At 74.2% G+C, this 55,486-nt stretch carries 50 protein-coding genes and 1 pseudogene; 31 read left to right on the top strand and 20 right to left on the bottom strand.

The annotated features are described in order from the left end of the window. Positions 1-125 precede the first annotated feature (125 nt). Both ACZ58X_RS11525 and ACZ58X_RS11530 read right to left on the bottom strand, forming a co-directional pair. On the bottom strand, positions 126-515 hold the full coding sequence (locus ACZ58X_RS11525) for an SCO5389 family protein (RefSeq protein WP_470333461.1): 390 nt from the start codon (positions 513-515) through the stop codon (positions 126-128). A 106-nt stretch (positions 516-621) separates the two neighbouring features. Continuing rightward, on the bottom strand, positions 622-2,166 hold the full coding sequence (locus tag ACZ58X_RS11530; RefSeq protein WP_470333462.1) for an MFS transporter: 1,545 nt from the start codon (positions 2,164-2,166) through the stop codon (positions 622-624). Positions 2,167-2,545: 379 nt separating this feature from the next. On the opposite strand from ACZ58X_RS11530, the gene ACZ58X_RS11535 reads away from it, so the two are divergent. The 4 genes from ACZ58X_RS11535 (at position 2,546) to ACZ58X_RS11550 (ending at position 5,486) form a co-directional block, all read left to right on the top strand. After that, positions 2,546-2,995 (top strand): universal stress protein, encoded by a 450-nt coding sequence (locus ACZ58X_RS11535; protein WP_470333463.1) that lies wholly within the window; start codon positions 2,546-2,548, stop codon positions 2,993-2,995. A gap of 59 nt (positions 2,996-3,054) precedes the next feature. Next, entirely contained in the window at positions 3,055-3,729 is a 675-nt protein-coding gene (locus ACZ58X_RS11540) for a CBS domain-containing protein (protein WP_470333464.1), read from the top strand. 233 nt (positions 3,730-3,962) lie between these two features. Beyond that, positions 3,963-4,979 (top strand): alcohol dehydrogenase AdhP, encoded by a 1,017-nt coding sequence (gene adhP / locus ACZ58X_RS11545; protein WP_470333640.1) that lies wholly within the window; start codon positions 3,963-3,965, stop codon positions 4,977-4,979. A gap of 39 nt (positions 4,980-5,018) precedes the next feature. Continuing rightward, positions 5,019-5,486: a universal stress protein gene (locus tag ACZ58X_RS11550; RefSeq protein ID WP_470333465.1), complete on the top strand. Its 468-nt coding sequence runs from the start codon at positions 5,019-5,021 to the stop codon at positions 5,484-5,486. Between the two features lie 129 nt (positions 5,487-5,615). Here the strand turns inward: ACZ58X_RS11550 and pflA are convergent, their stop codons facing one another. The 4 genes from pflA to ACZ58X_RS11570 all read right to left on the bottom strand — a co-directional run bounded on the left by pflA (position 5,616) and on the right by ACZ58X_RS11570 (position 12,383). Beyond that, positions 5,616-6,350 carry a pyruvate formate-lyase-activating protein gene (gene pflA, locus ACZ58X_RS11555; protein WP_470333466.1) on the bottom strand — a complete coding sequence of 245 codons (735 nt, stop codon included), beginning with the start codon at positions 6,348-6,350 and terminating at the stop codon, positions 5,616-5,618. A gap of 76 nt (positions 6,351-6,426) precedes the next feature. Next, positions 6,427-8,691: a formate C-acetyltransferase gene (gene pflB / locus ACZ58X_RS11560; protein WP_470333467.1), complete on the bottom strand. Its 2,265-nt coding sequence runs from the start codon at positions 8,689-8,691 to the stop codon at positions 6,427-6,429. 14 nt (positions 8,692-8,705) lie between these two features. Next, positions 8,706-11,336: a bifunctional acetaldehyde-CoA/alcohol dehydrogenase gene (adhE, locus tag ACZ58X_RS11565; RefSeq protein ID WP_470333468.1), complete on the bottom strand. Its 2,631-nt coding sequence runs from the start codon at positions 11,334-11,336 to the stop codon at positions 8,706-8,708. Positions 11,337-11,522: 186 nt separating this feature from the next. Then, positions 11,523-12,383 carry a universal stress protein gene (locus tag ACZ58X_RS11570; protein WP_470333469.1) on the bottom strand — a complete coding sequence of 287 codons (861 nt, stop codon included), beginning with the start codon at positions 12,381-12,383 and terminating at the stop codon, positions 11,523-11,525. 217 nt (positions 12,384-12,600) lie between these two features. Here ACZ58X_RS11570 and ACZ58X_RS11575 point away from each other — a divergent pair, with 217 nt between their 5' ends. Continuing rightward, a complete protein-coding gene (locus ACZ58X_RS11575) occupies positions 12,601-14,319 on the top strand; it encodes a GAF domain-containing sensor histidine kinase (protein WP_470333470.1) in 1,719 nt (572 codons plus the stop codon). Between the two features lie 71 nt (positions 14,320-14,390). Here the strand turns inward: ACZ58X_RS11575 and ACZ58X_RS11580 are convergent, their stop codons facing one another. Both ACZ58X_RS11580 and ACZ58X_RS11585 read right to left on the bottom strand, forming a co-directional pair. Then, positions 14,391-15,068: a response regulator gene (locus ACZ58X_RS11580; protein ID WP_470333471.1), complete on the bottom strand. Its 678-nt coding sequence runs from the start codon at positions 15,066-15,068 to the stop codon at positions 14,391-14,393. Positions 15,069-15,297: 229 nt separating this feature from the next. Further along, positions 15,298-15,930, bottom strand: a complete 633-nt coding sequence (locus ACZ58X_RS11585) for an Rv1733c family protein (RefSeq protein ID WP_470333472.1) — start codon at positions 15,928-15,930, stop codon at positions 15,298-15,300. 218 nt (positions 15,931-16,148) lie between these two features. Here ACZ58X_RS11585 and ACZ58X_RS11590 point away from each other — a divergent pair, with 218 nt between their 5' ends. After that, positions 16,149-16,964 (top strand): universal stress protein, encoded by an 816-nt coding sequence (locus tag ACZ58X_RS11590; protein ID WP_470333473.1) that lies wholly within the window; start codon positions 16,149-16,151, stop codon positions 16,962-16,964. A 220-nt stretch (positions 16,965-17,184) separates the two neighbouring features. Here the strand turns inward: ACZ58X_RS11590 and ACZ58X_RS11595 are convergent, their stop codons facing one another. The 4 genes from ACZ58X_RS11595 to ACZ58X_RS11610 form a co-directional block, all read right to left on the bottom strand. After that, positions 17,185-18,747, bottom strand: coding sequence for an ATP-binding SpoIIE family protein phosphatase (locus tag ACZ58X_RS11595; RefSeq protein ID WP_470333474.1), 1,563 nt, complete (start codon positions 18,745-18,747; stop codon positions 17,185-17,187). A 440-nt stretch (positions 18,748-19,187) separates the two neighbouring features. Beyond that, positions 19,188-19,466: a dsRBD fold-containing protein gene (locus ACZ58X_RS11600; protein WP_470333475.1), complete on the bottom strand. Its 279-nt coding sequence runs from the start codon at positions 19,464-19,466 to the stop codon at positions 19,188-19,190. 168 nt (positions 19,467-19,634) lie between these two features. Next, complete coding sequence (locus ACZ58X_RS11605; RefSeq protein ID WP_470333476.1) at positions 19,635-20,336, bottom strand: helix-turn-helix domain-containing protein; 702 nt, start codon at positions 20,334-20,336, stop codon at positions 19,635-19,637. A gap of 14 nt (positions 20,337-20,350) precedes the next feature. After that, positions 20,351-21,208, bottom strand: coding sequence for a universal stress protein (locus ACZ58X_RS11610; protein ID WP_470333477.1), 858 nt, complete (start codon positions 21,206-21,208; stop codon positions 20,351-20,353). Positions 21,209-21,579: 371 nt separating this feature from the next. Between ACZ58X_RS11610 and ACZ58X_RS11615 the strand changes: the two genes are divergently transcribed. After that, positions 21,580-22,509 carry an ABC transporter ATP-binding protein gene (locus ACZ58X_RS11615; protein ID WP_470333478.1) on the top strand — a complete coding sequence of 310 codons (930 nt, stop codon included), beginning with the start codon at positions 21,580-21,582 and terminating at the stop codon, positions 22,507-22,509. Beyond that, a complete protein-coding gene (locus ACZ58X_RS11620) occupies positions 22,506-23,327 on the top strand; it encodes an ABC transporter permease subunit (protein ID WP_470333479.1) in 822 nt (273 codons plus the stop codon). The genes ACZ58X_RS11615 and ACZ58X_RS11620 overlap by 4 nt, the downstream gene beginning before the upstream one ends. A gap of 250 nt (positions 23,328-23,577) precedes the next feature. Here the strand turns inward: ACZ58X_RS11620 and ACZ58X_RS11625 are convergent, their stop codons facing one another. Further along, complete coding sequence (locus ACZ58X_RS11625; protein ID WP_470333480.1) at positions 23,578-24,456, bottom strand: universal stress protein; 879 nt, start codon at positions 24,454-24,456, stop codon at positions 23,578-23,580. Positions 24,457-24,730: 274 nt separating this feature from the next. Between ACZ58X_RS11625 and ACZ58X_RS11630 the strand changes: the two genes are divergently transcribed. The 6 genes from ACZ58X_RS11630 (at position 24,731) to ACZ58X_RS11655 (ending at position 31,228) form a co-directional block, all read left to right on the top strand. Further along, the gene (locus tag ACZ58X_RS11630; RefSeq protein WP_470333481.1) at positions 24,731-27,466 is read left to right on the top strand and encodes a bifunctional acetate--CoA ligase family protein/GNAT family N-acetyltransferase; all 2,736 of its coding nucleotides are present in this window, start codon (positions 24,731-24,733) and stop codon (positions 27,464-27,466) included. Positions 27,467-27,471: 5 nt separating this feature from the next. Continuing rightward, positions 27,472-28,161, top strand: coding sequence for a CBS domain-containing protein (locus tag ACZ58X_RS11635; RefSeq protein ID WP_470333482.1), 690 nt, complete (start codon positions 27,472-27,474; stop codon positions 28,159-28,161). Between the two features lie 203 nt (positions 28,162-28,364). Then, positions 28,365-29,060 (top strand): CBS domain-containing protein, encoded by a 696-nt coding sequence (locus ACZ58X_RS11640; protein WP_470333483.1) that lies wholly within the window; start codon positions 28,365-28,367, stop codon positions 29,058-29,060. A gap of 9 nt (positions 29,061-29,069) precedes the next feature. Further along, positions 29,070-29,672 (top strand): CBS domain-containing protein, encoded by a 603-nt coding sequence (locus ACZ58X_RS11645; protein WP_470333484.1) that lies wholly within the window; start codon positions 29,070-29,072, stop codon positions 29,670-29,672. A 12-nt stretch (positions 29,673-29,684) separates the two neighbouring features. After that, positions 29,685-30,479 carry a universal stress protein gene (locus ACZ58X_RS11650; RefSeq protein WP_470333485.1) on the top strand — a complete coding sequence of 265 codons (795 nt, stop codon included), beginning with the start codon at positions 29,685-29,687 and terminating at the stop codon, positions 30,477-30,479. Between the two features lie 71 nt (positions 30,480-30,550). Then, positions 30,551-31,228 carry a response regulator gene (locus ACZ58X_RS11655; RefSeq protein WP_470333486.1) on the top strand — a complete coding sequence of 226 codons (678 nt, stop codon included), beginning with the start codon at positions 30,551-30,553 and terminating at the stop codon, positions 31,226-31,228. Between the two features lie 18 nt (positions 31,229-31,246). On the opposite strand, the gene ACZ58X_RS11660 is transcribed toward ACZ58X_RS11655, so the two are convergent. Next, positions 31,247-32,413 carry a ricin-type beta-trefoil lectin domain protein gene (locus tag ACZ58X_RS11660; protein ID WP_470333487.1) on the bottom strand — a complete coding sequence of 389 codons (1,167 nt, stop codon included), beginning with the start codon at positions 32,411-32,413 and terminating at the stop codon, positions 31,247-31,249. 300 nt (positions 32,414-32,713) lie between these two features. Beyond that, complete coding sequence (locus ACZ58X_RS11665) at positions 32,714-33,364, bottom strand: alpha/beta fold hydrolase (RefSeq protein ID WP_470333488.1); 651 nt, start codon at positions 33,362-33,364, stop codon at positions 32,714-32,716. 193 nt (positions 33,365-33,557) lie between these two features. Here ACZ58X_RS11665 and ACZ58X_RS11670 point away from each other — a divergent pair, with 193 nt between their 5' ends. From ACZ58X_RS11670 to ACZ58X_RS11685, 4 genes are all read left to right on the top strand, one after another. Then, the gene (locus ACZ58X_RS11670) at positions 33,558-34,808 is read left to right on the top strand and encodes an NAD(P)/FAD-dependent oxidoreductase (protein WP_470333489.1); all 1,251 of its coding nucleotides are present in this window, start codon (positions 33,558-33,560) and stop codon (positions 34,806-34,808) included. Further along, positions 34,805-35,125 (top strand): UBP-type zinc finger domain-containing protein, encoded by a 321-nt coding sequence (locus ACZ58X_RS11675; protein WP_470333490.1) that lies wholly within the window; start codon positions 34,805-34,807, stop codon positions 35,123-35,125. Before ACZ58X_RS11670 ends, ACZ58X_RS11675 begins: the two co-directional genes overlap by 4 nt. Before the next feature lie 263 nt (positions 35,126-35,388). Beyond that, positions 35,389-35,901, top strand: coding sequence for an STAS domain-containing protein (locus ACZ58X_RS11680; RefSeq protein WP_470333491.1), 513 nt, complete (start codon positions 35,389-35,391; stop codon positions 35,899-35,901). Between the two features lie 488 nt (positions 35,902-36,389). After that, complete coding sequence (locus ACZ58X_RS11685) at positions 36,390-36,656, top strand: hypothetical protein (RefSeq protein WP_470333492.1); 267 nt, start codon at positions 36,390-36,392, stop codon at positions 36,654-36,656. A gap of 31 nt (positions 36,657-36,687) precedes the next feature. Here the strand turns inward: ACZ58X_RS11685 and ACZ58X_RS11690 are convergent, their stop codons facing one another. Beyond that, on the bottom strand, positions 36,688-37,239 hold the full coding sequence (locus tag ACZ58X_RS11690; RefSeq protein WP_470333641.1) for a YbaK/EbsC family protein: 552 nt from the start codon (positions 37,237-37,239) through the stop codon (positions 36,688-36,690). A gap of 205 nt (positions 37,240-37,444) precedes the next feature. Here ACZ58X_RS11690 and ACZ58X_RS11695 point away from each other — a divergent pair, with 205 nt between their 5' ends. The 12 genes and pseudogenes from ACZ58X_RS11695 to ACZ58X_RS11750 all read left to right on the top strand — a co-directional run bounded on the left by ACZ58X_RS11695 (position 37,445) and on the right by ACZ58X_RS11750 (position 51,946). Next, positions 37,445-37,861 carry an STAS domain-containing protein gene (locus ACZ58X_RS11695; RefSeq protein ID WP_470333493.1) on the top strand — a complete coding sequence of 139 codons (417 nt, stop codon included), beginning with the start codon at positions 37,445-37,447 and terminating at the stop codon, positions 37,859-37,861. A 10-nt stretch (positions 37,862-37,871) separates the two neighbouring features. Then, complete coding sequence (locus tag ACZ58X_RS11700) at positions 37,872-38,354, top strand: ATP-binding protein (protein ID WP_470333494.1); 483 nt, start codon at positions 37,872-37,874, stop codon at positions 38,352-38,354. A 532-nt stretch (positions 38,355-38,886) separates the two neighbouring features. After that, positions 38,887-39,786, top strand: a complete 900-nt coding sequence (locus ACZ58X_RS11705; protein WP_470333495.1) for a SigB/SigF/SigG family RNA polymerase sigma factor — start codon at positions 38,887-38,889, stop codon at positions 39,784-39,786. Between the two features lie 83 nt (positions 39,787-39,869). After that, a complete protein-coding gene (locus ACZ58X_RS11710) occupies positions 39,870-40,298 on the top strand; it encodes an STAS domain-containing protein (RefSeq protein ID WP_470333496.1) in 429 nt (142 codons plus the stop codon). A gap of 211 nt (positions 40,299-40,509) precedes the next feature. Then, positions 40,510-43,389: pseudogene (locus tag ACZ58X_RS11715) on the top strand (HAMP domain-containing protein); the annotation flags it as partial. Next, entirely contained in the window at positions 43,386-45,644 is a 2,259-nt protein-coding gene (locus ACZ58X_RS11720) for a PP2C family protein-serine/threonine phosphatase (RefSeq protein ID WP_470333497.1), read from the top strand. The pseudogene ACZ58X_RS11715 and the gene ACZ58X_RS11720, both read left to right, overlap by 4 nt. Before the next feature lie 173 nt (positions 45,645-45,817). Further along, complete coding sequence (locus ACZ58X_RS11725; protein ID WP_470333498.1) at positions 45,818-46,627, top strand: YhjD/YihY/BrkB family envelope integrity protein; 810 nt, start codon at positions 45,818-45,820, stop codon at positions 46,625-46,627. A gap of 255 nt (positions 46,628-46,882) precedes the next feature. Next, a complete protein-coding gene (locus ACZ58X_RS11730) occupies positions 46,883-48,172 on the top strand; it encodes an NAD(P)/FAD-dependent oxidoreductase (RefSeq protein ID WP_470333642.1) in 1,290 nt (429 codons plus the stop codon). Next, complete coding sequence (locus ACZ58X_RS11735; RefSeq protein ID WP_470333499.1) at positions 48,169-48,918, top strand: DUF1365 domain-containing protein; 750 nt, start codon at positions 48,169-48,171, stop codon at positions 48,916-48,918. The genes ACZ58X_RS11730 and ACZ58X_RS11735 overlap by 4 nt, the downstream gene beginning before the upstream one ends. Continuing rightward, complete coding sequence (locus ACZ58X_RS11740) at positions 48,915-50,258, top strand: class I SAM-dependent methyltransferase (protein WP_470333500.1); 1,344 nt, start codon at positions 48,915-48,917, stop codon at positions 50,256-50,258. The genes ACZ58X_RS11735 and ACZ58X_RS11740 overlap by 4 nt, the downstream gene beginning before the upstream one ends. 56 nt (positions 50,259-50,314) lie before the next feature. Further along, complete coding sequence (locus ACZ58X_RS11745) at positions 50,315-51,058, top strand: DUF1295 domain-containing protein (protein WP_470333643.1); 744 nt, start codon at positions 50,315-50,317, stop codon at positions 51,056-51,058. A 75-nt stretch (positions 51,059-51,133) separates the two neighbouring features. After that, positions 51,134-51,946, top strand: a complete 813-nt coding sequence (locus ACZ58X_RS11750; protein ID WP_470333501.1) for a YwqG family protein — start codon at positions 51,134-51,136, stop codon at positions 51,944-51,946. 61 nt (positions 51,947-52,007) lie between these two features. On the opposite strand, the gene ACZ58X_RS11755 is transcribed toward ACZ58X_RS11750, so the two are convergent. The 3 genes from ACZ58X_RS11755 to sigK all read right to left on the bottom strand — a co-directional run bounded on the left by ACZ58X_RS11755 (position 52,008) and on the right by sigK (position 53,931). Then, positions 52,008-52,370, bottom strand: coding sequence for a DoxX family protein (locus ACZ58X_RS11755; protein WP_470333502.1), 363 nt, complete (start codon positions 52,368-52,370; stop codon positions 52,008-52,010). 230 nt (positions 52,371-52,600) lie between these two features. Continuing rightward, complete coding sequence (locus ACZ58X_RS11760) at positions 52,601-53,350, bottom strand: anti-sigma factor (protein WP_470333503.1); 750 nt, start codon at positions 53,348-53,350, stop codon at positions 52,601-52,603. Then, on the bottom strand, positions 53,347-53,931 hold the full coding sequence (sigK, locus tag ACZ58X_RS11765; protein WP_470333504.1) for an ECF RNA polymerase sigma factor SigK: 585 nt from the start codon (positions 53,929-53,931) through the stop codon (positions 53,347-53,349). Before sigK ends, ACZ58X_RS11760 begins: the two co-directional genes overlap by 4 nt. A gap of 323 nt (positions 53,932-54,254) precedes the next feature. Here sigK and ACZ58X_RS11770 point away from each other — a divergent pair, with 323 nt between their 5' ends. Next, positions 54,255-54,497 carry a hypothetical protein gene (locus tag ACZ58X_RS11770; protein ID WP_470333505.1) on the top strand — a complete coding sequence of 81 codons (243 nt, stop codon included), beginning with the start codon at positions 54,255-54,257 and terminating at the stop codon, positions 54,495-54,497. On the opposite strand, the gene ACZ58X_RS11775 is transcribed toward ACZ58X_RS11770, so the two are convergent. After that, entirely contained in the window at positions 54,472-55,446 is a 975-nt protein-coding gene (locus ACZ58X_RS11775; protein ID WP_470333506.1) for an Lrp/AsnC family transcriptional regulator, read from the bottom strand. The two genes, ACZ58X_RS11770 and ACZ58X_RS11775, sit on opposite strands and share 26 nt — an antisense overlap. Positions 55,447-55,486: the final 40 nt, after the last annotated feature.

Raw genomic sequence — 55,486 nt, forward strand, 5'->3', positions numbered from 1 at the left:
TGTTGTTTACAAAAAGCTGGGGGGGGAACCAGAAAAGTGGTTCGTAGTGAAACAAAACGGGGGGAAAGGGGGAGGAGGGGGGGGGGGGGGGGGGGGGTGTTCTCCCCCCCCCCCCCCCGCGCCGGTCAGCAGCTGCGCAGCTCCGGGCTCTGGTTGCGGATCTGGTTGTGCGGCGAGGTGAACTCGCGGTACGCCGCGCCGTCCTCGGAGCCGGGCCGGAAGGCGCCGACGCGGTGGCAGTTGACGAAGGCGAGCTTCACGCCGAAGTGCTCCTCCAGGCTGCCGCGGATGGCGTTGCTGGCCAGGGCGCGCAGCAGCTGGGCCCGCTGCTCGTCGCTGGGGGTGGTGTTGTCGGTGGTGAACTCGGCCTTGCCGTCGGAGAGTTCGGTGCTGAGCCCGGCGACGACCTGGTAGGCGTACGGGAGCGAGGCGCGGACGGTGTCGAGGAAGTCGGCCTGGTCGACGTGGCCGTCGCGGGCCTGGTCGAGCAGGGCGGGGGAGACGTCGAGCGACATGGGGGTCCTCTTTCGCGGGGGCGCGCCCGGGGCGCGCACGGGGAAATGGTTAACGAAGATGAAAACCATGTGCGCTAAGGACTGTCCTGGACGCCCCGACGCCCTGTCAAGTACCGCCCCCCGAAGGGCTGACGTCCGACGCCCCCGACGCCGGCCGCACCTTGATGACGAACACCGCGATCACCACCGCCAGCGCCGCGAAGACCAGGCCCATCTGGAAGGCGCTGGTGATGCCGTGCACCAGGACGTTCGAGGAATACGGCGCCGGGAGCTTGCCGCTGGCCCTGAACTGGAGGGCCTGCTGCGGGGTGGCCTGCCGCAGGAACGCCCCGACCTGCTGCCGCGCCTCGTTGCGGCTGGCCGTCCCGTACACCGTGACCAGGATCGAGAGGCCGAGCGAACCGCCCACCTGCTGCATCGCGTTGAGGCTGCCGGTCGCCGCCCCGGTCTCGTGCGGGGCCACGTGCGAGACGACGGTGAGCATCACCGGGACGAAGATCGAGCCCATTCCGAAGCCGAACAGCAGCGTCGGTCCGAGGATCCCGCCGACGTAGGTGCTGTGGATGTCGATCCGGGTCGCCCAGAACACCCCGCTGAGGACCAGGACCGACCCGGCGACCAGGAACGGCTTCGGGCCCCACCGGATCTGGGTGCGCGCCGCGAACTGGGCGGCGCCGACGATGGCCACGCTGATCGGCAGGAACGCGAACCCGGCCCGCAGCGGGCTGAACCCCAGGATCTCCTGCACGAACAGGGTGATGAAGAAGAAGATGCTGAACATCGTCGCGGCCACGCACAGCATCAGCCCGTACGCGCCGGAGCGGTTGCGGTCGCGGAGCAGGTGCAGCGGGGTGATCGGCTGGGGGACCCGCCGCTCGTTGGCGACGAACGCCGACAGCAGCACCACCGCGAGGGCGAAGGAGGTGAGCGTGACGGCGTCCGTCCAGCCGTGGTCGGAGGCCCTGATGAAGCCGTACACCAGGGACACCATGCCCGCCGTGGCGGTGAACGCCCCGGGCAGGTCGAAGCGCCCGGGGTGGCGGTCGGACTCGTTGATGTACAGCGGCGCCAGCAGGGCGATCGCGATGCCGATCGGCACGTTGACGAACAGCACCCACCGCCAGGACAGCCAGGAGGTCAGCATGCCGCCGAGCAGCAGGCCCACCGCCCCGCCCGCACCGGCCACGGCGGAGTAGACACCGAAGGCCCGGTTGCGCTCCGGGCCCTCCTTGAAGTTGGTGGCGATCAGCGCCAGCGCCGTCGGCGAGGCGATCGCCCCGCCCACACCCTGCAACGCCCGGGCCGCCAGCAGCCAGGACGAGGACTGGGCGACCCCGCCGAGCAGCGAGGCGAAGCTGAACACCAGCACGCCGACGATGAACACCCGCCGGCGCCCGAGGATGTCGCCCGCGCGCCCGCCGAGCAGCAGCAGCCCGCCGAAGGTCAGCGTGTAGGCGTTGATCACCCAGGACAGGTTGGTGGTGGAGAAGCTCAGCGCCTGCTGGATGTGCGGCAGGGCGATGTTCACGATGGTGATGTCGAGCACGACCATCAGCTGAGTGGCCGCGATGACGGTGAGGGCAATCCCTGGGTGCTGGCCCCGACGTGCGGTCGCGGGCGGAGCCGTGGCCAGGGCACGCGAGGTTGCCATGGCAGGTTCCCCAATGGCTCGGGGGCGAACGCGGGGCAGGGGGACGGATGCGTTCGCCACTACCGACGGTAGCCCGGGGAGATAGGGAACACAACCGTTCATTACCGACAACCATCTGTTTTCGGACGCCGGCGGGCCGAGCCGCGTGGCGCCGGAGACCCCGGGCTCGACCACGAGGGCGGTGAGCCCGGCTACGGACTGGACGTGGCAGCGCTGATCGCCCGGCGGCGTCGCCCCGGGGGCGGTAGTCCCGCACCGGCCGGGCCGAGACATCCGTTCACCGGGCTGAAGGTCCCCTCCGGGCGGTCCCGTTCGGTCCTTCGCAACGACTCCGGCGAAGCGGATGGTTGAGGAAACGGAAACGGCGAGGAGGACACCCATGAGTGAGCAGACCGGATCGCGGCAACGGCGGATCGTCGTCGGCGTCGACGGGTCGGCGGCCTCGGTCGACGCCCTGCGGTGGGCCGTGCGTCAGGCCCGTCTGCAAGGTGGCGTCGTGGAGGCGTTGACCGCCTGGCAGCACCCGGTGACCACCGGATGGTCCGTGCCGATCACGGCCTACCAGGACCTGCCCGGCATCGCGCGCAAGGTCCTCGACGACAGCGTCAGGGAGGCCGGTGCCACCGGCGGCCCCGTGGAGGTCCGGACCCGGGTCCAGGAGGGCGGCGCCGCGCAGTGCCTGCTGGACGCGGCGCGCGGCGCCGAGCTCCTGGTCGTCGGCAGCCGGGGCCACGGCGGCTTCACGGGTGCGCTGCTCGGCTCGGTCGGCCAGCACTGCGTCCAGCACGCTCCCTGCCCGGTCGTCGTCGTCCGCCACCCCAACGACTGACCCGTACACCCGTCCCCGAAGCGCGGCCGCGCCGCCGACCGGAAAGGAACGAGCCGACCATGCGACACCGGATCGTGGGAGAACTGATGACCCCGGCCGTCGTGCACGTGCGACCCGACACCGGATTCAAGGAGATCGCCCGGCTGCTGGCCGAGCACGACATCACGGCCGTCCCCGTGCTCGACGAGGAGGACCGCCCGCTCGGCCTGGTCTCCGAGGCCGACCTGTTGCTCAACGAGGCGGCGCAGGAGGACCCGGCCGGCCTGATGCTCGCCCCGGACCTTCCGCCCCGGGACCGTGCCCGCAGCCGGGCGACCACCGCGGTGGGCCTGATGAACCGCCCGGCCGTGTGCGCCCACCCGGAGTGGACGGTGGTCGAGGCGGCCCGGGTGATGCGGGGTGAGCGCGTCAAGCGGCTGCCCGTGGTCGACGAGGCCGGCCGCCTGGTGGGCATCGTCAGCCGAAGCGACCTGCTCCGGGTGTTCCTGCGCCACGACTCGGCCATCCGCGAGGAGATCCGGGCCGAGGTCCTTCGCCGGGTCCTGGGCATCGATCCGGACACCGTGGACGTCCGGGTGCGGGACGGCCGGGTGACGCTCGCCGGCATGCTCGACCACGGGGGCGGGGCGGCGGTGGTCGAGCGCCTGTGCCGTGGTGTGGACGGCGTCGTCGACGTCACCGGTCACCTCGGTGGCCGTCCCGGTACCGTCCCGGCCCGGCACCCGACCGACTGATCCGCCGGCACGCCCGCGCGGCCCCGGACCGGCCGCCACCGAACCCCGGTGGCGGCCGGTCCCACGTCGTCCCAGCCCGCCGCGCGAGGGGACGCGCGCCGGGCGGATCGGGACCAAGGGCCCGGGCGGGGTGCACCGCCCGGCCCCAGCACAATCCCGGCGGAGGCGGTGGGATGGAGTCGAAGCGCCCCCGCTCGGGGCGCCGCCCCCACTCCGCGAAGGGCAGGAACGCCATGAAGGCCGCCGTCGTCCATGACTTCACCGCTCCGTTGGTCATCGAGGACCGCCCGGTGCCCCGGCCGGCCGCGCACCAGGTGCTGGTCAGGATCGAGGCCTCCGGCCTCTGCCACACCGACATCCACGCCGCGCACGGCGACTGGCCGGTCAAGCCGAACCCGCCGTTCGTGCCCGGCCACGAGGGCGTGGGCACCGTCGAGGCGGTCGGTGAGCAGGTCCGGCACGTCCGGGTCGGCGAGCGGGTCGCCATCCCGTGGCTGGCCGACGCCTGCGGGCGCTGCGACCAGTGCGTGACCGGCTGGGAGACGCTCTGCCTCCGGCAGCACGACAGCGGCTACTCGGTGGACGGCGCATACGCCGAGTACGCGCTCGCGCACGGTGACTACGTCGTCCCCGTACCCGCCGGGATCGACCCGCTGGATGCCGCTCCGCTGTCCTGCGCGGGGGTCACCACCTACAAGGCGCTCAAGGTCTCTGGTGCCCGCCCGGGCACCCGGGTGCTGGTCTCCGGCATCGGCGGGCTCGGCCACCTCGCGCTGCAGTACGCCCGGATCTGCGGCGCCGAGACCATCGCCGTCGACGTCACCGACGACAAGCTCGCCCTCGCCCGTGATCTCGGTGCCGACCACGTCCTGGACGCCCGTACCCAGGACGTCGCCGCCGAGGTCCAGGCCCTCGGTGGTGCCCACGCCGCGATCGCGCTCGCCGTCAGCAACGCCTCCTTCCAGGCCGCCTACGGTGCGCTGCGGCGCGGCGGCACGCTGGTGCTGGTCGCGCTCCCGGCCGGTGGCAAGCTCGAACTCCCGGTCTTCGAGACCGTGTTGAACGGCACCAGGGTGATCGGCTCGATCGTCGGCACCCGCGAGGACCTCGCGGAGGTGTTCCGCCTGCACGCTCTCGGCCGCACCCGGGTCATCCGCGAGACGCGCCACCTGGACGAGGTCAACGCCTGCTTCGACGAGGTCCTGGCAGGGAAGGTCGCGGCCCGTCTGGTCTTCGACCTGCGCGGCTGAACCGCGCGACCACCATCGAGGGAAAGGACTGTGGACGAGATGAACGACAGGACGGCACGACGGCGGATCGTGGTGGGTGTGGACGGCTCGGAGTCCTCCCGGGCCGCCCTCCGATGGGCTCTACGGCAGGCCGCCCTGGTCGGAGCCGCCGTGGAGGCGGTCACCACCTGGGAGTACCCGGCCTACTACGGTCTGGGCATGGCAGTGGTGGACGCGGACCTGGAGGCGTTCGCCGGCAAGGCCCTCGCCGAGGCGGTCGAGCAGGAGTCGGGCCGGGACTGCCCGGTGGAGATCCGCGAGCGCGTCGCCCACGGCAATGCGGCCCAGGTCCTGCTGACGGCGGCCGAGGGGGCGGAACTCCTGGTCCTCGGCAGCCGAGGCCACGGGGGCTTCGCCGGGGCGCTGCTCGGCTCGGTCACCCAGCACTGCGTCCAGCATGCCACCTGCCCGGTCGTCGTCGTCCGGGCGGCCGGGCCGGAGAACGCGGAACACGCCGACGGACGGTGACCTCCGGACCGCGTACGCGTGCGCCGCGCCGACGTGATCGGCGCGGCGCACGCGCGTTGTCGCGGGTGCCGGCGGGACCCGACGCGGTCGGGCCCCGCAGGCGGGTCTCCGTGGTCGCGGCCCGGGCGGTCAGACGGCGTACAGGCCGTGGGCGGTGAAGACCGCGCGGGCTTCGGCAGTCCGTTCCGGAGTGGGTGCCGGTGTGTCGGCGAGGGGGAAGTCCAGGGCCAGGGCACGCCATTTGGGGGCGCCGAGCCGGTGGAAGGGCAGGACGTCGACGCGGGTGACGTTGCCGAGCGAGGCGGCGAAGGCGGCGACGCCCTCGATGTTGTCGATGGGGTCGGTCAGGTGCGGGACCAGGACGAAGCGGACCCAGACCTCGGTGCCGAGGTCGGCCAGGCGGCGGGCGAAGGCCAGGGTGGGGGCGAGCTCCCGGCCGGTCAGGTGCCGGTAGAGGGCGCGGTCCCAGGACTTGACGTCGAGGAGCACGAGGTCGGTGTCGGCGAGCAGCGCGTCGGAGGCCCGGGCACCGAGGTAGCCGGAGGTGTCCAGGGCGGTGTGCAGGCCGAGTTCGTGCTTGAACCGGTGCAGCAACTCGCCGGTGAGGTCGGGCTGGAGGAGCGGCTCACCGCCGCTGATGGTGGCTCCGCCGCCGGCGGCCCGGATGAACCCGGTGCACTTGCCGGCCTCCCGCACGATCTCGTCCGCCGAGCACGGCCGACCGTGGCGCATGGACCAGGTATCGGGGTTGTGGCAGTAGAGGCACCGTAGCGGGCAGCCGGCGAGGAAGGCGACGAAGCGGGTGCCGGGGCCGTCGACGCCGGTGGAGAGGTCCCAGGAGTGGAGCATGCCGGTCGCGGCCATCGGGTGTTCCTCGGGGTGTGACGCGGTGCCGGCGCCTGTGGTCGGGGAGGCGTCGGCACCGCGAGCGGATGGGGGTTCAGAGGGCGTCGTGGAAGGTGCGGCCGATCACGTCGAGCTGCTGTTCGCGGGTGAGGCGGACGAAGTTGACCGCGTAGCCGCTCACCCGGATGGTGAGCTGCGGGTACTTCTCGGGGTGCTCCATCGCGTCGAGGAGGGTGTCGCGATCGAGGACGTTGACGTTCATGTGGAAGCCGCGGCAAGAGGTGAAGCCGTCCAGCACACCGACCAGATTGCGCACGCGCTCCTCGGGGCTGGGTCCGAGCGCGTCGGGGGTGACGGTGTTGGTGAGGGAGATCCCGTCCTCGGCCTGCTCGTAGGGCAGTTTGGCGACGGACAGTGCACTGGCGACGTAGCCGTGGGCGTCGCGCCCGTTCATCGGGTTGGCGCCGGGGGAGAAGGGCGCACCGGCCCGGCGGCCGTCCGGAGTGTTGCCGGTCTTCCTGCCGTAGACGACGTTGGAGGTGATGGTGAGCACCGACTGGGTGTGCTCGGCACCCCGGTAGGTGGGGTGCTTGCGCACCTTGTGCATGAACTCCTCGACGAGCCGTACGGCGATTTCGTCCGCCCGGTCGTCGTTGTTGCCGTACGCGGGGTACTCGCCCTCGACCAGGTAGTCGGTGACCAGCCCGGTCCCGTCGCGCACGGGCCTGACCCGCGCGTACCTGATCGCGGACAGGGAGTCGGCGGCGACCGCCAGGCCGGCGATGCCGCAAGCCATGGTGCGCCGGACGTCGCGGTCGTGCAGGGCCATTTCGAGGCGCTCGTAGGCGTACCTGTCGTGCATGTAGTGGATGACGTTCAGCGCGTGGACGTACGTCCCGGCGAGCCACTCCAGTTGCTCGTCGAAGCGCGCGAGCACCTCCTCGTAGTCGAGCACCTCCCCGTGGACCGGGGCGGTGGCGGGGCCGACCTGCTCGCCGGAGAGTTCGTCCCGGCCTCCGTTGACCGCGTAGAGCAGGGTCTTGGCGAGGTTGACCCGGGCGCCGAAGAACTGCATCTGCCGGCCGACCTCCATCGCGGAGACGCAGCAGGCGATCGCGGCGTCGTCGCCGAAGCGCGGGCGGATCAGCTCGTCCGACTCGTACTGCACCGATGAGGTGTCGATGGACACCCGGGCGCAGAACTCCTTGAATCCCTGCGGGAGCCGCGGCGACCAGAGGACGGTGAGGTTCGGCTCGGGCGCGGGGCCGAGGGTGTAGAGGGTCTGCAGGTAGCGGAAGGACGTCCGGGTGACCAGGGTGCGGCCGTCGCTGCCCATGCCGCCGATCGACTCGGTCACCCAGGTCGGGTCGCCGGAGAACAGCTCGTCGTACTCGGGGGTGCGCAGGAAGCGGACGATCCGGAGCTTGATGACGAAATCGTCGATCAACTCCTGTGCTTGACGCTCCGTCAGCAGGCCTGCCTCCAGGTCGCGCTGGAGGTAGACGTCGAGGAACGTCGAGGTGCGGCCGAGCGACATCGCGGCGCCGTTCTGCTCCTTGACGGCGGCCAGGTACGCGAAGTACAGCCACTGGACCGCCTCCCGGGCGGTGCGGGCCGGCCCGGAGACGTCGTAGCCGTACGCCGCGGCCATTTCCTTGAGCTCGCCCAGGGCCCTGATCTGCTCCGCGAGTTCCTCGCGTGCGCGGACGGTCTCCTCGATCCGCGCGGGGTCGGTGGGCGCCGCGTCCAGGCCGGCCTTCTCGGCGAGCTTGGCCGTCACCAGCCGGTCGACGCCGTAGAGGGCGACGCGGCGGTAGTCGCCGATGATCCGGCCGCGCCCGTAGGCGTCCGGCAGGCCGGTGATGACGCCGGCCTTGCGGGCGGCCCGGATCTCGGGGGTGTAGGCGTCGAAGACGCCGTCGTTGTGGGTCTTCCGGTACCGCGTGAAGACCGTTTCCAGCTCCGGGTCGACCGGGTAGCCGTAGGCGCGCAGCGCGCCGGCGACCATCCGCCAGCCGCCGTTGGGCATGATCGCGCGCTTGAGCGGGGCGTCGGTCTGCAGGCCGACGATCAACTCCCTTTCGCGGTCGATGTATCCGGGTGCGTGTGCGGTGATGCCGGAGGGGATGTCGTACGCGACGTCGTACACGCCCTTGGCCCGCTCCTCGGGGAAGCGGTCGGTGATCTGCCGCCACACCGCGAGGGTGCGGTCGGTGGGGCCCTCCAGGAAGGAGGCGTCGCCCTCGTAGGGGGTGTAGTTGTGCTGGACGAAGTCCCGGACGTCGACGGTGTCCCGCCAGAGCCCGCCCTTGAACCCGTCCCAGGCGCTCGTGGTCTGCTCCTGCTGCGAGGTGGTCATCTCGACGTCCTCTCTCAGGCTCGGTCGCCGTAGTAGGCCTGGCGCATCAGCTGCTGCAGGTCGGCGAGCATGGGCATGCGGGGGTTGGCGGGGGCGCACTGGTCCTCGTAGGCGTTCATGGCCTGTTGCGGCAGGGCCGCGAGGAAGGCCGTCTCGTCGGTGCCGGCGGCTTTGAAGGAGCGGGGGATGCCGACCCGGTCGCGCAGGTCCTCGACGGCGGTGGCGAGGGACTCGACGCCCTGTTCGGGGGTGGCGGCGGGCAGGCCGAGCGTGCGGGCGATGGTCCGGTAGCGCTCGGGGGCCGCGTAACTCCGGTACTTGGGCCAGCCGGTGACCTTGACCGGGGCGGAGCCGTTCCAGCGGATGACGTGCGGGAGCAGGAGGGCGTTGGTGCGGCCGTGGGCGATGTGGAAGGTCGCGCCGAGGGTGTGGGCCATGGCGTGGACGGCGCCGAGGAAGGCCGAGCCGAAGGCCATGCCGGCGATCGTGCCGGCGTTGTGCATCCTCTCCCGGGCCACCGGGTCGTCCGGGCCGTGGGTCACGGCGCGTTCCAGGTTCTCGAAGATCAGCCGGATGCCCTGGAGGGCGAGGCCGTCGGTGAAGTCGTTGGCGTAGACGGAGACGTAGGTCTCGATGCAGTGGGTGAGGGCGTCGAAGCCGGTGTCGGCGGTGACGTGCGGGGGCAGTGCGGTGGTCAGGGCCGGGTCGACGATGGCGACGCTGGGGGTGAGCGCGTAGTCGGCGAGCGGGTACTTCTGGCCGGTGGCGGTGTCGGTGATGACGGCGAAGGGGGTGACCTCGCTGCCGGTGCCCGAGGTGGTCGGGATGCACACCAGTTTCGCCTTCTCCCCGAGGTCGGGGAAGGTGAAGGCGCGCTTGCGGATGTCGAAGAACTTCTCCTTCAGGTCCGCGAACTCCACCTCCGGGTGTTCGTACATCAGCCACATCACCTTGGCGGCGTCCATCGGCGAGCCGCCGCCCAGCGCCACGATGGTGTCCGGTTCGAACTCCCGCATCAGGGCCGCGCCCCTGCGGACCGTGTCGATGCTCGGGTTCGGCTCGACGTCGTCGATCACCCGCACCTCGACGGGATCGCGGCGGCGGCCGAGGACGCCCCGGATCCGCTCCAGGTGGCCGATCTCCACCATGGTCCGGTCCGTGACGACGACGATGCGATGCGCGTTCGGCATGCTCGCCAGGTACTTGACGGAGTTGCGCTCGAAGTAGATCTTCGGCGGGACCTTGAACCACTGCATGTTGGTGTTGCGCCGCCCGATCCGCTTGATGTTCACGAGGTTCAGCGCCGAGACGTTCCCGGACACCGAGTTGTGCCCGTAACTGCCGCACCCCAGGGTCAGCGAAGGCGTGAACGCGTTGTAGATGTCGCCGATCCCGCCGTGCGAGCTGGGCGCGTTCCAGATGATCCGGCAGGCCTTGACCGCGTGCCCGAACTCCTCCACGAACGAGGCGTCCTCGGTGTGCACCGCGGCCGAGTGCCCGAGTCCGTCGAACTCCACCATCGCGGCGGCCAGTTCGACGCCCTCCCGGCGGGAACGCGCGGTGAGTACGGCGAGTACCGGGCAGAGCTTCTCCCGGGTCAGCGGCTCGGCCGGACCGACCCGCTCGCAGTCGACCAGGATCACCGAGGTCTCGGCCGGCACCGTGAATCCCGCCGCCTCGGCGACCTGCGCGGCCGAGCGCCCCACCACCGAGGAGTTCAGCCGGCCGCCCGCACAGGCCGTTCCGTCCCCGGCCCCGAACAGGTGCCGCTCCAGCAGCGCCTTCTCCTCGGCGCTCGCGTGGTGCGCCTTGAGCCTGCGGAACTCGCCGAGCGCGACGTCGCGGATCTCGGCGTCCAGGATCACGGCCTGCTCGGAGGCGCAGATCATGCCGTTGTCGAAGGACTTCGACAGGACGACGTCGTTGACCGCCCGTTCCAGGTCCGCGCTCCGCTCGACGTACGCGGGGACGTTGCCCGCGCCCACGCCCAGCGCGGGCTTGCCGCAGGAGTACGCGGCCCGGACCATCGCGTTGCCGCCGGTGGCCAGGACCGTCGCGACGTCCGGGTGGTTCATCAGGGCGTGGGTGGCCGCCGGCGACGGCTCCTCGATCCACTGGACGCAGTGCTGCGGGGCCCCGGCCGTCACCGCCGCGTCCCGCACGATCCGGGCCGCCTCGGCCGAGCAGCGCTGGGCCGCGGGGTGGAACGAGAAGACGATCGGGTTGCGGGTCTTGAGCGCCAGCAGGCACTTGAAGATCGTCGTCGAGGTGGGGTTGGTCACCGGAGTGATGCCGGCGACCACGCCGACCGGTTCGGCGATCTCCACGATCCCGTCGATCTCGTCGCGGCGCACCACCCCGACGGTCCTGGTGCGGGCCATCACGTGGGTGACGTTCTCGCAGGCGAAGACGTTCTTCACCGCCTTGTCCTCGAAGACACCGCGGCCGGTCTCCTCGACGGCGAGCACCGCGAGGGCGGTGTGCCGTTCCAGCGCGGCCAGCGAGGCCTTCCTGACGATGTGGTCGATCTGTTCCTGGGTGAAGTCGGTGTACTCCTGGAGAGCGGTCAGAGCGGAGGCGACCAGGCGGTCGACGGCGGTCGGATCCTCGGTACGAGGACCTTCGTCCTGCGGGTGGCGTGGCATGCCGGACTACCTTTCCGGGGCAATGTCGTGGAGCGGGGCGTCGGCGGTCTCGGTTGCGCCCTCGCCTCAAGGCTTCCTGCTGGGGCGGTCCCGGGGAGCGGCCCATCGGGACACGTCCTGCGGTTCGAAGGTCCCGGGGCGGGCGCGATCGGTCCCTTCCCCGGAACCGGGGAAGACGGTGGTGGTTCAGGCGTGCGGCACGATCGCGACCGGGCTGTGCGCGTGGTGGAGGACCGCGTGGGCCACCGCTCCGAGGCGGGGCGCGGCGAGCGGGTGCCGGGGGGCGCTTCGTCCGAGCACCACCAACGACGCGCTGCGCGAGGCCTCGACCAGCGTCCTGCCCGCGTTCCAGGCGCACACGTCGACCTGCGTGCGGACCCCGGGGTACTTCTCCCGCCAGCGCGCCAGAGCGTCCCGGAGCCTCACCTCCTCGGCGGCCCAGAGCGCCTCCGTGATCTCCCGGTCGTCCAGCGGTGCGTCCGTCACGTACGGCCCCTGGGACAGGTGCCGGCTCTCCACCGCCCGCAGGACCGCGCCGGTGTCGGCCGCGTGCTGGAAGGCGAAGCCGAGCACGGCGTCGCACGGCCGGTCGCCCCGTACGCCCACCACGACGTCGCGGGGCGATCCGCCGTGCCCGTCGGCGCCGGCGCGGACCAGGACGACGGGGCATTCGGCGCGGGCGGCGACGCGCAGGCCGACGGAGCCGACCAGCAGGCCGGCGAAGCCGCCGAGGCCGCGGGTCCCGAGGACCAACAGGGCGGAACGACGGCCGGCAGCGGTGAGCGCGGGCACCGGATGCCCGGGCAGGACCTCGCAGGTGACCTCCAGGTCGGGCAGCGCGGCCGAGACCCGGTCGCGGATCGCCGCCACGGGCCCCGGTACCCCGCCCACCCCGTCCAGCTCGCGGACCAGGGCGTCGGACTCGGTGCCCGCGACGTGGACCATCCGCAGGCCGAGGCCCTTCCGGAGGGCCTCGGCGGCGGCCCAGTCGGCTGCGGCCGTGCTCGGCATCGAACCGTCGATCCCGACCACCACGTTGTGCGACATCTCGGTGACCTCCCTTTCCGTGGGCCGTCCGCGGCACCGGTGTGTGCGGTCCGTCCGGCGAACAGCCTCCCGCCGGACGCCGGTGCTCCCACAGGGGCCGAGCAGCCCCGCTCCGGCACCGAAGGTCCTGGAGCGCCCGGCCGGGAGTCCCTGCCGAGTCCACCCGGGAGTTCGCCGTCGTCTGCGAGAATCCGGTCCATCGGCCGAGGCGAGGAGGATGTCGGTGGGTGGCGAGGTCGGGCGGTCACGCATGCCCCAACTGCGGTTGGACGAGCTGTTGGAGGAGCTCCAGGCGCGGATCGACGCGGCGCGGGGCACCCGGGACCGGGTGCACAGCCTGCTGGAGGCGGTGCTGTCGGTCGGCCGCGAGCTGGACCTCACCCAGGTGCTGCGGCGGATCGTCGAGGCGGCCGCCGTCCTGGTGGACGCCCGTTACGCGGCGCTCGGGGTGATCGGTCCGGACGGTGAGACGCTGTCGCAGTTCCTCACGGTGGGCCTGACGGAGGAGGACATCGCCGGGATCGGCCCGTACCCGACCGGGCGGGGCCTGCTGGGTGAGCTGATCCGCCACCCGGAGCCGCTGCGGCTGGAGGACCTGTCCGAGCACCCCTCGTCGTTCGGCTGCCCGGCGCACCACCCCGTGATGAGGAGTTTCCTGGGCGTTCCGGTGCGGGTGCGCGAAGAGGTGTTCGGAAACCTCTATCTGACCGACAAACAGGGCGGTGAGCAGTTCGACGCGGACGACGAGGCGGTGATCTCCACGCTCGCGGTGGCCGCGGGGGTGGCGATCGACAATGCCCGGCTGTACGAGGAGGCGCGCCGTCAGCAGCGCTGGTTGAGTGCGAGTGCGGAGATCACCCGGGCCCTGTTGTCGGGCGGATCGCGCTCGGAGGTGCTGGAGCTGATCGCGCAGCGGGCGCGGGAGATCACCGGTGCGGACCTGGCGGACGTGTCCGTACCGGAGTCCGGGACGGACACGCTCCGCGTGGAACTGGCGCTGGGCGGGGACACGGGCGCCCGGTCCGGTCTGGTGGTGCCGCTGGAGGGGGCCCTGTCGGGGGAGGCCTGCGCCTCGGGGGTGCCGGTGACCACCGCGGATCTGGCCGGTGATCCACGGTGGTCGGCCGGGCCGCGTCGGTTCGGCGGACTCGGACCCGCGGTCGCGGTGCCGCTGGGCAGGGCGGCGGGCCGGATCGACGGTGTGCTGATGCTGGCCAGGCAGGCGGGGGCGGCCGAGTTCACCGAGCGTGAGATCGGCCCGTTGCAGGGCTTCGCGGACCAGGCCGCGCTCGCGCTGGAGTTGGCGGAGCGCCGTCGTGACGCCGAGCAGCTGGCGATGCTGGAGGACCGCGACCGGATCGCCCGGGACCTGCACGACCTGGCCATCCAGCGGTTGTTCGCCACGGGGATGACGCTGCAGAGCGCGGCGCGGTTCATCGACCACGCCGGCGCGTCGGACCGGGTCCTACGGGCGGTCGGGGACCTGGACGAGACCATCAAGATCATCAGGTCGACGATCTTCGGCCTCCGGGCCCGCGAGGAGGCCGCCGGCCGCGGGCTGCGAGCCCGGGCCGTCCGTGAGGTGGAACAGGCGCAGGCGGTGCTCGGCTTCGCGCCGTGGCTGAGCATGGAGGGTCTGCTGGACACCGACGTGCCGCCGGAGGTGGCCGAGCACGTCCTCGCCGTGCTGGCCGAGGCGCTGAGCAACGCGGCCCGCCACGCGCGGGCGGGCCGGGTCGAGGTCGCGCTCCGGGCAACGGGCGGTCGGGTGGCGCTGTCCGTGCAGGACGACGGGGTCGGCATCCCCGAACAGGGGCGGCGCAGCGGCCTGCGGAACCTCGCGGAGCGGGCCGAGGCGCTGAGCGGGGCGTTCCAGGTCGAGTGCCCCGCGGAGGGCGGCACCCGGCTGGAGTGGTCGGCACCGCTGGGCCTCTGAACGAGGCCGGCGGTCGACCGGTCCGGGCCGGACCGGTCGGCGCGTGGGCCCGCCGGCGAGGTCCGTCCGGTCTATCGGGTGGTCGGTACGAGGGGCCGGTTGGCGATGAGCGCCGCCTGGACGCGCCGCTCGACACCGAGTTTGGCGAGCAGCCGGGAGATGTGGTTCTTGACGGTCTTCTCCGCGAGGTACAGCCGTTCGCCGATCTGCCGGTTCGTCAGTCCCTCGCCGACCAGGGCGAGGATCTCCCTTTCCCGCTCGGTGAGTTCGGGTAGCCCCGGCTCCTGTGGGGTGCGCTCGGACCGCAACCGGGCCATGACACGGCTGGTGGCGCCGGGGTCGAGCATGGACTGGCCGGAGGCGACGGTCCGGATCGCGGCGACCAGGTCGGTGCCGCTGATCTGCTTCAACGCGTAACCGGCGGCGCCGGCCACGATCGAGTCGAGCAGGGCGTCCTCGTCGTCGAAGGACGTGAGCATGAGGCAGGCCAACTCGGGCATGCTCGAACGCAGTTCGCGGCAGACGGTGACACCGTCCCCGTCGGCCAGCCGCATGTCGAGGACGGCGACGTCGGGGCGCAGCGCGGGCACCCGGGCCAGTGCCTGCTCGGCGGTGGCGGCCTCGCCGACCACCGTCAGGTCCGGTTCGGTCTCGATGAGCTCGCGTACACCCCGGCGGACCACCTCGTGGTCGTCCAGCAGGAACACGCGGATGGGGAGGGCCGCACGGGACGTGGCGGTTTCCGTCATGACTTCTCCGGGTCCTGGGTCCGCCGCGACGGCGGGGTGGATGGGCCGTAGCGAAGCGTGCACCCCGGACGGGCCCTTCCGATAGGGCCGAACGGCCCCGATGTCCCGGCCGGGTCACTCGACGGGCGTGTGCGGTGCCGTCGTCGAGGGAGCTGTCCCGGCAGGACGGGACCCTGTCCGTCGGCTGGTCCGGGTTCCGGTCCTGTGACGCTGTTTCACCGGCGCCGGGTCATCGGGTGCCACGGCGGCTCCAGACCGGTTCGAGACGGGCCCAGGACAGCTGCCAGCGTCGGTCGGCCCAGTGATCGAGCCTGCGGAGCCGGACGCACAGACCCGTGCCGACCAGGACTCCGAGGGCGGCGAGTACGGCCAGCCCGAGGAACACGGCGTCCATGACGACGTCGGCGGTGGTCGGCGGGGCGGCGGCCGGTTCGCCGTCGTCGTCCACCCACACGCGGGTGGCGGCGCCGGAGGGCATCGGCCGGTCGACGTCGACCGGTCCGGTCGTGGTCCGGCCGGACGGTGTGTTCCAGGTGGCGGTGGCCCGGAACCGGATCCGGCCGTCGCCCGACAGCCCGCCCACCTGACCGGTCGGGGAGAGCAGGGTCGCTTCCACCCGGTGCCGGTGGGCCGCCGTCAGGGTGGCGGCACGCTGCCCTGCGGCGATGGCGGCACACGAGACACCGGTGCCCGCGACCACAGCCAGCGCCGCGCACAGGGCGGCGAGGAGCAGCGCGCGGCTGCGCGCCCGGTCGAGCGGGCGGGCCAGCGGGTTGTGTTCGATGCCGACGGCGCGGTGCCAGTGGCGCCGCAGCGGCCTCCCGAGCGTGGTGGACCGTGCGGAGGCGGAGGTGGCGGCCATGTCCCTGTGCTCCTTCGTCGGGGCCGGGGACGGTGGTGTCCCGGATTGGGGCCCGGGACCACTGTCGTCGGCGTACCCGGGGGCGGCCCAGGGACGCACGGGACCCAGGCCGGGCCCACTGGTCCCGGCCCGGCCGGGCCCGCCCGGTCCTGTCGCCGGTGCACGGCCGGCGGGACGATGAGGGCGGCCGGTCGCCCAACCGGAAGGAGATGGCCGCCATGGAACTGCCCGTCACGGTGGGGGTCGACGGATCGTCCGCGAGTCTGCGGGCGGCCGAGCTCGCCGCCGAGGAGGCGCTGTCGAGGGGACGCGGGCTGCGCGTCCTGCACGCGTGGCCGTTGATGCCGCACCTGCTGTCGGGGCGGGACACGCGCCCCCGGTGCGGCGAGCGGAGCGCGCTCGCGGAAGTGCGGCATGTGCTGGCCGTCCGCCACCCGGAGCTGACCGTGCGGGTGGAGGAGGTGTACGACGTCGCGACGGCGGCCCTGGTGGCGGCGGGGGAGGAGGCGGAACTGCTGGTCCTGGCCGCACGTGGCGACGGTGGATTCCCCGGGCTGCGTGTAGGTGCGACCGCCCTCCACGTGGCGTCCCGCGCCGGGTGCCCGGTCATCGTGGTCCCCGTCGCGGAGGACCCGGTGCCCCGGGACCACGTCCTCGTCGGGGTGGACGCCCGCCGCCCGGCCGCGGCCGCCCTCGACTTCGCCTTCGACCTGGCCCGCTGTCATGGCCTGGCACTCCGCGCCCTGCACGTGTGGCCCCAGGGGGATCCGAGCCGCTCGGAGGGCCTGCTTCGGGCGGAACGCGACCTGCTGGCCGTGGCGCTCACGCCTTGGCGGGCCGCTCACCCCGGGGTGCCGGTGACCGAGGACGGAGAACCCGGCGGCCCCGGACAGGTGCTCGTCGAGGCGTCGGCGAAGGCGTGCTTCCTCGTGCTGGGCCGACGCCCGTGCGCACCGGTCGGGCGGATCGGCCCGGTGGCCCATGCCGCACTGCACCACGCGGAGTGCCCGGTCGCCGTCGTGCCGGGTCCCTGAGCCGGGTCGGGCCGCGGGTGGCCCTGGGCAACGGCGCGCCGCTGCCCAGGGCCAGGCCGGTGGTAAGGGCCCAAGGCCGGTCAGGACGTGCGGTGGACGGCCGGTGACGGCAACTGGCCCGGCGCCGGGAGGCGCAGCAGGAAGCGGGCTCCGGCGGGGGGAGCGGTCGGCCCTGCTGCCGGGAGCGGACCCGCCGTGTCGCGGTGGTCGGGGCCGGGCGTCAACGCCGAGTGGCGAGCGACGCCCCCGCGACGGGCAGGCTGAACCAGGTGGTCTTCCCGTCCTCGGTGGCGCGCACCCCCCAACGCTGCGCGATGGCTTCGACGAGGAGGAGGCCTCGGCCGGACTCGTCGTCCGGTTCGGCGGCCCGCGGGCGCGGTAGTCGCGGGCTGCGGTCGGTGATCTCCACGGCCAGTTCGGTGGGCAGGCGGCGCAGGTTGAGCCGCACCGGGCCCGCCCCGTGCCGGACGGCATTGGTGAAGATCTCCGAGACCAGGAGCCGGGCGTCGTCCAGCAGCGCGTCGGCGTTCCAGTCGAGCAGCGTCTTCTGTATGAAGGCGCGGGCCTCGGAGACCGCCTCGGGGAGCGCGGGCACGACGACCTCGGCCGAGGCCAACGGGATCGCCGGTGTCCGGGCGAGGAGCAGGGTGACGTCGTCGTAGCCGCCGGCGTCCGGCAGGAGCGAGGCGAGCAGGTGGTCGGCCAGGGCCTCCAGGTCGACGGTGTCCGGTGCTCCGCCGAGCGCGCCGATGAGGCTGTCGAGCCGTTCCTCGATGTCGCATCCCGGTGTCTCGATCAATCCGTCGGTGTACAGCGCCAGCGTCGTACCGGGCGGGAGCGCGATCGAGGTCTGCTGGTGCGGGACGCCCCCGACGCCGAGCGGTGCGCTGACCGGTGCCGGCAGCGAGCGGACCTGCCCGTCCGCGGCCACGGTGAGCACGGGGAGGTGACCCGCCGAGCAGACCGAGACGTCCTGGGTGTCCGGGGCCATCACCAGGTAGCAGCAGGTCACCAGGTGCTCGGGCACGCCGAGGTCGGCGACGACGGTGTCCAGGGCGGTCATCAGGGCCCGCGGTTCCATTCCGGTGATGGCCAGTGCGTGGGCGGCCGAGCGCAGTTGCCCCATCACCGCAGCCGCTTCCAGCCCGCGTCCCATGACGTCGCCGATGAGGATCCCGACCCGGCCGGCGCCCAGCGGGATGAGGTCGAACCAGTCACCGCCCACACCCGCGCCCTGGGTGGCGGGCAGGTAGCGGTGGGCGGCTTCCACTCCGGGGATGGCGGGTGGCGTGCCCATCAGGCTCCGTTGGAGGGTGAGCGCGATGTGCCGCTGCTGCTCGTAGAGGCGGGTGAGTTCCGCCTCGGCGGCCCGGCGGTCGCTGACGTCGCGGACGGCGGCGGAGAAGAGCAGTCCGTCCGCCGTCTCCAGCGGGCTGAGACTGATCTCGACGGGGAACTCGGTGCCGTCCTTGCGGCGTCCGTGGAGATCGAGCCCGGCGCCCATCGGGCGGGCCTGCCGGTTGGCGGCGTAGTCGTCACGGTGCCGGACATGGTGCGCCCGGAACCGGGCCGGGATCAGCAGTTCGACCGCACGGCCCAGCAGTTCCTCGCGCGGGAAACCGAACAGGGCTTCCGTCTGCGCGTTGACGAGTGTGATCGTGCCGGTCGCGTCGACGATCACCATCGCGTCGGGTGCGGCCTCCAGCAGGGCCCGGAACCGCTCCTCCGCGGCGGGATGCCCCGCTCCGCGTGACACCGTCCGTCTAGCTCTCGACGTACCCATGCGGCCCTCTACGTGACTCGGCGTTCCGTTGACAGGACGTCATCCCATCCCAGCCTGGCGACAGGGCAACGCGGTTGCCGCCAACTGGCCGGTCCCGGTGCAATCGCGGCGTGCTGTGAACGGATGCGATCGCGAAACGACGGGCATCGTCCACCGGAGGGTGTCGGGGGACGGTCAGAGGGCAGACGTCCCCGGACGCGGTCTCCGTCGAGCCGAGGGATCCCCGGCCACCCGCTGTTCTTTTCTCTCACCCTCTCGATCAGGCCCGATCGGGTATCGGACACGTCACTGCGGAGGTCGCCGAGGAGTCACGAGCCGAGGCGTCACGATCCGTGCGCCGATCGGCCCGGTCGGTGAAGCGTCCGTCGACGCCGGCCCGTGCGGGACCCGATGCGGGGCGCGGTGAGCAGACCGGCGGAGGGCAGGGCCGGCGGGTTCGCTCAACCGGCTTCCGAGCGGTCGTTCGCCGAGGCGTCCGCGATCCCGTTGCGGAGCAGTTGGTGTCCGAGGTCGATCAGGGCGCGGGCTGCCGCGTACTCGTCGCCGATCTCGGGGACGAGCGGGTCGTTCGGGTTGCGGTGGGCGGCGGTGCGGGACTCCAGGGTGTTGTCGCCGGTGTCGAGAACGGCGTGGACCTTGGTGGTGTCCCCCTCCTCGAAGAGGTCGAGGCGCAGGGTCCACTGCTTGGTGCGAATCGGCGTCGTGGTGTTCGTGCTCATGTCCGGTCCTCTCGGGGTAGGGCAGGCTCGGGCTCGTCCGGCCGGGTGGGTCAACCGCCCTGCGTGAACTCGATGGCGATCGGACCGATCCGGCGGTGTTCGGGGCCCGGCGAGGTGAACCGGCCGACCCGTCGTGTGGTTGCGAGGTCGGAGCGGGGCCGGGTCCACCTACTCGGCTCCGATGACCGGGGGACCGTCCGGGCGGATGATCCGGCCGCTGATGCCCGTGGGTCGGATGCGCATCCAGGTCTCCCGGGCACCTCCCGCCCAGGGGTGGGGATCGGCATGCCGGTGGAACCAGCGCACGGCCTCCTCGTCGGCGACGATCGAGACGGTGCCGTTCACCAGCACGCTCCAGCCGGTGGCGAAGACGTCGTCGAGCCGGTCGACCTCGAAGGCGATCTCGCTGCCGGCGGCCCGGGCGAGAGTGCCGTCGGCTTCGGTGCGGTACAGGACGGTGGCGTCGAGGACCCGGTAGTTGACGGGTAGGGCCACCGGTCCGCGCGGCGCCGTGAGGATCACCCGGCCGACGCCGGCCGGGCCGAGCTTGGCCCAGCAGGCGGCCGGTTCCAACGCCTCGGTGCGTACGCGGGTGTTGGCGCGAGCCCGGCCGGGCGGCACGTCGCGTCCGCCGCCGAGCAGGTCGGTGACCGTCGTGTCCAGTGCGTCGGCGAGCCGGGTGAGGGTGGTGACACCGACCGGGACGGGGTGCGTCTCCAGGTACGCGACGAACCCGGCGTCCAGGCCGCCGCGCTCGGCCACCGTCTCCCGGGTGAGGCCGAGTTGGCTGCGGCGGTGGGAGACCCGGCGGCCGAGGTCGCCCGGGTCGGCGGGACGGGCGGACGTCCGGCCGTCGTTCGTGGTCTGCATGATGACCTCCTGGGTCAGGCCGGGGTGCTGTTGGGGACGATCACCAGCGGCACCGTGCATCGGTGTACGAGGGCGCGGCCGGTGGAACCGAACAGCAGGCCGCGGAAGCCCCCGAGGCCCCGACTGCCGATCACCAGGCACTGGGCGCGGGTGGCGACGGCGGCGAGCATCGGGGCGGGGGAGCCGGTGAGCGCCTCGTGCCGGATCCGGACGTGCGGGTACTTCTCCCGCCAGCCGGCCAGTGCCTCGGACAGGTCCACGACGGAGTGCCCGGTCAGGTCGGGCCGACCGGCCTCGGTGGGGAGCCGGACCTCGACGGCCAGCACATCGGTGGCCCGGAGCGCGGCTTCCTCGAAGGCGAAGCCGATCGCGGTGCGGGAGGCCTCCGAGCCGTCCGCACCGACCACGACCGGGCCGGGGCCGCAGACGCCGTCGGCGGGCTCGGGGACGAGGGTGAGCGGACAGTCCAGGTGACCGGCCAGGGACGTGCCCTTCGAGCCGATCGGCAGCGCGGAGCGTGCCTCGGTCAGCCGCCGGACGCCGAGTACCAGCTGGGCGGCCTCGTCGGCCGCTTCGCGCAGCACCCGGACCGGTCGGCCCTCGGCCAGTTCGGAGCCGATCTCCAGCCCGGGCTGTCGCTCGGTCGCCAGCATGCGGGCGGTGTCGAGCAGCGTCTCCCCGGCGGCCCGGAAGCCGAAGGAGAGGGGCGGGCCCTCCGCCGGTTGGCCGATCGGCCATTCCTGCGCATGCAGCAGGCGCAACGGCAGGTGGCGCCCGGCGGCTTCGTCCGCCGCCCAGCGGACGGCCCAGCGGCTCGCCTCGGAACGGTCGACACCCACGACCACGGGGCGGCGTGTTGCGAAGTCGTTCATCGCGGCCTCCTCCTCGGCCCCGGCCGACGCCGTCACCGGCTCTTCGGGGGAACCATGACCACCCTCATGGTCGAACGCCGTCGCTGGAGCAGGGGAGGGCCGGACGGACCCGAGCGCCAGGCCGGTGGGCCCCGATGACCGGTGGGCGGGGCCGAGCCGCCGATGCGGAATCCCGGGGGGAGCGGTCCGCGGCGCGCCTTCCCGGGGGTGTCGAGGACCGACCGGGCTCCGGGTCCCCCCGAGGGGTGGCTCGCCGCTGCCGATGGGCCCGGCGGACGGGGCCCGTGGGGCCCTGTTCCCGCTGCCGCGGGTGCGGTGCACTGGTGGTATCAGGACGACCGCCGACGGTGTCGGACGGGCGGGAGGCAGGTATGGACCGCAACGGGCCGGCGATCGAGCTGGCCGCGCTGAGCAAGTTCTACGGCCGCGAGGTGGGTGTCGACGGACTCGACCTCGCCGTGGAGCGCGGTGAGGTGTTCGGGTTCCTCGGCCCGAACGGGGCCGGGAAGACCACCACCATCCGGTGTCTGGTGGGTCTGCTCCGGCCCAGTTCCGGGCGCGTGTCCGTGCTCGGGTTGGATCCGGTCGCCGACCACCGCAAGCTGGCGCCACGGCTGGGCTACCTGCCGGGGGAGCTTCGGCTGTACCCCGAGCTGACCGGAGCGCAGACGCTTCGGATGCTCGGGGACCTCCAGGGGGCTCCGACGTCGCGCCGAGGCACCCTGTGCGAGCGCCTCGGGCTGACGACGGCGGACCTGGCACGGCCGGTGCGGGGGTACTCGCGCGGGATGAAGCAGAAGCTGGGCCTGGCCCAGGCGTTCCAGCACGATCCGGAGGTGCTGGTCCTGGACGAGCCGACCGAGGGCCTGGACCCGCTGGTGCAGGAGGTCTTCTTCGAACTGCTCACGGAGGCGGCGGCCGCCGGTCGCACGGTGCTCCTCTCCAGCCATGTGCTGCCGGAGGTGCAGCGGGCCTGCGGCCGGGTCGCACTCGTCCGGGAGGGGCGGCTGGTCGCGGTACGGGGGGTCTCGGAGCTGCGTGAGGAGCGCGCGAGACGGGTCCGGCTGGTGCTGGGCGACGGGCCGGTCCCCCGGGAGCTGCCCGGGGTGGAACGGTGGTCGCCGCAGTGGCGCGGCGCCGAGGTGCAGCTCCTGATCTCCCCGGCGGAGTTGGTCGGTGAACTCGGAAGACTCCTGGCCGAGTTGCCGGTGACGGACCTGTCGGTTGAGGAGGTCGGACTGGACGAGGCGTTCCTCGACCTCTACCGGCAGGACGTCGAGGCGGAGGAGGTACGGCCATGAGAGCCCGGTTCCCCCTGTTCTGGCTGGCCCTGCACCGGCGGCGCCGGATGCTGGCGTTCCTGGCCGTGGGCATGGTCGTGTTCGAGATCCTGATCGTGGTGGTCGTCCGGGCCGTGCCGCCCGCGCAGCTCTTCGGCGGCGCGGGCGGAGGCGTCCCGAAGGCGTTGAAGGCGTTCTCGGGCTCGGCCGGGGGCGTGTCCATCGCGAGCTATCCCGGCATGCTCGGGGCCGGCCTGGTGCACCCCTTCTGGATCGCCATGCAGCTGACGGCCATCGGCTCGCTGGCCGCTGCCGCCGTTGCGGCCGACATCGAGTCCGGCACCGTGGAGCTGCTGATGGCCCGTCCGATCTCGCGGTTGCGGCTGCTGGGTGAGCGGGTGGCGGCCGTGTTGGTGGCCTCGTTGGTCCTCAACGGCGTCGCCACGCTCACGATCGGCGCCGGGGTGGCCCTTTCCCCCGCCCTGCACCACGCGGTCCCGCTACGGGGTGTACTCGCCGCCGGCGTTCTGGGGTGCGCGTTCTCGCTCAGCCTGGCCGGTCCGGCCGTGGCCGTCTCGGCCGCGGTACGACACCGGGCCCAGGTCGTCGGAGCCACCATCGCCCTGGGAGCCGTGGGGTTCGCCGTCAACTTCATCGCCCTGGCCTGGCAGCCCGCCGCCGCGCTGCGCTACCTGAGCCCGTTCCACTACTACACCCCGGGTGACGCGCTCGCCCGAGGCGGTTTCGCCTGGGGGTCGTTCGCCGTGCTCGTGGCCGTCGGGCTCGCGGGCCTCGGCGCCGCCGTCCCGCTGCTGCTGCGCCGGGACCTCGCGCCCTGACGAGGTGCGCGGACCGGGTCACCTCGGTGTCCGCCCCGGTCACCGGGAGGTAGTCGACGGCCGCCCCGGGGTCGCCGGGTGAACGCCCTCCGCGATGGCCTCGGCGATCTCGCGGGTGTTCCCGTACACACTCTCGTACACGATCACCGTGCGCGTGGTCCCCACCTTTCGGCACGGCCGGGATCGCCTACCACGGGCGGCCCGGCCTCGGGCAGTCCGGCTCGGTTCGAGCCGCCGGGTGGGCCCGCTCTCAGTGCGTGGGAGCGGGCACCGTAACGATCGGGCAGTGTGCCCGGTGCAGGAGTCCGTGCGGGACGGAACCGAGCCGCATGCCGGTGAACCCGCCGCTGCCACGGCGGCCGACGACCACGGCGAGGGCATGCTCGGCAGCGGCGGCGAGTTCCTCGACGGGGTGGCCGTGCACCAGCTCGTGGGTGACCGAGACGTCCGGGTAGCGCTCGTGCCGTCCGGTGGTGGACTCGAAGAGCATGCGGCGGAGGAGCTGCTCGGTGGCCTGCTCGTGAAGGTTGCCGACCGGCGGGCGCTGCCAGACCCAGAGGACGCGCAGCGCGGCCCGCCGTTCGGCCGCCAGGTCGAAGGCGAAGTCGACGGCGGTGGCCGAGGACGGGCTGCCGTCCACGCCGACCACGACGTACGGCGGATCCTGGGTGACGTGCTCGGCGTCGCGGACGACGACCACCGGGCAGTGGGACTGGGCACTCACCGGTACGGCGACCGAGTACACGCTCAGCGCCTCCTGGACCCGGTTGAGGCGGCGGGAACCGAGCACGACCAGCTCGGCGTGGGCGGACTCCCTGCACAGCACCAGTGCCGGGAGGTCCTCCTCGACGGCCGTCATCAGCGGCAGCCCGCGATGCCGCTCCCACGCCGTCTCGGCTGGCTGGTCGAGCGCCTGGTCGGCACGTCGGCGCAGCGTCTTGTGGTAGCGGCCCTCGTCGAGGGCGCGGAACTCGCGGAACAGCGACGGGACGGCGTGCACCAGCCGCAGCGGCAGCCCGCGTCGGGCGGCCTCGTCGGCGGCCCAGGCGGCGGTCATGCGGCCGGTCTCGAGCGCGTCGACGCCGAGGACGACGGCGCGGACCCCGTCGTAGGGACTTGCGGATGTCATGGCTCCTCCTCGGGCCTTCGACCGGACCCTGCTCCCATACTGGGCAGCTCCGTGTCCCGGCACGAGGGCCGATCGGCCCGGGGCGCCGAGCCCGGCGGCCCCACTCGTGAAGCCCCCGGCGGCACACCCTGCCCGTGCGGCGCTGCCCGGGCCGGGCGCCGGGCGCCCGGCCCGGGCCGCTCGGCGGGCCGGGCGGGGGCCGGTCGGCCCTCGCGGGGCGAGGCGGGGAAGCGGACGCTGGGAGGGTAGCCCGGCGACCGGCCGAGGAGGAGCCATGCCGACCGTCCACCAGCCGCAGAACACCGCCGAGGCGCTGCTCGCCGACGGCACCACGGTGGCACTCCGGCCGCTCGGGGCGCAGGACCACCGGGCGGTGCTCGACCTGCACACCACCGGGATGTCCGAGGAGAGCCGTCGGCTGAGGTTCTTCGGGGTGAGCCGCGATGCTCCCAGGCAGGCCGCCGACCGACTGTGCGGGCCGGGGCGTCCGGGCCTGCTGGCACTCGGCGCCTGGGTGGGGGACGAACTGGTCGGCGAGGCGGACTGCGAACCGCTGGACGACCCGCCGGACACCGCCGAACTGGCCCTCGCCGTGGCCGACCGCTGGCACCACCTGGGAGTGGCCACCTTGCTGCTGGAGCACCTGGTGCACGCCGCCCGCACCGCCGGTGTCCGCTTCTTCGAGGCCGACACCCTGTTCGGCAACCGGGCCGTCCACCGGGTCTTCGCCGGCCTCGGGCTGCCGGTCGAGCGCCGGTACGCGCAGGGCGAGGTCAGGATCCGGGTGCCGCTGGACGAGACCGACGAGCGCTACCGCTCGGCCGTGGACGAGCGCGGCCGTCGCGCGGACGTGGCCAGCCTGGCGGCTCTGCTGCGCCCGGCCTCGGTCGTGGTGGTCGGGGCGTCCCGGCGGCCGGGCTCGGTCGGGCGGACCGTGTTCGGGAAGATCCGTCGGGGCGGTTTCGCGGGTCCGGTCCTGGCGGTCAACCCGCACGCCGACGAGATCGACGGCGAGCCGGCGTACCCCTCCCTCCGCGCGCTGCCCGCCGTGCCGGACCTCGCCGTGCTGGCGGTGCCCGCCGGAGCCGTCCCCGGGGCGGCGGAGGAGTGCGGCGCCGCCGGGGTGCGGGCGCTGGTGGTGCTCACCTCCGGCCTCGGCGCTGATCAGGCCCGAGGACTGATGAGGGCCTGCCGTCGGCACAGCATGCGCCTGGTCGGGCCGAACAGCTTGGGCATGGCCCAGACCGACCCGGCCGTCCGGCTGGACGCCGAGTTCGGCGGCGCCTTCCCCAGGCCCGGCAGTGCCGGGGTGGCGGTGCAGAGCGGTGGCGTGGGGATCGCGCTGCTCCAGCGGCTCGCCTGGCTCGGAATCGGGGTGTCGAGCTTCGTCTCGCTCGGTGACAAGTACGACGTCAGCGGCAACGACCTGCTCCAGTGGTGGGAGGCGGACGGCCGCACCGATCTCGCCCTGCTCCATCTGGAGTCCTTCGGCAACCCGCGGGCCTTCGCCCGCACCGCCCGCCGGGTCACCCGGACGATCCCGGTGCTGACCGTCGACGCCGGGCGCTCCACCGCCGGCCGCCGGGGCGCCGCCTCGCACACCGCGGCCGCAGCCACCCCCACCGTGACCCGGGAGGCGCTGTTCCGCCAGGCCGGCATCACCGCCACCCACAGCATCGAGGAACTCGTCGAGGCCGCCGCGCTGCTGCACGCCCAGCCGCTGCCCTCCGCGCGCGGCGCGGTCGCCGTCGTGTCCAACGCCGGCGGCATCGGCATCCTGGCCGCGGACGCCTGTGCCGAGGCCGGACTGGTCCTGCCGGAACTCCCCGCCGAACTCGGGAAGCTGCTTCCGCCGGGTGCTTCCGTCCGCAATCCGGTGGACACCACGGCGGCCGTGGGACCGGTCGAACTCACCCATTTCCTGAGGGCGTTGGAGAACGAGCCGAGCATCGACGCGATCCTGGTGTGCCTGGTCCCGACCGCGCTCGGTGTCACCCCCGATCTCGACCCCGTGCACGCGTTGCTGGAGGGGCCGGCGCGGCGTCGGGTCCCGATCGCCGCGGTCCTGCTCGACCAGCAGGTGCCCGTCCGCTACCGGTCCTGCGCCGACGGCGGAGCGCTGCCCGTCTACTCGGACACGGTGGCCGCAGCCCGCGCCCTCCGGCACGCCCGGGACCGGGCCCGTTGGCTCGCCGAACCGCCCTCGGGGCCCGCCGTTCCACCCCCCGGCGGACCGGAGTGCGACCGGCGAATCGCCCGCAGCCTGGTGGACGGCTACCTGACCGCCCACCCCGAGGGAGGCTGGCTCGATCCGCTGTCCACCGCCGACCTGCTGGAGGCCTACGGGCTGCCGCTGACCACCTCCGTCTGGGCCCGCGACGAGCACACGGCCGTCGTCGCGGCCGCCGGGCTGCGCCGGCTCGGACACGAGGGGAAGGCGGCGCTGAAGGCCTACTGGCCGGGGCAGGTGCACAAGAGCGCGGTGGGCGCCGTCCGTACGGGTCTTGCCACGGACGCCGAAGTGCGCGACGCCTACGGCGATTTCGGCCGGCGCTTTGCCGGGGAACTGGCCGGTGCGGTGGTCCAGCCGATGGCCGCCCCGGGGCTGGAGCTCCTGGCCGGAGTCGTCCAGGACCGGGTCTTCGGCCCGCTCGTCATGCTCGGCCTGGGCGGCACCGCCACCGAGGTCCTGGCCGACCGGGTGACCCGGCTGGCCCCGCTGAGCGAGCGCGACCTGACCACGATGGTCACCGAACTGCGCAGTGCACCACTGCTGCTGGGCGACGGCGGCGAGCCCGGCGTCGACGTCGCCGCGGTCCGCTCCGTACTCGCCCGGCTCTCCGCGCTCGCCGACGACTTTCCGGAGCTCGTCGAGGCGGACCTCAACCCCGTCATCCTGCGCCCCGACGGTGCCGTCTGCGTGGACGCCCGGGTCCGCCTGGAACGCAGGCCGTCCTTCGACCCCTACCTGCGGAAACTACGGCGCCCAGTGACCGCCGAGGGGAGGTGAACACCGTGAAGCACAGCATCCTGGACGGCAGGCCGGCCGAGGTCTTCCCGGCCGACAGTCCTGCGGGTGCCCCCGGTCGTACCACGGTCCGCGACTGCATGAGCAGCCCCGCCGTCGCCGTCACCCCGGGCACCGACTTCGCGACCGTCGCGGCCGCGTTGAGCGTCTCCCGGCGCGGCATCGTGCCGGTGGTGACGACGGACGGCACCGTCACCGGTGTGGTCGCCGCCTCCGACCTGCTCGCCGCCTACGCCGACCACCAGGACGCCGACGCCGAACTGCTCGCCCGTGACCTGATGACCACCCCGGCGGTCACCGTCACCGGCGACACGGGCGCCGCCGAGGCGGCGGCCCTGCTGGCCGAGCACTCCCTGCACCACCTGCCCGTCGTGGACGTCGACGGCCGCCTGACCGGTCTGCTCTCCACCCACGGGCTGCTCGACGCGCTGCGCCGCGAGGACGAGGCGATCCGCTCCGGCGCCCTGGCCCTGGCCCTCACCCCCGGCAGCGGCATCGTCCCGAACTCGCTGCACATCCGCTGCGAACGCGGCCTGGTCTCGATCACCGGTCGCACCCGTACCCGCAGCGACGCCGCCGCCCTCTGCCTCCAGATCGCCCGCCTCGACGGCCTGGCAGGCCTCGCCGACCACCTCACCTGGGACGTCGACGACATCGAGCCGTCGTCCTCTCCCTGACCGGGCGCCATCCCGTCGGCTCGACGGACGACCCGGTCAGGTCGCGACCAGGAGTTCCCGGATGCGGGCGGCAGGCGCGGGGACGGCAGGGGCCCGGAAGACGGGCCGGATCGGCCCACCGGACAGGGACCGTCCGGCCCTGTCCGGCGCGGACAGGGCGGGCGGACAGTGAAGGCGGACCCACCGGAGGAGGAGTGAGGACGATGCAGCACCGCAGCGTCAACGACGTGATGACCCACGAGGTCGTCACCGCCCGGCCCGACACGCCGTTCAAGGAGGTCGCGGCGCTGTTCCACCGCAACGACATCACCGCCGTCCCGGTGATCGACGACCAGGGCCGGCCGCTCGGCATGGTGTCGGAGGCGGACCTGATCCGGAAGGCGGCCGTCCTGCCCGACCCCGAGGGCCGGTTTCCCGGACGCTGGCTGGACGCCACGGACCGGGCCCGCGCCGAGGCCGAGACGGCCGGCGGGCTGATGACCAGCCCCGCCGTCACCGCCCGCCCCGGCTGGTCGGTGCCCGAGGCCGCCCGGGCCATGGACAGGCACAAGGTCAAGCGCCTGCCCGTGGTCGACGAGGTCGGCCGCCTGGTCGGCATCGTCAGCCGCCGTGACCTGCTGGAGGTGTTCCTGCGCCACGACGCGGCGATCCGGGACGAGATCAACCACGACGTGCTCGGCCAGACCCTCTGGCTCGCCCCCGGCGACGTCCAGGTGGCGGTGCACGACGGCGTGGTCACGCTGGAGGGCAGGCTGCCGCGCCGCAGCCTGGTCCCGATCACCGAGCAGCTCTGCCGGGCGGTGGACGGCGTGGTCGCCGTCCACTCCACGCTCGACTGGGCCGACGACGACAGCGATCCGCATCTGGAACACCCCCGCGCGTACCGCGCCGCATCGTAGGAGGCCACCGTGACCAGCACACCGAGCACCGTCGCCGACGTCATGACCCGTGCGGTGGTGGCCGTCGGCCGGGACGCGGACTTCCGTGAGGTCGCCGAGACCCTGCAACGCTGGCAGGTCAGCGCGGTGCCCGTGCTGAGCGGCGACGGCCGGGTGATCGGGGTGGTGTCCGAGGCCGACCTGCTCATCGCCGGGGACCGCGACGGCGAGCGCGCCGAGGCGCTGACCGCTGGGCGGATGATGTCCGTCCCGGCGGTCACCGTGCACCCCCGCAGCCCCCTTGACGAAGCCGCCCGCGCGATGGCCCGAGGCCACCTCAAGCGGCTCCCGGTCGTGGACGAGGAGGACTACCTGGTCGGCATCGTCAGCCGGGGCGACCTGCTGAAGGTCTATCTGGAGGACGACCGCGAACTCGCCGACCGGGTCCGCTTCGAACTGGTCTCCACCCTCGGCCCGGCCGCCGCGGTGGACACCGACGTTCGTTCCGAGAACGGCCGGATCATCCTGTCCGGCGGTCTGCCCGACGTCGTCTCCGCGCCCGTCCTGGAACGCCTGGTGCGCTCCGTGCCCGGGGTGGTGGGCGTCGAACTCCGGCTCACCGCGCCGGCCTGAGTGGGGACCGCGGTGCTCGTCATCGCCGCCGTCGACGGCTCGCCGGAGAGCCTTGCCGCCGCCCGCTGGGCCGCCGACGAGGCTCGCCTGCGCGACGCCCGGCTGCGACTCGTGTACGCCTGGCCCCGCCTGCAGCACGCGGTGCCCGGGCTGCCCGGCGTCAGCGAGGCACGCGGCCGGGCGCTCGGCATGCTCGCCGACATCGCCGAGCGGGTGCGGACGAACCACCCCGGCCTGGAGTTCGACACGGCCCTGCTGGACGAGCACGCGCCGGCCGGGATCACGGCCGCAGCGGATTCGGCCGAGCTGCTGGTGCTCGGCTCATCCGCGCCACACGGCCTGCGCGGTTCGGTCGGGCTCGCCGCCGCGGCCCGCGCGGTCTGCCCCGTCGTCCTGGTCCGGGCGAACCCGGGGACGACCGGGCCACCCCGCGAGGTGGTCGTGGGCATCGACGCCCACGACCCTGCCGAGGCCGCGCTCGTCTTCGCCCGGCAGGCCGCGGCCGTCCGCGGCGTCCGCCTACGGGTCCTCCACACCTGGATGGCGGACCGGCAGCTCTTCACCACTGCGGAGCAGGCGGGTCGCGCCGAAACGGAGGAGCGCGCACTTGCCGAGCTGCTGGCCCGGGGGCGTGAGTCGGCCGCCGTCCCGGACGTCCGGCGCGCCCCTGCCGCCGACGCGCTGGCGGACGCCTCCCGCTCCGCCGGCCTCCTCGTGCTCGGCCGCACCGGGCAGCGCCTCGGCCCGGTCACCCGGACCGTCGTCCGCCGCGCCTGGTGCCCGGTCGCCGTCGTTCCGCGCGGCTGACCCGGTGCGCCCGGCGCCGAGACGGCGCAGAATCGGTGGTGCCACCGACCGTGCATCCCAGGGAGCAGCCCATGGACCCGCGCCTGCCCGTCCGGGTGTTCCTGTTGGACGACCACGAGGTGGTGCGGCGCGGTGTCCGTGACCTGCTGGAGGCCGAATCGGACATCGAGGTCGTCGGCGAGGCGGGCACCTGCGCGCAGGCCCTCGCCAGGGTGCCGGCGCTGCGCCCGGACGTCGCCGTGCTCGACGTCCGCCTGCCGGACGGCGACGGCGTCACCGTCTGCCGGGAGCTGCGCGACCGGATGCCGGAGCTGGTCTGCCTGATGTTGACCTCCTTCGACGACGACGACGCCCTGCTCGACGCGATCATGGCCGGAGCGGCCGGCTACGTCCTCAAACAGGTCAAGGGCGCGGACCTGGTCGGCGCGGTACGGACGGTGGCCTCCGGCCAGTCCATGCTCGACCCGGCGACCACCCGCAAGCTGATGGAGAGCCTGCGCCACCACGAGGAGAGTGCGACCGACGCCGCACTGGCCGGCCTCACACCACGCGAACGGGAGATCCTCGCCCTCGTCGGCGAGGGCAGGACCAACCGGCAGATCGGTCAGGAGCTCTACCTCGCCGAGAAGACGGTGAAGAACCACGTCTCGCGCCTGCTCGCCAAGCTCGGGGTGGAGCGCCGCCTCCAAGCCGCCGTCCTCGCCGCCCACGCCGAGGAGCCCGGGCAGCACCACCAGCGCCCGCGGTGAGTGCGGGCGCGGACCGCGTCAGGCAGGAGTGTGCCACCGCTGGTTGGCGTTGCCGGTGCAGTTCCACAGCTCCAGCTCGGTGCCGGCGGTGGCGCTCCCGCCGGTGGCGTCGAGGCAGCGGTGGGAGTTCGGGTTGACCAGGGTGCCATTGGTCAGGGCCCACTGCTGGCCGGGGGAGCCGTTGCAGGTGGAGAGCACGACCGCGGTGCCGTTGGCGGTGCCGGAGCCGAGTGCGGTCATGCACTTGAACAGGGCGTGGACGGTGCCGTCGTCGGCCAGCACCCAGTTCTGGTTGTTCGACCACTGGCCGCAGGGCCACAGCTCCAGCCGGGTGCCGTCGGTGCTGGAGCCGCCGGTGATGTCCACGCACTGGCCGCCGATGCCGGTGATGGACCCGGACGGGCTGTTGCCGATGGCGTCGCGGTGGGTGCTGCCTCCGGTCGCCGGGGTGACGGTCGCCTGCCCGGAACAGGTGCTGCTGACCGACGTGCTGGTGACGGTGGAGTGGACGGTCAACCCGTTCGTCGCGTCGACCCCGGTGGGCGCGGTGAACAGGGCCGCGGAGGAGGGCTCGTCGGCGCAGGTCGCCGCGTTGTTGTTCCAATCGAAGTACTCGACCCAGTCGACCATGCCGTTCGCCTGGATCAGCCCGGAACCGACCTGGAGTGTGCCGAGCACGAACGAGGTCCCGGCGGTGGTGTCGGTGATCTTCGCCCGGTACCAGCCGGGGTCCGCGGGTGTGATGTCGTAGCGGTAGCCGTGGCCCGCGGTGAAGCCGGCGTTGAGGCGGCAGGTGTAGCCACCGCTCCCGCTCTCGGTGAAGGTCTGGCAGTAGGTCCCGCTGTCGCCGGGCTGTGCGCCGGTCGAGCCCCACAGCGAGAACAGGAACATGCCGGGATCGGTGCGGTGCCGCTGCATGCCGATGTAGCCGGAGACCCCGTTGGTGAACCCGAACTGGTGCGACCAGAAGACGTTGCCCCGTCCGGGGTCGGACTGCACCGTGGTGCCGAAGGTGACCGAGCTCAGGGCCGAAGTCGCGGCGGGGAAGCCGTAGTGGCTGTACGAGCCGGGGGTCGAGCCCGCAGCCGCCGCCGGACCGGCGAGTCCCAGGGCGGCGATCAGCAGGGAGAGCGTCGCGCCGACTGCTCGCGCGACGAGTCCGGTGGGTCTGGTGCGGAAGCGCAAAGGGTCCTCCTCGGTGGAGTGATGGTGCGGGGGAATGCCACTGACGCGGAAGGTCGCGAACGGCTCGGAAGCTCTTCCGGAAAATCACACCGGGCGGTACGGGAATGGTGAATTCCACTCCACCCGTCGGGAAGTGTACGGACGACAGCACGTTTCTATTGGTATTCACGCTCGGCGAATCCAGGTCAGCCGCAAGGGGATTGTGCGATTTCATGCCCAATCCGGTCGTGCCGGAACCGTAGGGGCCGGGCGGGTGGTCGCGTGGTCGAAGCTTGTCGCAGGCGGTTCGGGGCGGGGCAGCTACGGACGGGGCCACGGTCCGGGCGCCTTCGCACCGCCCAGGACCGCCGCCGCGAACTCCGCGGTCAGCCGGTGCCATTCGCAGGCGCCACGCACCATCGTGTGACCACCCCGGGCCATGAGCACGGCCTCGACGACGGCGCCCGCGGCAGCGGCCCGGTGGGCGAACTCCCACGCCAGGGCGGCCGAGGTGACACGGTCCTCCCCGTCGTGCAGGACGAGGACCTGCCGGCCCGCCAGCTGGTCCACCGGATCGCCGGGCGGGCACCACGGGGCCAGCGCGACCACTCCGACCACCGAGGGGCGGCCGGCGGCGGCCAGGGCGGCCCTGGCCCCCATGGAGTGGCCGACCAGCAGCAGCGGAGCCTCCGGAACGAGTCCTTCGAGCTCGACCAGCGCAGCCCGTGCGTCCGTCACGGGATCGGCGCGGGGCCCGTTCCAGCCGCGGTGACGGTAGCGCACGGACGCGACGACGGCACGGGGGAGGGGGCGGCGCAGGGCCCGGGCGAACAGCAGCATGCGCAGGGCCGGCAGGTTCGCGCGACGAGGTGGCGCGAGGCCGTCCGAGCGGCCGCCCGGCAGCAGGAGCACCCCGGCGTCGGGCAGGTCGGGCCGGTAGTGGATCCGTAGGTGCTCCCAGGTGTGCGGCATGGGTCCTCCCGTTCGCCGCCGAGTGCGCGGGTGCACCGGGTGTTCGTCGCCGCACACCGTCCCGGATTGCCGGATCCAATCCGTTCGGCCACCGGCCTCCGAAAAGAGGACGGCCGATGATGCACCCCGCGCGCCCGGCGGGCCACCACGGCCCGCGGCGCGGTCCGTACTCGACAGGAAGCCGGTGAGCAGGATGCTACGAGAGTCAGCGGCGGAAGTGGTCGTGGTCGGCGCGGGCCTGGCCGGTCTGGCCTGTGCGTTGGATCTGACCGAGGCCGGACGGGATGTCCTGGTCGTGGAGGCCGCCGACGAGGTGGGCGGACGGATGCGCACCCACGTGGTCCGGGGCTTCCGGCTCGATCGCGGCTTCCAGGTGTTCAACACCGCCTACCCGCAGGTCAGGAGGCGACTGGAGCTGGGCGCCCTGGGGCTGCGCCCGTTCACCCCCGGGTTCCTGCTGGCCGGCGCCCGGGGCACGCGCCGCTTCGTCGATCCGACCAGGCGCCCGGGCCGGGCCGGTGACCTGCTGCCCGGCAGGCTGCTGCCGCTGCGCGACCTGGCCGCACTGGGGCTGCTGGGGGCGGGGGACGCGGCGCTGCCCGCCGCCCTGCTCAAACGCCTGCCGGAGACCGGCACCGGCCGCGCGCTGCGCCGGGCCGGGGTGTCGCGGCGCACCGTCGACGGGGTGCTCGGCCCGTTCCTGGCCGGGGTGTTCCTGGAGGAGGGGCTGGAGACCTCCAGCCGGCTGTTCCACCTGGTGTGGCGCAGCATGCTGCGCGGGAGCCTCTGCCTGCCGCAGGACGGCATCGGGGCCGTGCCACGGCAGTTGGCGGCCCGGCTGCCGGCGGACCGGCTGGTGTGCGGCACCCGGGTGGAACGGGTGACGGCGGGCGGGGCGGCGCTCGCGGACGGCTCGGTGCTGCGGACCCGCGCCGTCGTGGTGGCGACCGGGATGGCGCAGGCCACCCGGCTGTTGCCGGGCCTGGAGGTGCCGGCGGCGAGGGCGGTGACGACCTTCTACCACGCGGCGCCGGTCAGCCCGTTGCGCGAGCCGACGCTGGTCGTGGACGCGGACCGGCAGGTGCTGAACACGGTGGTGCTGTCGGAGGTCGTCCCCGGCTGTTCACCGGACGGGCGGGCGCTGGTGTCGACCTCGGTCCTGGGGACGGACGCGGACGAGCGGGCGGCCCGGGGCCGGGCCGGTGCGCTGTACGGGGCGGACACCTCGGGCTGGGAGCAGCTGGAGGAGTACCGGATCGCCGAGGCGCTGCCGGCCGGTCCGGCGCCGCTCCTGCTCAGCCGCAGCACCAGGTTCGCGCCGGGGCGCTACGTCTGCGGGGACCACCGGGCCACCGGCTCGGTGCAGGGGGCGCTCGCCTCGGGCGCCCGGGCCGCCCGGGAGGTGCTGGCCGATCTGGCCGGGCCGGGAATCCGGCCGGCATGAACGAGCAGCGTGCCTGGCGCGTCGCGGTCGATCCGGGCCTGGTCGTCCAGCGTACCTGCGGCCACCTGGACGGCCTCCGGGAGGCTCCCGCCAACCCGGTCCCGGGCTGCGAGGAATGCCTGCGGACCGGCCGGACCTGGGTGCACCTGCGGGCCTGCCTGAGCTGTGGGCACGTCGGCTGCTGCGACAGCTCGCCCGGACAGCACGCCCATCACCATGCCCGCACCACCGGCGGTCACCACCTCGCCCGGTCCCTCCAGCCCGGCGAGGACTGGGCCTGGTGCTACACCGACGAGGTCTTCCTGCGCCCCGCCTGACCCGGGCGACCGATGCGCCGGCCGGCCGCGCGGGGCCTCTGACCGGGGGCCACCCGGTGTCACGGCGGTGACCGGCCCCGGGCCCGTTCGGCAGAGCCCAGCGTCCAGCGGGCGGGAGGGCGTCCCCCATCGGCGTGGCACCGCGGTCTCGATATGCCTCATCCGGGTGGAAACCGTTCCCCCGGTGGATCGCTGCTGGTCAGATGGGGTGAAAGGGCCGCGCGGGTCGTTGCCGGCCGCCGCCGGGAGGCGTTGAGCGGGACGTGACTACCTCAACCACCGCCCCGATACTGCCCGGCGCCCTTCCGACGCCCACCGGTCCCACCCCGCACGACCAGGGCGCGGACACCGCGCCCTGCCCCATAACCGTCCACTCCCGCGCCACTCTCGGCAGCACCCTGGTCCTCCATCTCGCCGGAGAGATCGACCACTTCACCGCCGCCCCGCTGCGGGCACTGCTCGCCTCGGCGGCCGCCGACGGCCACACCGGCCTCGCGCTGGACACCTCGCGCGTCACCTTCGCCGACTCCGGCTTCCTCGCCGTCCTGCGGTGGTGGACCCGGGACGGACGCCGACTGCGGCTCACCACCCGCTCCCGGACCGTCCAACGGCTCCTGGACGCGGCGGCCGCCGCCTACGGGGCGTCCGGCGCCTTCACCCGGTACGTCGAGCCGCCGGGCGGCACCGGCCACGCCCCGGCCGGGCCCCGCGCCCACGCACCGCGGCGGCACCACCCGGCCCGGCCCGGTCGGCTGACGACGGCGGCAACGTCATGACGTTCACCCTCCTGACCTGCGCACCGATGCTCGCGGCACTTGTCCTGGGCTACTGGAAGCCCCGTGAAGCACGGCATCGCCGAGCCACCGGTCACCCTGACGACCGGGCGCCACGGCGCAGCCCGGGCCGGGGCGGCACACCCACCGCCCGCGGCCGCGGCGTGCCCGCGGGCGTGAGCCGGTGCTGGGCGCCGGTTCCCGCGAGGCGCAACGACGGAACCGGCCGCGCCGGTGGTTGCTGAGCGCTGATCAGCCTCGGAACCCCACGATCCGCCCCGGTCGGCCCTGCCGACCGGGGCGGCGTGCGTGCGCGCCTCGACCGGGCGGGGGCGTTCCGGCAAGGACCTGCACGTCTCAAGTCGGGCTCTGCGGAAGCGGGATGACCCTCCGGTTCGCGGGTCCCGGTGCGGAGTCGGCGGGACGCGGGTGTGGTCCCGAACGGCCCACCCCCGGATGTGGGTCCGCAGGGGATGATCGAGGCTCGGGGCATGGGATCGATCATCGTGCTCTTCGAGCTGGAATCCGACGGGGCCATCGGCGCGGAGGGTGTCGAACCCACCGTGTTCGCGGTGCACGCCGCCGGGGCCGATCCCGACGTTCCGGAGGACCCGCAGCCGTACACCCTGTGCGGGCTGGAGACCGGACCGCTGGAGCACGCGCACTACCGGCCGACCCGGCCCGGGGACCCGTGGTACCCGCCCGCGCTCGGCGACCTGCGGTGCCAGGAGTGCGAGCGGGCTCTGCGCACGCTGTGACCGTGGGTGCTGCGGTGGCGGCTCCGGGCTCTCAGACGGCCAGGCCCGCCAGCACCTCGGCGCCCGGGAGCTGGGCCAGGGCCCGTCCGGGGAGGATGAGTTTGCCCCGGCGTCGGCCGCTGCCGACCAGGACGGCCGGGGCGGCGGCCACCGCCTCGTCGATGAGCAGCGGCCAGGTGCCGGGCAGGCCGACGGGGGTGATGCCCCCGTACTCCATGCCGGTCAGGGCGACCGCCGTGTCCATCGGTGCGAACGAGGCCTTCCGCGCGCCCAGGTGGGTACGGACGGCCTTGTTCACGTCCACCCGGGTGGTGGCGAGGGCGAGGCAGGCGGCCAGGGTGACCTCCCCGCCGCGTTTGGCCGCGACCACCACGCAGTTCGCGGAGAGCTCCGGCGGTGCCTGGTAGAACTCGCAGAACACCGCGGTGTCCGCCTTCTCGGGGTCGGTGTCCACGTACAGCACGGACTCGGCCGCCTCCCGTGCGTCCCAGTTCTTCAAGGCATCGGCCACGGGGGCGGCGAGGTCGTCGCAGACCTCCAGTGCCGGGAGGACGGCCGTGAAGTTTCCGAAGGGCGGGTGCACCGGATCGCTCATGGGGGGACTGTAGCGCGGTTGTTTCCGGACGGCGGGGGTGGGCAGGCGCGGGGCATGGACGTGGACGAGGTGATGGGCCCGGCCCGTCCTGGGCGGCGGTTACCGGGCCCGGGCCGTCCGCGCGGGCCGGTGGGCCGCGCGGCATCATGGTCGGGACGGCAGCACGCCGCCCCGAGCGGACCGGGAGTACGCCATGCCACGGCCGGCCGAGCAGTCCAGTGCGGGGGAGCAGGAGCACGCCGGCCTGCGCGTCGTGGTGCGGCGGGAGGGCCCGGTGCGGGTGGTCTCCGTGGCCGGTGAACTGGACCACGACAGCGCCGACGGCCTGCGGGCGGCGCTCGCCCGTCCGCCCGCCGACGGTGAGGAGCGGGTCGTCGTCGATCTCGCGGACCTGCGGTTCTGCGACTCCACCGGGCTGAACGTCCTGCTGCGCGCCCGGCTGGACGCCGAGGCGGCCGGACTGGGGCTGGAACTGGCCGGACCACGGCCGGCGGTGGCCCGGTTGTTCGCGATCACCGAGGCCGGTAGCGCGCTGCGGATCCACCCCGATCTCCACGCCGCTCTGGAGACCACGGATCCGCCGCCGGGTACCGGCGGCGGCGTGGAGTGAGGAGCGCGGCATGAAGCGTGACCGGGAAGGACCGGCGCCACCGTTCTCCGACCGGACCAGTCGGCTCGTGCTGTACGGCACCGAGGGGGCGGTGCAGCGCTCCCGGGATTTCAGCCGCCGGGCGCTGGTGGGCTGGCAGTGGCTGCCCGCCCCGGACGCCGGGCGGCTGGCCGTGGCGGAGGACGTCCTGCTGATGGTCTCGGAGCTGGTCACCAACGCGTGTCTGCACGCGCCCGGCGGCCCCCGGGAACTGCGGCTGAGGTGGAACGGCGAGCGGCTGCGGGTGGAGGTCTCGGACGCGAGTCCGGTCCCGCCGCGGCTGCGCCCGCGCGCCGACCCGGGCCGCCCGGGCGGCCACGGCCTCCGGGTGGTGGACCGGTTGGCGCGGGACTGGGGCTGTCTGCCGGAGGGGGCGGGGAAGCTGGTGTGGCTGGAGGTCGCGGCCCCGACGGACCGGGGTGCCCCGATCGACCACAGCGCCCCCGGGGGCTGATCCGTACCCGGCGTGCGGGGTCAGGCGCGCCCGGGGTACGGCTCGGGCGGCGGTGCCGGATCGGGGCCGGGGATCGGGCCGGGATCCGGGAACGGGGGAATCGGCGGCGGCACCGGGCCAGGGCCCGGGCCCGGCCTCGGCGCGGGGCGGGGGTCGGGGTGGGGGAACGGCTCGGTGTCCGGGTCAGGGGGAGCCGGGACGGTCATCAGGGCGGGCATGGCGATGACTCCTCTCGTGGCGGAGGCGGTGACCCGAGCACGTGTACCCGGGGAAACCGCAATAAACCACCCGAAACATGAATCGGAAGTCGTGTGTCGGGTAGAGAACCCATGACGCGCCACGGCCCGCTGCCGACCGCGTCCGCACCCTCGCCGGGTGCCACCGGAGCCGTCGCCCGAGGTGACCGGACACCGACCCCTCCGGAGTACAGCCCGCCACGCGCAGCCGCGCGGTGCCGGGCCCCGCCTCCGATGTCCTGGGGAGGTCATCCGTGACCACCACACCGGAAACCGTTCGCGAAACCGTTCGCGCCGTGGACCGGTCGGCTACCCCGCCGTCCGGCCTCCCGTCCGATCTCCCGTCCGACCTGCCGCCGCGCCCGAGCGACGAGCAGTTGCGCTCGATGGGCAAGTTCGAGGCCCGTGAACTCAGCGACGCGCTGTTCGAGCGCCTGGCCGGACTCGCCCGCGAGACCCACGCCTACAGCTACGTGCGCGGCACCGTCATCGAGCTGAACATGCCGCTGGTGCGCTACATCGCCGCCCGCTTCCGGCACCGCGCCGAGGACATGGACGACATCCTCCAGGTCGGCACGATCGGCCTGATCAAGGCCGTCGACGGCTACGACCCGCAGCGCGGCGTCGAGTTCATCACCTACGCCGTCCCCACCATCATCGGCGAGATCAAGCGGTTCTTCCGGGACACCTCCTGGCCGGTCCGGGTCCCGCGCAGCATGCAGGAGCTGTACCTGACCGTCGCCCGGGGCTCCGACCGGCTGGAGCAGGAACTCGGCCGGCTCCCGCACCCCGACGAGCTCGCCGAGGACCTCCAGCTCACCGAGGCGCAGGTCTCCGAGGGCCTCGTCGCCGGACGCGTCTACCGCCCCGACTCGCTGGACGCGCTGCGCGACCAGGACACCGACGAGGGCGGCAGCGCCATGCTCGACCGCCTCGGCTGCTGCGACCCCGCGATCGACCTCGCGGACTTCCGCACCGCCGTGCGCCCGCTGCTCGCCGACCTCCCCGCCCGCGAGCAGACCGTGCTCAAGCTCCGCTTCTGGGACGGCTGGACCCAGTCCCAGATCGCCGACCGCATCGGCGTCTCCCAGATGCACGTCTCCCGACTGCTCAGCGCCACGCTGGCGCGGCTGCGCGAACAGCTGGAGGACCGCGACGCCTCCGGTTGGGTGGACGAAGCCGCGCTGCCCGGGTGAACTTCCGCTCCGGCCGGTGTTTCCGGTCCCCCGTGGTGGACAGCCGCGTGGTGGGGCCCTCGCCGAGGAAGGGAGCCGACGCCATGTCCCGCCGATCGCCCACCGCCGGCCGCGCTCCGGAGCCGAACGCCTTCACCGTACGGTCCCGGCCGTGGACGTCCGGGACCGTACTCGAACTGCACGGCGAACTCGACCTCGACTCGGTCGCGGAGCTGAGCACGGCCGTGGACGCGGCCCTGGCCGCTGCCCCCCACGCCGTCCCCCGCAGTGCCGCCCGCAGCGCCCCCCACGCCGTCCCCCGCACGGCGGCCACCACCGTCGTCGTCATCGACTGCGGGGAGCTGGAGTTCTGCGACTCCTCCGGGCTCAACGCGATGCTGCGGGCCCAGGCCCGGGCGGCGGCCCGGGGCCGCCGGATCGAGCTCGCCCGGCCCCGCCCGCTGGTGCGCCGCATGCTCGAACTGACCGGCGCCACCGACGCACTCCCGATCCGGGACACCGCGCCGCGGTGACCGCGCCGGCCGCCCGGGTCGACACCTGTCACGGCTGTCACCCTTCGACGTCCGGTGGCACAGTGGTTCCAGGGCGGCGGTCAGCCGCCCCCGGGGCAGGGACGCCCCGGCCGGGGCGTGACGGACCCGGGTGGTGGGACGGATGGACGAGCAGTCGGCACTCGGTGGCCGGTCGGCCCAGCAGGCCCTGCACCAGCTGCTCGCCGGGCTGACGGCCGTACGCGACGGGGACCTGCGCACCCGACTGCGGCCCGATCGGCCCGGGGTGCTCGGGGAGCTCGCGACGGTCTTCAACCAGATGGCCGACCAACTGGCCGGGGTGACCTCCGAGGTGGCCAGGGTGGCCCGGGAGGTCGGCAGCGAGGGCCGGCTCGGCGGCCAGGCGCGGGTGGAGGGCGTCGCCGGAACGTGGCGTGACCTCACCGAGAACGTCAACGCGATGGCGTCCGACCTCACCGGGCAGGTCCGTTCGATGTCCGAGGTGGCGACGGCCGTCGCCCGCGGTGACCTGTCGAGAAAGGTCACGGTGGAGGCGAAGGGCGAGGTCGCGGCCCTGGCCGGTGCGATCAACACCATGGTGGACACGCTGTCCGTGTTCGCCGACGAGGTGACCAGGGTGGCCCGGGAGGTCGGCACCGAGGGCATCCTGGGCGGGCAGGCCCGGGTGCCCAACGTCGCCGGGACGTGGAAGGACCTCACCGACAGCGTCAACTTCATGGCGCACAACCTGACCAGCCAGGTGCGCAACATCGCCCAGGTGACCACGGCGGTCGCCGAGGGTGACCTGACCCGCAAGATCGACGTGGACGCCCGCGGGGAGATCCTGGAGCTCAAGACGACCGTCAACACCATGGTCGACCAGCTCGGCTCCTTCGCCGCCGAGGTGACGAGGGTGGCCCGGGAGGTCGGCAGCGAGGGGCGGCTCGGCGGCCAGGCGCGGGTGGAGGGCGTGTCCGGCACCTGGAAGCGGCTCACCGAGAACGTCAACGAGCTGGCGGGCAACCTGACCCGGCAGGTCCGCGCGATCGCCGAGGTCACCGGCGCCGTCGCCGACGGTGACCTGACCCGCTCGATCACCGTGGACGCCTCCGGCGAGGTCGCCGACCTCAAGGACAACATCAACTTCATGGTCGAGTCCCTGCGCGAGACCACCCGGGCCAACCTGGAACAGGACTGGCTCAAGACCAACCTGGCCCGCTTCTCCGCCGCCATCCAGGGCCGGCGCGGCATCCGGTCCGTCGCCGAGATGATCACCGACGAGCTGACCCCGCTGGTCGGTGCCCAGTACGGCGCCTTCTTCCTCGCCGAGGAGGACCACGGGCGGGGCACCGAGCTGGTCCTGATCAGCGCCTACGGCCGCCCGGCCGGGGAGACCCGGCGTCTGCGGCTGGGGGAGTCCCTGGTCGGCCAGGCCGCCCGCAGCCGGCGGACCATCGCCGTCGACGACCTGCCGCCCGGCTACGCCACCATCGGCTCCGGGGCGGGCGCCACGGACGCCCGCTCGCTGGTCGTCCTGCCGATCGCGGTGGAGGAACGGCTCCTCGGCGTCCTGGAGTTCGCCTCGGTCCACCCGTTCACCCCGGTCCACCGGGCCTTCCTGGAGCAGTTCACCGAGTCCTGCGGCGTCAACATCGGCACCCTGCTCGCCAACGCGCGCACCGACGAGCTGCTCGGTGAGTCCCAGCGTCTGACCGCCGAACTCCGTTCCCGGTCCGAGCAGTTGCAGAAAGGGCAGGAGGAGCTGCGGCGCTCCAACGCCGAACTGGGCGAACAGGCCGCCCTGCTCGCCCAGCGCAACCGCGACATCGAGGCCAAGAACCTGGAGATCGAGCAGGCCCGCCAGGAACTGGAGGAACGCGCACGGCAGTTGAGCCTGAGCTCGACGTACAAGTCCGAGTTCCTGGCCAACATGAGCCACGAACTGCGCACCCCGCTCAACAGCCTGCTCGTCCTCGCCCAGCTGCTCGCCCAGAACGCCACCGGCAACCTCACCGCCAAGCAGGTGGAGTACGCGGGCGTCATCCACTCCGCCGGCACCGACCTGCTCCAGCTCATCAACGACATCCTGGACCTCTCCAAGGTCGAGGCCGGCAAGATGGAACTGGCCCCCGAACCCTTCGCCGTGCGCGAGCTGCTGGAGTACGCCGAGTTCACCTTCGAGCCCGTCGCCGACCAGAAGGGCCTCGCCTTCGAGGTCGCCGTCGAGCAGGGCGTGCCCGAGGAACTCGTCACCGACCAGGCCAGGTTGCGCCAGGTGCTGCGCAACCTGCTCTCCAACGCGGTCAAGTTCACCGACGCCGGCCGGGTCGAGCTGCGGATCCGGCGGGTCGAAGGCCCGGACCTGCCGCCCGAACTGGGCGCCACGGCCTCGGCAGTGGCCTTCCACGTCCAGGACACCGGGATCGGCATCGACCCCGCCCACCTCGACACCATCTTCGAGGCCTTCCAGCAGGCCGACGGCACCACCAGCCGGCGGTACGGCGGCACCGGCCTCGGCCTGTCGATCAGCCGCGAACTCGCCCGGCTGCTCGGCGGCACCCTCACCGTCACCTCCACCGCCGGAGAGGGCAGCCTGTTCACCCTCTACCTCCCGCTCACCGGACCGGACCGGCCGGTCGGCGGAGCGGACACCGAACCCCGGACCGCGGCCGGCGCACCCGGCCCGGCGACCGCGACCCCGGCCGGACCGGCGGCGCCGACCCCGGACGACCCGCTCGCCGGGCGGACCGTTCTGATCGTCGACGACGACCTGCGCAACGTCTTCGCCCTCTCCGCCGCCCTCGAACAGCACGGCCTGAGCGTCCTGCACGCCCCCGACGGCCGCGCCGGACTCGACCTGCTGCGCACCCACCCCGAGACCGACGTGATCCTGATGGACGTGATGATGCCCGGCCTCGACGGCTACGCCGCGATCGCCGAGATCCGCGCCGACGAGCGCTTCGCCCGCCTGCCCGTCATCGCCGTCACCGCCAAGGCCATGCCCGGTGACCGGGGCAAGAGCCTGGCGGCCGGAGCCGACGACCACGTCACCAAACCCGTCGACACCGTTCACCTGCTCGCCCGGATCCGGCACGCGCTGGACGCGGCATGACGGCCGGGAACCGCCCCGGGGACGACCAGGCGGCCCTGGCCCTCGCCGCGACGGTGCGGCGCCTCCAGCAGGCCGCCGTGCGGGCGCGCGCCGAGGAACGCACCCGCGCCGTCGTCGACCTCGCCACCGGGATGCTGGCCGAGCGGCTCGACCTGCTGCCCGCCGAGGCGGCCGCCCACCTCGCCCGGCTCGCCCGGGAGGCCGGCGTGCCGGCCGCCGCCCTGGCCGCCGACATCGCCGGGGTCCGCGACCCGCCGGCCGGCGCGCTGCCGGCCTCCGTGCCGCCCGTGACCCCGGCACTCGCCGATCCGCCCGAGCTGCACCGTGCGGCCGCCGCCGTCCTGGAGCAGACCGCGGGGGCGCTCGGCGTCCGGGCCGTCGCCCTGTGGCAGCGGCTCCCGGCCGGAGCGCTCGCCCTCGCCGCGCACGCCGGGCTGTCCGTGGGCGAGGCCGCCGCGTGGAGCCGGGTGCCGCCCGGGGTGGCCACCCCGGCCCAGCGCGTGGTCGGCGGCGGACCGGAACTGTGGCCCGGTGATCCGGGGGCGTCGGGCCCGTCGGTGGGCACCGGACCGGTGCGGGCCGTCCTCCCGCTGCTCTCCGGCGGCCGTCGCCAGGGCGCGCTGGAACTCCTCTGGCCCGGACCCGGCCCCGCCCCCGTGCTCGGAGGACCACAGCGGCGCCAGCTCTACGCCCTCGCCGACCTGTGTGCCACCCTCCTCGCCGACGCGCGGACCCCCGTCCCGCAGGACGACGACACCGCGCTCCTGGAGGGCCTGCCCGCCCCGGCCCTGCTGCTGGCGCCGGTGCTGCGCCGCGGCCGGGCCGTCGACTTCACGCTCCTGCGGGCCAACGCCCGCTTCCACGATCCACTGGGCCGCCCCCGGGAGGAACTGGAGGGAGCCTCGCTCCTGGAGGCCTATCCGCTGGCCTGTGCCACCGGCCTCCTGGACCGGCTGCTCACGGCGCACGAGAGCGGCGAGCCGGTGTCCGGCGAACACGTGCGGCTGGCCTTCCGGAAGGACGACCTCGGCTTCCCCGCCACCGTCCTGCTCACCGCGGCCCCGTACGGCGACCGGCTGCTCGTCGGCTGGCAGCCGGAACCCGAGCCGGCCGACGAGGCGGAGGAGAAGGCCCTGATGCGCCAGGCCCAACGGCTCGCCCAGGTGGCGGGGTTCGAGGAGCACCCCGCCGAGGGACGGATCCGCTGGAGCGAGGGGCTGCGCGGGATCTACGGGCTGCCGTCCGACGCCGAGCCCGTCCCGCTGGCCCGGCTCCTGCGGCACACCCACCCCGACGACCGACCCGCCGTCCGGCGCCTGCTGGACACCGTCGACCACCGGCACCGGACCGCCTCCGCGGTCTTCCGGCTGCTCCGGCCGGACGGCACCTCCCGGTACACCCGGGTGATCGCCGAGCCCGTCCTCGACGACGACGGCCGGCTCACCGCCGTCCGCGGCGCCTACCACGACGTGTCCGTCCAGCACCGCACGGAGATCGCCCTCGGTGCCACCCGGGAACGCCTCGCCGAGAGCGAGCAGCAGACCGCCGAGAGCGAGAAGCTGGCCCTGCGGCTCCAGCAGGCGATCCTGCCCGCGGCGCCGCCCCCGTTTGACGTCACCGGACTGCACGCCGCCGTCCGCTACCGCCCCGCCGCCAAGCGCGACCGGGTCGGCGGCGACTGGTACGACGTCCTCCCGCTGCCCGACGGGTGCGTGCTGCTCGCCGTCGGCGACGTGGCCGGCCACGGCGTCGGCGCGGCCACCGGCATGGTCGCGCTGCGTCACGCGCTGCGCGGCCTCGCCACCACCGGCGCGGGCCCCGCCGAGCTGCTGGCGTCGGTGAACACCGTCGCCCTGCGCGAGCCCGGCCAGGTGACCGCCACGGCCCTGTGCGCCCTGCTCGACCCCGTCGGCGGCGGGCTGCGCTGGGCCCGGGCCGGCCACCTGCCGCCGATCCTGGTCGGGCCGGACGGTGCCGAGGTGCTGCCGCTGCCGCACGGAGTCCTGCTCGGCGCGCTGGAGGACGCCCGCTACGAGGAGCACACCGCCCACCTGCCCCGGGGTGACGTGCTGCTCCTGTACACCGACGGCCTGGTCGAACGCCGGGACCGCCCGGTCGAGGAGTCCGTCGACGAGCTGATCCGTGCCGCCGGGCCCCCGGGCCCGCACCTGGAGCGCTACCTGGACCGCCTGCTGGAGCTCAGCCCGGCCGACACTGACGACGACACCTGCCTGATCGCCGTCCGGGTGGAGTAGTGCCGACGGAGCACCGGGCGCCCCGTCGGTGGCATCCTGACGGGATGCGCCCACGGGCGCCGAGAGCCACGGGTGCCGAGGACGACGCGTGCCGAGAACCACGGGTGCCGAGAACAGGGAGGATGCCGTGCTCCTGAACCGACCGTCGCCGCCCGCCGCCCCGGGTGGTTGAGGTGCCCCGTCGCGGCCGGGCCGCACCGCCCGTCCGTACCTGGTGGCAGCTGCTGCGGCTGGTGGTCCGGAGCGTGTGGGAACAGGGCCGCACGGTCGAACTGCTCCAGCGCTCGATGGCCTTCGCCGCGCTGTTCTTCGTGACCCTCGTCCCGCTGCTGATCGTCATCGCCGCCGCCTTCCCGGCGCGCGGCACCGGCATCGCCGAGTGGATCACCGACGGCCTGGGCCTGTCCGGGCAGGGCGCCGCCGCCGTCCACCAGCTCTTCGTCTCCCGCGGCCAGGTGCTCAGCACCACCACGGGCTTCGGCCTCGCCGCGCTGGCCGTCTTCGGGGTCTCGCTGATGGCCGCGATCCAGGGGGTCTACGAACGCATCTGGGAGCTCGACCGCGGGCCGTGGCACACCGTCTGGCGCCAGACCCTCGGACTGGCAGCACTGACCGGCTACATCGTGCTCGCCGCCCTGAGCGGCACGCCGTGGCGCCACTCGGCCGTCCAGCCCACCGTCCGGATCGCCGTGACGACCGTCGGCGGCATCCTGCTGTTCTGGTGGCTCCAGCGCCTGCTGCTCGGCGGCCGCGTCCCGGCCCGGGACCTGCTGCCGGGAGCCGTCGCCACCATGGTGGCGCTGGCCGGGCTCCGGCTCTTCTCCCGGCTGGTCTTCGCACCCCTGCTGGTGTCCAACGCCGTCTCCTACGGGACGGTGGGCACCGTGCTGATCGTCCAGTCCTGGCTGATCGGCGTCGGCTACACCGTGTACGCCGGCGCGCTGGCCGGACGCGTCCTGGTCCAGGCCCGTCACACACCGTAGCGCCGAGCGGGACCGCCGCCGCCCCGCTCCGGCCAGGCAACCGCGGTGCCCGAGCCCCCGCCGCCCCGGCCGCACCGGGACCGCCGCGCTGTCCGCTGACCGAGCCGGTACCGGTGTCGCCGCCGCAGACCAATCCGGGCCGCCGCCCGCTCCGAACCACGAGTGCAGACCACCGACAGGGCCGCAGGCGCGCGCCCTGGGCAGAGAGGGGCCCTCGTGACGACGGTCGACACCACCTCCGGACGCTTCCGGGCGATGCGCGGCGGGCCGCCCGGCCGGCGGGTGGCGGTGGTGGGGGCCGGTGTCGCCGGGCTCACGGCCGCCTACGAGCTGTCGCGGTCCGGGGTGGAGGTGGAGCTGTTCGAGGCCGACGGGCGGCTCGGCGGGCACGCCCACACCCAGCGGGCCACCGGGCCGGACGGTCGCGAACTCGCCCTGGACACCGGGTTCCTGGTGCACAACGAGCGGACGTACCCGCATCTGGTGCGGATGTTCGCCGAACTCGGCGTCCGCACCCAGGACAGCGAGATGAGCATGTCCGTGCGCTGCGACGGGTGCGGGCTGGAGTACGCCGGTGCGCGCGGGCCGGCCGGGCTGTTCGCCCGGCCCGACGTCCTGGTGCGCGGCCGGTACCTGCGGATGCTCGCCGAGGTGCCGCGCTTCCACCGGCTCGCCCGCCACCTGCTCGCCGACCCGGCGGCGGGAGACCCCAGCCTGCGGGAGTTCCTCGCCGCCGAGGGCTTCTCCCGGTACTTCGTCGACCACTTCATGACCCCGGTGGTCTCCGCCGTGTGGTCGTGCGCCCCCGACCTGGCGGGCGACTACCCGGCCCGCCACCTGTTCACCTTCCTCGACAACCACGGCATGCTCTCCGTGACCGGATCGCCGACCTGGCGCACCGTCGTCGGAGGCTCCCGCAGCTACGTCGAGAAGATCGCCGAGCGGCTCACCGCCGTCCACCGCTCCGCCCCCGTCCGGCTGGTGCGCCGGCACCCGGACGGCGTCACCGTGGTCGCCGAGGACGGACACCGCACCGAGGCCGACGCCGTCGTGGTCGCCACCCACGCCGACCAGGCCCTGCAGCTGCTCGCCGACCCGACCGACGCCGAACTGGAAGTCCTCGGCGCCTTCGGCTACTCGCGCAACCCCACCGTGCTGCACCGCGACCCCTCTGTGCTGCCCCGGGCCCGCTCGGCGCGCGGGTCGTGGAACTACCGGATGCCGCACTGCACCGCCCCCTCCGATCGGGTGCGGGTCAGCTACCACCTCAACCGGCTGCTGCGCCTGGACACCGCCGAGGACTACCTGGTCACCCTCAACGAGGACCGGCAGCACCCGATCCCCGAGGAGCTGGTGGTCTCCCGCACCGTCTACGAGCACCCGGTGTACACCGCCCGGACCGTCGCCGCCCAGCGCCGGCTGCCCGAACTCACCACCGGCCGCACCGCGTTCGCCGGTGCCTACCACGGCTGGGGCTTCCACGAGGACGGCTGCCGCTCCGGCGTCGAGGCGGCCCGCGCCCTGCTGGGGGTGGGCGCGCCGTGAACCCCCTCCCCGGCCCCTGGGGCGCCGTGCTGTACGAGACCCGGACCACCCACGTCCGCGTCGCGCCCCGACGGGTCTTCCGGCACCGCGGCTACCTCTGGCTGGTCGACCCGGACCACCTGCCGCCGATCCCGTGGCCACTGCGCCCGCTGGCCGCCTTCCGGGCGGGCGACCACGCGATCGACCGCACGGCACGGGACACGACGATCCGTCAGGACCTGGAGCACTTCCTCGCCGACCACGGCGTACGGCTCGGTGAGGGCCGCGTCCTGATGCTGACCCAGGCCCGCTCCCTCGGGCACGTGTTCAACCCGCTGACCGTCTACTGGTGCCACGACCCGCAGGGCCGGGTGCGCTGCGCCGTCGCCGAGGTGCACAACACCTACGGCGGCCGGCACCGCTACCTGCTCCACCCGGACACGGCCGGCCGGGCCGGGACGCCCAAGGAGTTCCACGTCTCCCCGTTCTTCCCGGTCGACGGCCACTACCGGATGTCCCTGCCCCCGCCGGGCGAGCGCCTCGACCTCACCGTCCGGCTCGACCGGCCGGACGGCCACGCGTTCACCGCCACCGTGCACGGCACCGCCCGCCCGGCCGGCCCCCGCACCCTGTTGCGGGCGGTGCTCCGGCACCCGCTCGCGACCTGGGCCGTCAGCCTGCACATCCGCTACCAGGGCATCCGGCTGTGGCTGCGCGGCCTGCCCGTCCACCCGGACCCGGCCACGGAAGAGGTACCCACCACATGACCAGCACCACCCCGACCAGCACCACCCGGCCGAGCGCCACCGCGCCGACCGCCCCCGCCCGGCCGACCCCCGTCGTCGACCCCGCCCGCTGGCCGGACGTCGCCCGGGTACCGCACGCCCCGCTGCGCGCCGCGGTCGCCGCACGCGTGCTGCGCCGGGCCGCCGCCCGACGCGGCATCCGGATCGAACTGCCGGGCGCGGAGGCCGGGTCGGCGCCCGGCTCCGCCACCCCGGTGCTGCGCCTGCACCACCCGAAGGCCTTCCTGCACCGCCTCGGCACCGGCGGCCTGATCGGCTTCGGCGAGTCCTACCAGGCCGGCGACTGGGACAGCCCCGACCCCGTCGCGCTGCTCACCGCGCTGGCCGCCGCCCCCGAGGCCCTGGTGCCCAGGGGCACCGGGTGGCTGCGGCGGTTCTACGTCCGGCGCCCGCCCCGCGCGGAGCTGTCCACTCCCGGCAACGCCCGGCGCAACATCCAGCGCCACTACGACCTCTCCAACGAGCTGTTCGCGCTCTTCCTCGACCCGACCATGACCTACTCCGCCGCGGTCTTCCCCGAGGGCCCGGGCGCACGGCCGACCGCGACCAGGGAGGGCCTGCCCGCCGCGCAGCACCGCAAGATCGACCGGCTGCTCGACCTCGCCGCCGTCGGCCCCGGCACCCGGCTGCTGGAGATCGGCACCGGCTGGGGCGAACTCGCCGTCCGCGCCGCCGCGCGCGGCGCCCGGGTGGTCAGCCTCACCCTCTCCGAGGAGCAGCTCGCGCTCGCCCGCCGCCGGATCGCCGACGCCGGACAGGCCGACCGGGCCGAGGTCCGGCTCTGCGACTACCGCTCCGCCCGGGGACGGTACGACGCGGTGGTCAGCGTCGAGATGATCGAGGCCGTCGGCCGCCCGTTCTGGCCGGAGTACTTCGCCACCCTCGACCGGGTCCTCGCCCCCGGCGGCCGGATCGCCCTCCAGGCCATCACCATGCCCCACGACCGGATGCTCGCCAGCAGCCGCACCTACACCTGGATCCTCAAGTACGTGTTCCCCGGCGGCCAGATCCCCTCGCTGCGGGCGATCACCGACACCGCCGCCCGCACCGGCCTACGGGTGGACCGCGCCGACGCCTACGGCCCGCACTACGCCGAGACCCTGCGGCTGTGGCGCGAGCGCTTCGCCGAACGGTGGCCGGAGGCCGCCGCCCTGGGCTTCGACGAGGTGTTCCGCCGCACCTGGGAGCTCTACCTCGGCTACTCCGAAGCCGGCTTCCGCACCGGCTACCTGAACGTGCACCAGCTGCTGCTGACCCGCGCCGGCAGAACGGCCCCGGGCCCGTACGGGGCGAGGCCGTGAACGCCGCGGCCTTCGGCCTCAACCTGGCCGTCACCGCCGGGGTCGCCCTCGCCGTCATGCTCGCCGCCTTCGCCGTCGGCGTGCGCTCCGGACGGTACCGGGGGGTGGACGTCGCCTGGGGCCTGGCCTTCGCCGCGATCGCGCTGACCGGCCTGGCGCTGTCCGCCGGGCACGGCGACGCCGGGCGCCGACTGCTGGTCACCGTCCTCGTCACGGTGTGGGGCGTACGGCTCTCCGTCCACCTCTGGTGGCGTGCCCGGGGAGCCCCCGAGGACCCGCGCTACGCCCGGATGCTCGCCCGCGCACCCGCCGGACCGGCCCGCACCCGGTACGCGCTGCGCATCGTCTTCCTGCTCCAGGCGGCCATCGTCTGGTTCGTCTCGCTGCCCGTCCAGGTCACCCAGTACCTGCCCGGCCCGCCCGGCGCGCTCGCCTGGGCGGGCACCGCGGTGTGGGCGGTCGGACTCGCCTTCGAGGCCGTCGGGGACCGGCAGTTGGCGCGGTTCAAGGCCGACCCCGGCAACCGGGGACGGATCATGGACCGCGGCCTGTGGCGCTACACCCGCCACCCCAACTACTTCGGCGACGCCTGCGTCTGGTGGGGCCTCTTCCTGCTCGGCGCCGACACCCCGACCGGCTGGGCGTTCGTGCTCAGCCCGCTGCTGATGACCTACCTGTTGGCCTTCGGCAGCGGAAAGCCCATGCTGGAGCGGCACTTGGGGTCCGACCGCCCCGGCTGGGCCGACTACGCCGCCCGTACCAGCGGCTTCCTCCCGCTGCCGCCGCGCCGCCGTCCGTAGGCTCTGCCGCCCGTCGTTCTCCTCCGCCCCGAAACCCCGGTGCGCCCCGACGCCTGTCGCCGCTACCGTCCCCGGGTGACCCGTCGAACCCCGCCGCGCCCGCTGAACGTCGAAGAGCTGTTCCCCGAAGTCGTGCCCCTCCGCCGTGAGACCGTGCGGCTGCACCCGCGCGCGGGCCGGCCGACCCCGGGGGACAGTTCGGTCGGCGGGCCGCTGCTCTGGCCGGCGGCGGAACCGTGGCCGGAGTGCCCGCGCCACCCGGGTTCGCCGATGGTCGCGGTCGTCCAGCTCCACCGGGCCGACCTGCCGGACCCGGTGCCCTTCCCGGCGGGGCGGGACCTGCTCCAGCTGCTCTGGTGCCCGCGGCCGCACCAGGGCCAGTGGGTCGTCCCGCTGGTGCGCTGGCGGAGCGCCGGGGAAGTGGGGGAGGTGCGGCCGGCCCCGCCGGCGCCGGCCGAGGCCTGGCACGGGTGCGTGCCGAGGCCGTGCGTCGTGCACCCGGAGCTGGTCACCGAGTACCCGAGCTGGGACCTGTCGGAGGAGCTCTGGGACGCCCTGGATGCCCGCTTCGAGCGGGTGGAGCGGGAGACGGGCTGGGACTACCAGGACCACCTGTCCACCGCGCCGGGCACCAAGCTGGGCGGCTACCCGGGCTGGAGCCAGGAGGCGGAGTGGCCGGACTGCCCGGGCTGCGGGACGGCGATGGACCACCTGCTCACGGTGGAGAGCACCGAGGAGCACGCCCCCGGGCAGGCCTGGACCCCGGTCGAGGACCGCGACCACGACTGGGAGGGCGCGGGCCTCAGACTCGGCGACCTGGGCGGGGTGTACCTGTTCGAGTGCCGTACCTGCCCGGGCCGCCCGTTCACCCACCGCTACGACAGCTGAACCCGTCCGGCGGAGTCCGCAGGCCCGTCCGGCATGGTCGGCAGGCCCGTCCGGCGGGCCGTCAGCCCCGGGCCACCCGGAGGGCCCAGACCACCAGCGGCACCTGGAGCGGCACCCGGGCGACGGCCGCCGCCCGCAGCGGGGCCGGTCGGGTGCGCCAGTCGCGGGCCATCCGCACGTTCGCCGGGAGCACCGCCGTGAACAGTGCGGCCGCGGCCAGGGCTCCGGTGCGCCGGGTGCGGGGGTGGGCCACGGCCGCGCCGACGGCCAGCTCGGCCAGGCCGCTGAGGTGGGTCCAGGCCCGCGGGCGGCCCGGCAGGGCGCGCGGGACGATCGCGTCGAAGGGGCGCGGCACGGCGAAGTGCGCCACCCCGGCGGCCAGCAGGAGGCCGCTCAGCAGACGGGCGGATCGGTCGGCGGACATGCTGCTCCCGGGGAGTGCGGGTCGGTGGCGCCGCGGTCGGCCGACCGGGGTTACCGGATGGTAACCGCTGGGGGCCGGGCGCGGCAGGCCCGGAGGCGGCCCGATGCCGGTCCGAGGCGGTCCGAGGCCGGTCCGGAGCCGGTCCGGCGCCGGACCTGCCGGGGAACGGCGGGACCGGCGCCGGGAACACGGGGTGAGTGGGGTGAGCGGGGCGGGGAGGGTGCGCGGGGTCAGCCGAAGGACAGCAGCATCACCGGGGCCGCACTCGGATGCGCCGAGCCGCCCGCCGGTTCGACCGTCACGCCGACGCCGCTGGCCCCGTCCAGCGGCCCGGACAGCAGCAGTGCCCCGTCGCCGCCCGGCAGCAGTCCGGCCGGACGCATCGTCCCGGAGTCGTTGAACCACAGCTGGTAGGTGCTGCCCGCACCCGGCGCCGGCATCCCGGAGGCCAGGAACGCGGCCCGGTCGCGGCTGGGTGACCAGACCACGGTGCCCACGCCCGCCCCGCCCGCCGCCGCCCCGGTGGCGGTGCGGGCGTCGGGTGCGGCGAGCAGGCCCGCGATGTGGTCCTGTGCCTGCTGGAGCGCGGTGGCGCGGGCCCGGGCCCGGTCGGCCTCCCGGTGCTGCTGGACGGCGACGCCACCGGCGCCGACCGCCAGGGCCAGACAGGCAGCGAGCGCCAGCCTCGGCAGGCCGCGGCGCAGCCGGCCGGGCCGGCGGCCGTCCCCGGCCAGGGGAGCGGCGCGCGGGGCCTCCTGGCGCAGGGTGGGCAGGGCGGCCATCACCCTCGCCCGGAGGGCCTCCGGCGGGACCACGGAGTCCGCGGCGCCGAGCCTGGCCAGGGTCGCGGCGAACTCCGCCACCTCCTGGGCGCAGGCCGGGCAGTCGGCCAGGTGGCGTTCGAACTCGGCGCTCTCGGCCGGGTCCAGGGCGTGGGTGGCGTACGCGCCGGTCAGCGTGTGCAGATCGGTGACGGTCATGCGCCCACCCCCAGGCAGTCGCGCAGGCGGATCAGTCCGTCGCGCATCCGGGTCTTGATGGTGCCCAGTGGTGCGCCGAGGACCTCGGCGACCTGGGGGTAGGTGTAGCCGCGGTAGTACGCGAGTGTCAACGCCTCCCGCTGCAGTTCGGTCAGCGTCCTCATGCAGCGCCGTACCTGTTCGCGTTCCAGTCGGCCCTCGACCTGCTCGGCGACCTCGTCGAACACCGGGGCGTGGGCGGCGGCGGCCGCCCGCTGGTCGCGGTCGGCGGCGGCCTGCGCGGCCCGGACCCGGTCCACCGCGCGCCGGTGGGCGATGGTCAGCACCCAGGGCATGACCTCGCCGCGCTCGGCCCGGTAGCGGGCGGCGGTGCGCCACACCTCCAGCAGCACCTCCTGAGCCACCTCCTCGGACTGCGCCGGGTCCCGCAGCACCCGGCGCACCAGGCCCAGCACCGGGCCGGCCACCGCGTCGTACAGGCGCGAGAAGGCGTCCTGGTCGCCCCGGGCGACCCGGGCGACGAGTTCCCGCAGGTTCGGGCCGGGCAGGGCCGGCCCGGACAAGTGCACGACGGCGCTCATCCGGCCGCTCCTGCGGTACGGCGGGCGGGCGGCGGGCCGCACGGGCGGAGGGCGGGCATCTCGGGCCTCCCCGGGACGTGGCCGGAGCGGAGCCCGGCCGGGTGGACAGTACGGCTGACACCCGCTCTTCGGTGCGGGCGGGGCGTCGGATTGGTCCGGGATCATCCCGGCCGGGCGGGCCTGATCCGTCACGGTACGGCCCAATCCGTCACGGCACGGCCCAATCCGTCGGGGCGCGGGCGACGAATCCCTGAGCGGAAGGCGGTCCGCCCAGCACCGGGCCGGCCCGCGGAACCCCTTCGGTACGAGCGGAGGCTGCCACCATGGCTCCCACCCGCCTCGCAAGGCCCCCCGACGGTCGCCGTGACGACCTGGTGGCGCGGATCGTGCGGGCCGTCTCCGAGGGCGACGGCGCCGCCGTGGACGTGCTCCTGGTGGTCCTGGAGGCCGTCGCGGACGAACCGACGCTGCGCCGGCTGTCCACGGAGCTGCGCCTCCTGGCGCTGCCGCCGACCGCTCGGCCGGGCCCTCGGCCGGGCCCTACCTCCGGTTCGCGGCCTGCTTGACGGTCCTGATCGACGGCGCCGTCTCGACGTGGCTGACCGCCGGGAGCGCGGCCACCCTGGTGGTCAGGTAGCGGTACAGCGCGCGCTGGTCCGCGCAGACCACGGTGGCGTACAGGTTGGTCGGCCCGGTCGTGGCGCAGGCGAAGGCGACCTCCGGGTGCCCGGCCAGCGCCCGGCCGGCCTCCGCCAGGTACGGGGGAGCGACCGAGATCCACAGCAGGGTCCGGGTACCGACACCGAGAAGGTGCGGGTCGCAGTCGATGTCCAGGTAGAGCACCCCGCGTTCGCGCAGCTCCGTCATCCGGCGCCGGACGGTCGTCGGCGACCAGCCGGTGGCGGCGGCCAGTTCCTCGAACCCGGCCCGGCCGTCCGTTTCGAGGGCGGCGAGCAGCCGGCGGTCGCCGTCGTCCAGCCGCACTGGCCCGGACCGGTCGGCCGGCGTGGGCGGAGCGGGCGGGCGCAGGGCCGCGACGGCGGTCCCGTCCAGCGGGCCGAGCTTGGCGATCACGCTGTCCGGGCCGCCGTAGAAGGAGTGCAGCACCGAGTGCGCGCTCACCCCCTCGACCCGGGGGGTGCGGGGGAGTCGGGCCAGCAGCAGGGCCTCGCTGTCGGCCTCCGTCTCGGCGCGGACGGTGCAGGTGATCTCGGTGCCGCCGGAGGTGAGGCTGACCCAGGAGGTGTCGGGACGGCGGGCCAGCGCCTCGGCGACCGCGACCGCCGCGGAGGGCGCGCAGCGCACCCGTAGCAGCCACAGTTCGGCGCCCAGCGCGAGCGGGTCGACCCCGCCGAGCACCCGCACCGCGCCGGTCGAGCGCAGCCTGGCGTACCGGCGGGCGACTGTGCGGTCCGACACCCCGAGGGCGGCGGCGACGGTGCTGAACGGGGCCCGGCCGTCGATCTGCAGGGCGTGGACGAGGCGGCGGTCCAGCTCGTCGTAGTCGGATTCCACCGTGCCGAGGGTAGCCGGTGTCGGATTCCGTCACCATCAC

This window comes from Kitasatospora sp. NPDC040550 (assembly GCF_055594965.1).

Bases quoted from the DNA above. Each gene is read 5' to 3' on its own strand.
- ACZ58X_RS11525 (WP_470333461.1), bottom strand. From the start codon at position 515: ATGTCGCTCGACGTCTCCCCCGCCCTGCTCGACCAGGCCCGCGACGGC.
- ACZ58X_RS11530 (WP_470333462.1), bottom strand. From the start codon at position 2,166: ATGGCAACCTCGCGTGCCCTGGCCACGGCTCCGCCCGCGACCGCACGT.
- ACZ58X_RS11535 (WP_470333463.1), top strand. From the start codon at position 2,546: ATGAGTGAGCAGACCGGATCGCGGCAACGGCGGATCGTCGTCGGCGTC.
- ACZ58X_RS11540 (WP_470333464.1), top strand. From the start codon at position 3,055: ATGCGACACCGGATCGTGGGAGAACTGATGACCCCGGCCGTCGTGCAC.
- adhP (WP_470333640.1), top strand. From the start codon at position 3,963: ATGAAGGCCGCCGTCGTCCATGACTTCACCGCTCCGTTGGTCATCGAG.
- ACZ58X_RS11550 (WP_470333465.1), top strand. From the start codon at position 5,019: ATGAACGACAGGACGGCACGACGGCGGATCGTGGTGGGTGTGGACGGC.
- pflA (WP_470333466.1), bottom strand. From the start codon at position 6,350: ATGGCCGCGACCGGCATGCTCCACTCCTGGGACCTCTCCACCGGCGTC.
- pflB (WP_470333467.1), bottom strand. From the start codon at position 8,691: ATGACCACCTCGCAGCAGGAGCAGACCACGAGCGCCTGGGACGGGTTC.
- adhE (WP_470333468.1), bottom strand. From the start codon at position 11,336: ATGCCACGCCACCCGCAGGACGAAGGTCCTCGTACCGAGGATCCGACC.
- ACZ58X_RS11570 (WP_470333469.1), bottom strand. From the start codon at position 12,383: ATGTCGCACAACGTGGTGGTCGGGATCGACGGTTCGATGCCGAGCACG.
- ACZ58X_RS11575 (WP_470333470.1), top strand. From the start codon at position 12,601: ATGTCGGTGGGTGGCGAGGTCGGGCGGTCACGCATGCCCCAACTGCGG.
- ACZ58X_RS11580 (WP_470333471.1), bottom strand. From the start codon at position 15,068: ATGACGGAAACCGCCACGTCCCGTGCGGCCCTCCCCATCCGCGTGTTC.
- ACZ58X_RS11585 (WP_470333472.1), bottom strand. From the start codon at position 15,930: ATGGCCGCCACCTCCGCCTCCGCACGGTCCACCACGCTCGGGAGGCCG.
- ACZ58X_RS11590 (WP_470333473.1), top strand. From the start codon at position 16,149: ATGGAACTGCCCGTCACGGTGGGGGTCGACGGATCGTCCGCGAGTCTG.
- ACZ58X_RS11595 (WP_470333474.1), bottom strand. From the start codon at position 18,747: ATGGGTACGTCGAGAGCTAGACGGACGGTGTCACGCGGAGCGGGGCAT.
- ACZ58X_RS11600 (WP_470333475.1), bottom strand. From the start codon at position 19,466: ATGAGCACGAACACCACGACGCCGATTCGCACCAAGCAGTGGACCCTG.
- ACZ58X_RS11605 (WP_470333476.1), bottom strand. From the start codon at position 20,336: ATGCAGACCACGAACGACGGCCGGACGTCCGCCCGTCCCGCCGACCCG.
- ACZ58X_RS11610 (WP_470333477.1), bottom strand. From the start codon at position 21,208: ATGAACGACTTCGCAACACGCCGCCCCGTGGTCGTGGGTGTCGACCGT.
- ACZ58X_RS11615 (WP_470333478.1), top strand. From the start codon at position 21,580: ATGGACCGCAACGGGCCGGCGATCGAGCTGGCCGCGCTGAGCAAGTTC.
- ACZ58X_RS11620 (WP_470333479.1), top strand. From the start codon at position 22,506: ATGAGAGCCCGGTTCCCCCTGTTCTGGCTGGCCCTGCACCGGCGGCGC.
- ACZ58X_RS11625 (WP_470333480.1), bottom strand. From the start codon at position 24,456: ATGACATCCGCAAGTCCCTACGACGGGGTCCGCGCCGTCGTCCTCGGC.
- ACZ58X_RS11630 (WP_470333481.1), top strand. From the start codon at position 24,731: ATGCCGACCGTCCACCAGCCGCAGAACACCGCCGAGGCGCTGCTCGCC.
- ACZ58X_RS11640 (WP_470333483.1), top strand. From the start codon at position 28,365: ATGCAGCACCGCAGCGTCAACGACGTGATGACCCACGAGGTCGTCACC.
- ACZ58X_RS11655 (WP_470333486.1), top strand. From the start codon at position 30,551: ATGGACCCGCGCCTGCCCGTCCGGGTGTTCCTGTTGGACGACCACGAG.
- ACZ58X_RS11665 (WP_470333488.1), bottom strand. From the start codon at position 33,364: ATGCCGCACACCTGGGAGCACCTACGGATCCACTACCGGCCCGACCTG.
- ACZ58X_RS11670 (WP_470333489.1), top strand. From the start codon at position 33,558: ATGCTACGAGAGTCAGCGGCGGAAGTGGTCGTGGTCGGCGCGGGCCTG.
- ACZ58X_RS11675 (WP_470333490.1), top strand. From the start codon at position 34,805: ATGAACGAGCAGCGTGCCTGGCGCGTCGCGGTCGATCCGGGCCTGGTC.
- ACZ58X_RS11685 (WP_470333492.1), top strand. From the start codon at position 36,390: ATGGGATCGATCATCGTGCTCTTCGAGCTGGAATCCGACGGGGCCATC.
- ACZ58X_RS11695 (WP_470333493.1), top strand. From the start codon at position 37,445: ATGCCACGGCCGGCCGAGCAGTCCAGTGCGGGGGAGCAGGAGCACGCC.
- ACZ58X_RS11700 (WP_470333494.1), top strand. From the start codon at position 37,872: ATGAAGCGTGACCGGGAAGGACCGGCGCCACCGTTCTCCGACCGGACC.
- ACZ58X_RS11710 (WP_470333496.1), top strand. From the start codon at position 39,870: ATGTCCCGCCGATCGCCCACCGCCGGCCGCGCTCCGGAGCCGAACGCC.
- ACZ58X_RS11720 (WP_470333497.1), top strand. From the start codon at position 43,386: ATGACGGCCGGGAACCGCCCCGGGGACGACCAGGCGGCCCTGGCCCTC.
- ACZ58X_RS11730 (WP_470333642.1), top strand. From the start codon at position 46,883: ATGCGCGGCGGGCCGCCCGGCCGGCGGGTGGCGGTGGTGGGGGCCGGT.
- ACZ58X_RS11740 (WP_470333500.1), top strand. From the start codon at position 48,915: ATGACCAGCACCACCCCGACCAGCACCACCCGGCCGAGCGCCACCGCG.
- ACZ58X_RS11745 (WP_470333643.1), top strand. From the start codon at position 50,315: ATGCTCGCCGCCTTCGCCGTCGGCGTGCGCTCCGGACGGTACCGGGGG.
- ACZ58X_RS11755 (WP_470333502.1), bottom strand. From the start codon at position 52,370: ATGTCCGCCGACCGATCCGCCCGTCTGCTGAGCGGCCTCCTGCTGGCC.
- ACZ58X_RS11760 (WP_470333503.1), bottom strand. From the start codon at position 53,350: ATGACCGTCACCGATCTGCACACGCTGACCGGCGCGTACGCCACCCAC.
- sigK (WP_470333504.1), bottom strand. From the start codon at position 53,931: ATGAGCGCCGTCGTGCACTTGTCCGGGCCGGCCCTGCCCGGCCCGAAC.
- ACZ58X_RS11770 (WP_470333505.1), top strand. From the start codon at position 54,255: ATGGCTCCCACCCGCCTCGCAAGGCCCCCCGACGGTCGCCGTGACGAC.